Consider the following 56,440-nt stretch of genomic DNA (forward strand, 5'->3'; position numbering starts at 1 on the left):
TGACACCAGGTGGCGCACCGGATCGCGCTCGCCGGATACCGGAGCCGCTGGACGGCGCCCGGGTCGCCAAGCCTGTCATCAGGCGGCAGGCCCGCCTGCCGCGACCGGGCAGGGCGACGCGGGCAGCGGCCGGCGTCAAGGACGTCGCGGCAGCCGCAGGGGTCTCCTTGGGGACGGTTTCGAACGTGTTGAACCGGCCGGAGATGGTCAGCCCCACGACCCGGGCGAAGGTCGAGGCGGCGATGGCCTCGCTCGGCTTCGTCCGGAACGAGTCGGCCCGGCAACTGCGGGCGGGGAGCAGCCGGATCCTGGCCTACTTGATGCTGGATGCGGGCAACCCGTTCTTCACCGACGTCGCACGCGGAGTCGAGGAAGCGGCTCGCGAGGCCGGCCTCTCGGTGTTCCTGTGCAACAGCAACGAAGATGCCACCCGCGAAGCCGACTATCTGGATCTCTTGGAGCAGCAGCGCGTCCAGGGCGTACTGATCACACCGATCGATCCCGACTCGAGCAGGCTGAGCAAACTGCCGGCCCGCGGTACCCCGGTTGTCGTGGTAGACCGGTCGATCGACGACGGCGAGCACTGTTCGGTGGCGGTGGACGACGTGCTCGGCGGAGAGATCGCGCTGGCTCATCTGATCGAGCTCGGCCACGAACGGATCGCCTTCGTCGGTGGACCCAACAACATCGGCCAGGTCACCGACCGCCGCGAGGGCGCACGCCGGGCACTCGGCCGGGCCGGTCTGCCGCTCGGGAACCTGGTCGACCTGGTCACCGGCGCCTTGACGGTGGCCGAAGGTAGGGGCGCTGGGCAACGACTTGCGGGGCTCCCCGCCGCACGACGACCGACCGCCGCGTTCTGCGCGAACGACCTGCTGGCGCTGGGCTTGCTGCAACAATGCGTCAGTCTCGGCCTGCGGGTCCCGGAGGACCTGGCGATCGTCGGGTACGACGACATCGAGTTCGCCGCGGCCGCCGCGGTTCCCTTGACGTCGGTCCGGCAGCCACGTCAGCTACTGGGTCGGACCGCGGCGAAGCTGCTGCTCGACGAGTCGTCGAACCCCGACCACGAACACCAGCGGGTGACCTTCACCCCGGAGCTGGTGGTCCGCACCTCCACCCGCGGGAAGTCGGCCGAGTAGCAATCCCCTTGACCTAGAGCGCGCTCCAGGTCGGAGGGTTGAGCCATGACAGATTTGAGAATCGCTCTCGGCGCGATGGAATTCGGCACCCGGATCGACGAGAAGACTTCCATCGCCCTGCTGGACGAGTATGTCGACGCGGGCGGGGTGTGGATCGACACCGCCAACTGCTACGCCTTCTGGCAGCACGAAAGCGGCCACGGCGGGCAGAGCGAGGAACTCCTCGGGCGGTGGTTCGCACAGCGCCCGGGCGTCCGTGACCGGGTCAAGCTGGCTACCAAAGTGGGCTGCGAGCCGCTCTGGCCGGGCAGCTACCCCGAGCACGCGGAAGGTCTGAGCGCGAAGGTGATCGACGCCGCGCTCGAGACCTCCTTGCGCCGCCTCGGCCTCGACCACATCGACCTCTACTTCGCCCACCGCGACGATCTCGAGACGCCGCAGGACGAAACCGTCGCCGCTTTCGGCAAGCATGCCAAGGCCGGCACGATCGGCCGGATCGGGCTGTCCAACTACGCGCTCTGGCGGGTGGAGCGAGCTCGCGGGCTGGCCCATCAGCAAGGGGTGGACGGCCCGACCGTGCTGCAGTTGCGGTACTCCTACCTGCAGCCGAGGCCGTTCGTACGCGACCAGGCGCACGATCACCGGTTCGGCTGGATCACCGACGAGGTGCTCGACTACGCCGATCGCAACCCGGAGCAGGACCTGTTCGCCTACAGCCCGCTGATGTCGGGCGGCTACGAGCGCGACGACCGTCCGATCCACGAGGCCTTCGACCACCCCGGTACGACGCGCCGCCTGGAGGCCCTCGGCAAGGTGGCGGCCGAGCTCGGCGTCTCCCGCAACGAGGTCGTCCTCGCCTGGCTGATGGGCGGCTCCCCCTCGATCATCCCCATCGTCGGCATGAGCACCCCCGACTACCTCCGCACCGCCCTCTCCGGCGCCCGCCTCACCCTTCCCGCCTCCGCCCGCACCCTCCTCGACCAGGCCTGGTGAACGCGCGCTGATCTCGCCGGGCCCGATGCCGGGTTCTTGGACCGATAGCGCCTTTATTCGGCGCCAGCGGGCGAAGAACCCGCCAGCGGACCGGCGCTCGTCGCGACCCTCCAGAAGAAAGTTTGGTGGAGGTGTCAATCGACGGCCTGCTTCTTCGACGTCTGTGTAGAGGACGGACACGGCGAAGGAGATTCGGCATGACTACGCAGGCCATATTCACCCAAGCGACGACCGCGGACGAGGTTGTCGCGGGGTTGCTCGGCGCTGGGTTCAACGGGGCGACCCACCGACCGGGCGACTCGGAGTACGACGTACAGCGGCAGTCGGTGATTCCGTCGTTCGACTCGCGGCCGCTGGTTGTCGCGGAGGCCTACTGCAGGACCGACGTCCAGGCGGCGGTCCGGGTGGCTCAGGAGCGGAATCTTCCGCTCGCGGTCCAGGCGACTGGTCACGGGACGAAGGTTCCCGCCGACGGGGGCATCCTGCTCAGGACCTCGGCGATGTCGTCCATGCTCATCGACCCGCAGCGGATGATCGCGAAGGTCGGCCCGGGGACGCGGTGGGGTGCCGTGATCGATGCGGCCGGCCGGTCCGGGCTCGCGCCGCTGGCCGGGTCGTCGCGTGATGTCGGGGTCACCGGCTACACCCTCGGCGGTGGGGTCGGCTGGCTGGCTCGCAAGTACGGCTTCGCCGCCGACAGCGTGGTTCGTGCCGAGGTCGTCACCGCCGAGGGCCGCGTCGTGACGACCAGCGCCGACGAGCACCCGGACTTGTTCTGGGCGATCCGCGGCGGCAGCGGCAACTTCGGCATCGTGACCTCGCTGGAGTTCCGGCTCTACCCGGTGAGCAAGGTCCACGCCGGCATCGTGTACTTCGGGTTCGATCGTGCGGCCGAGACCCTCGAGTTCTACCGCGAGTGGTCCGCCACGATCCCCAACGAGCTGAGCACCGCGATCGTGCTCACCCGGATCCCCGCTTCACCCGACTTCCCTGCGGACCTCCGCGGCACCCGCGCGCTGGCGATCAAGGCCCTGTATGCCGGGGAGGGCGAGCTGGCTGAGCACATCCTCAAGCCCCTGTTCGAGGTGGCAGGCCCGAGGCTGGCCGGTGGACTACGGACGATGCCGTTCGGAGAATCCGCGATGGGCGGCACGCCGGCTCGCTACCTGGATCTGGTCGACGCGCTCCCGGACGCCCTGATCGCGCGATTCGCCGAACTGACGGGTGAGGGCGCCCCGACCGTGGAGATCCGGCACTGGGGTGGCGCGATGGCCAACCCTGGCCCGGGTGCGGGACCAGTCGGGCACCGCGGCGCGACGTACTCGGTGATCGTCGACCAGGAGGTCCCTCAGCTGGCCGACGTACTGCGTACCACCGGGCGCACGTTCGTGAACTTCCTGGCTGACCCGGCCCGCACCGCCACGGCGTACTCGGAGGACGACTACATCAGGCTGCGCGAGGTTAAGCGGGCCTACGACGCCGACAACTTCTTCCACCTGAATCACAACATCCGACCCGCATGAAAGCTGGTCGAAGGGGCACCTGATTGATGCGAGAGACGCGTGACGGCCCGACCACCAGGTGGAGGTCGGGCCGTCGCGGCCAACTGACGAGAGACGTCAGACGGTGCCGGAGTTGCCGTACACGGTGACGTGGACGTGGTCGTAATGGTTCGCCGTGACACCACCGCGGTCCGGCATCGCGCGCCAGCCTTCGCTGCTGCGCTGGACGGTCCAGATGTGCTGCTCCCAGATGAGCTGGCTGACGCCGAGCTGCTTGTAGTGGGCGTGCAGCCAATCGGCGATCTCCTGGCCCTTGGAACCGCTGACCATGATGTCCAGCGCGTGCCCGGTCGCATGCTCACTGCCGCTGTCGCCGGACCGGAGTCCGCCGTACGACGTCACGCTGGGGAACAGATTGCAGATCGCTCGGTGCACGCGGATCGCGTCGGCGGTCAGGCCGGACTCGACCGACGAGCCGGATGCGCACGCCTTGGCCGAGATCCCGCCCGTTGGGCTCGCAGGCTTCTGGGCCACCGGAACCGGCTTGGTGGCCGACAAGTACTGCGCCTTCACCCAGCGGGCGGCGCCGTTGCGGACGATCTGCGCCCAGACTCCCTGGACCTGGCCGGTGACGGAAACCTTGCTGCCCGCCGAGAGCACGGTCAGCAGCGTGCCTGCTTGCGCCGGCGCGGACCAGACATTCAGATCGGTGGTGGTGTATTTGCTGCCGATGATCTTCGGCGGTGCGACCGGGGCGCTCTGGGAGGCGCGGGTCTTCGCGGGTGCCTGCGGAATCGGCGCCTGCTTCTTCAGGTGCTTCGGCGCCGGCGTGGAGGGCTTCGGGGCCGGGGCCGGGGTCGGCGAGATGTCGAGCATGGGACGAAGAGCGTCCCGGCTGGTCTTTGCATCGCGCGCCAACTGCAGGGAAGAGCTGGCGATCGACACATCCGTCGTAGGGGCCTGGTCTGGGAAGGCAACCGCTGAACCTGTGGCCATCAGAGCCACGGTCGCGCCGGGAATCGCTACTTTTACGATGCCTGGCCGGATCACCTGTCGGCGCGGTTGACGGTGCCGCGCCTGTCTATGCCGTCCTTCACCCACTGCATCACCCATTCGGTCGAGACCAAAACGTTATCGACCGGAGGAGTCAAGCACAGTTCTCGGCGGGTCTGTCAATCAGTAGCGACTTTTAACGGATTACGTACATCGCGCACGCTCAGTGGCTGTGATCCGGACGGCAGCGCCGGAGTGTTCGTGCCGCCTGACTGCGCGTCATGACAGCTCATTGCGAAAGCAGGCCGTCTCTGCCGCCTCAAACAGTCACTTGCTTCAACTGTGTGCGGGTTCGGTGCGATTCGAGCCGCGTACAGGTGGGCACCAGATTGAAGCCGTCCACAACCCCCGCCCGGACGGCTTCGCCTAGAAGGAGGCTTCATGCTCATCCTCGGACTGATCCTGCTCTTGCTGGGATTCCTGCTGAAGGTGTCGATTTTGTGGACGCTCGGCATCATCCTGCTCGTGATCGGGGTAGTGCTGTTCATCCTGGGGTCCACGGGCCGGGCCGTCGGGGGACGGCGACACTGGTTCTGATCGTCTGAGCAGCTCTGCTCATCGTGAGTGGACCGGACCCCGCGAGCCACCCGCTCGCGGGGTTCCGCCGAGTTGACGTTTCTGTCGGTGCAGGATGGCTACGATGCGCCGATGAAGTACCTCGTGTTCATCTACGGCAAGGCCGGCGGCTCTTCACCCGAGAAACAGCTGCAGGGGCTGCGCGACCTGACGAAGTTGAAGGACGAGCTTGCCCGATCCGGCGAGCTGGTCAGCGCGGAAGGCCTTACCCTCCCCGGCGACGGCAGGATCGTCCAGGTCCGCGGGGGTGAGCGGGTGGTCACCGATGGCCCGTTCGGAGAGGCGAAGGAACAGCTCGCCGGATTCTTCATGGTCGATGTGGTCGACGACGAACGCGCCCAGCAACTCGCCGCTCGCGTCTCCGCCGTGGTCGACGACCGTGTCGAGCTGCGGGGCACCGTCCTCAGTGGCTAGTGCTGGGAGCGGGCTCCAGAGGTCGGTCGGCTGACCGGGTCAACTGCAAGCTGGTTCCGACCAGGCCGACGGCTACGAAGGCCCAGCAAGCAGCGAACGCGACGCGGAAACCAGAGGTCAACGCTGTCGGGGATGAGCCGGCAGTGTTCGCCACTGCAACCGCCGAGAGCACAGCGATTCCGACTGCACCGCCGATCTGGAAGCACGCGTTCTGCAGACCAGAGGCGACTCCGGCGTCGTCGCCGGCGACCTCGCTGAGGGCAGCGATCGACCCCGCCACGCAGCCCGCGCCCAGCCCCGCGCCGAAGATGCTCAGGCCCCAGAACGCCAGCTCGAAGTACCCCGAGTCGACCGCCACCCGGCTCATCACAGTGGCTCCGATCCCTGTGAGCACAAGGGAAACGGCTGCCACCGGCCGGACGCCGAACCGGGTCACCAGGTTCTGCCCCACGATCGAGCCGACCACCGCGGTCGCAGCCAGTACGGCTGACATCAGCCCGTACTTCACCGCCGACGCCCCGAGCGCGAGCTGCGCGTACTGCGTGTAGATGAAGTTCAACCCGAAGGCCCCGAGCCCGAAGGCGATCGTGATCAGGTTGCCGCCGACCAGGGCCCGTGACCGGAAGATCCGCAGCGGTACCAGCGGAGCGTTCGACCGCTTCTCGACCAGAACGAACAACGCGAACAGTGCAGCCGACACGATCGCCAGCAGGGCGGTCCGTCCGGCGGATGAGCCGGGCGCCTCGATCACGGCGTACACGAGGACGATCAGTGCGGCTGTCACCGTCAACGCTCCGGCGATGTCGAACCCGCGCCGGCGCGGACCGCGACTGTCTGTCAGCACGGCCGGAGCGAGTACCGCGACCAGCAGGCAGACCGGCACGTTGATGAAGAAGATCCATTGCCAGCCAAGCCCGTCGGTGACCGGCCCGCCGACCAACGACCCCGCGGTACCGCCGACACCGCTCACGGCACCCCAGATGCCGAGCGCCTTGTTCCGCTCGGCGCCGTCCGGGAACGTGTTCATCACGATCGACAGCGCACTCGGAGCCAGCACAGCCGCGGCGATCCCCTGCAGACCTCGCGCGAACACCAGCGCGTCACCGGTCCAGGCGAAGCCACACAGCAACGAGGAACCGCCGAACAGCAGCAGACCGGCGATGAACACCCGGCGCCGACCCAGCAGGTCGGAAACGCGTCCGCCGAGCAGCAGAAGCCCGCCGAACATCAACGCGTAGCCGCTCGGCACCCATTGCACGCCGCCGGCCGAGAAGCTCAGGTCGCGCTCGATCGACGGCACTGCGACCAGCACGATGGACGCGTCCAGGATGATCATGAATGCGGCCAGACAGAGCAGCGCGAGGGCGAACCAGCGCTTCGGGTCGGGAGCGGTCTGCATGGTGAAGCCTCCAGTACTGCGGGACGCCCCGGCTGAGCGCCTCTTCGCCCGGGACGTCGGTCTCCGCGTCACCACCTCGACATTTCTGTCGAAATCAGCCGAGCCGGTTCCGACGTACACGGTGAGAGGGGGTCACAACGGCCTCCGCGACCGTCAGGATGGTGCCCGTGAAGTACATGCTGCTCATCTACAGCAACCCCGAGAGCTGGGCCGGCCTGTCCGCCGAACAGCGCGAGGGGCTGGCCCGTTCGCACGAGGAACTGACCCACGAGCTCACCGAGCAGGGCCTGCTGGTCAGCTCCGCCGGCCTGGCCGACCCGATCACCACCCGGACCGTGTCCGTGCGGGACGACACGCCAACCACCACGGATGGCCCGTACGCCGAGGCCAAGGAACACCTGGCAGGCTTCTACCTGGTGGAATGCGACAACATCGATCAGGCGATCGCCTACGCGGCCCGGATGCCGGACGCGCAGTACCTGGCGGTGGAGGTGCGACCGGTGATGGACACGTCAGGGCTGGAGATGTGAGCGACTTCGACCTCCTGCTCCGGGAGCAGACGCCGCAGGTGCTCAGCGCCCTGGTCCGGCACTACGGGCACTTCGACCTGGCCGAGGAGGCCGTCCAGGAGGCCCTGCTGTCGGCATCCCAGCAATGGCCGGAAGAGGGTGTGCCGGACAATCCGAAAGGGTGGTTGATCCGGGTCGGCTCGCGGCGGCTGATGGACCTGCTGCGCAGCGAGACCGCCCGGCGCCGGCGCGAGGAGAACGCCGCCAATCTGGCCGCACCCGAGGAATTCGTTGCCCCGAGCCCTGAAATTGACGATCCGGGCGGCCGGGACGACACGCTCACCCTGTTGTTCCTCTGTTGCCATCCCGCCCTGTCCGCCGCATCGCAGATCGCCTTGACCTTAAGGGCTGTCGGCGGTCTCAGCACCGCGCAGATCGCCGCGGCCTTCCTGGTGCCGGAGACGACGATGGCACAACGGATCAGCCGGGCCAAGCGCAGTATCAAGCAGGCCGGCAGCACTTTCGAGATGCCACCCGAGGCCGAGCGTGACGCCCGGATGGGCGCTGTGCTGCATGTGCTCTACCTGATCTTCAACGAGGGCTACACGGCATCCTCCGGCACCAATCTGCACAGTGCCGAGCTGACCACCGAGGCGATCCGGCTGGTTCGTGGCGTTCGCCGGTTGCTGCCCGATGACGGCGAGGTCGCGGGCCTGCTCGCGTTGATGCTCCTCACGGATGCGCGCCGCCCGGCCCGGACGGACGCCGAGGGCGCCTTGATCCCACTGGCCGACCAGGACCGCTCGCTGTGGAACAAGGACGCGATCGAAGAAGGAGAAGCCCTCGTCAGCGATGCGCTGGCGAGGACGCAGCTCGGCCCGTACCAAGTGCAGGCGGCGATCGCCGCGGTGCACGACACGGCCGAGCGGGCCGAGGAGACGGACTGGCCCCAGATCGTGGCGCTCTACCAGGTGCTGGAGCAGATCTCGGACAACCCGATGGTCACGCTGAACCACGCCGTCGCGGTGGCGATGGCGACCGGCCCCAAGGAGGGACTCGCGGTGCTTGAGCCGCTGGAGTCCGACGGCCGGATGGCGGATCACCACCGGCTGGAAGCCGTACGAGCCCACCTGCTGGAGATGTCGGGAGACCTCAAGGGCGCGCGGGAGAGCTACCTGCTGGCGGCCCGTCGTACGACGAGTGTCCCGGAGCGCAACTACCTGCAATCCAAAGCGGACCGGCTCGGTTCTTGACGCAAGTCACTACTCCGAGTCGCGTCGGCCCGGGGGGATGTGTCAGGTTTGGGGAGTGGATCTCACCAAGGCGTCCCTTCTGCGGGAGATGCTCACCGGCACCGAGCTGGGTAGCCGGACCACCCAGTTCGCGCACTCGTTGCGCAGGTTCACCACCCGCACCGGTGGGCTGATGTTGTTCGGCCCGGCCCAGGACGAGCCGTGGCACCTCACCGCACACTTGGACGACGAGCTCCACCGCGTCGGCATCGACGACATCCGGCCCGCGTTGATCCGCTGGTCCCCGCCCCCGGATGCTCCGCCGCATCTGTCGATCGGGCTCGACCGGCTCCGCGAGGCGGGCCGGGGCGAATCCCTGCTGGTGGTCGCTGAGAGCACCCCGGCAGACAACCTGCTCGAGCGGATCGACGACGTGCGCCGCCGGGGTACGACGATCTTCAGCATCGACAACGGCAGCAAGGACCTGGCCGCACTGAGCCACGAGTCCCTGGTCCCGGGGCTACTGGTCCCCGCGACCTTCGGCACCGGCTGGGTGAGCCGCCCCACCGGCCAGGACCACGATGAACCGGACCACGGGCGTCACGCAGTACCGGATGAGGCTCTCACCGCGTTGCGCGAGGCGGTGGCGGGGTTCGAGATGACCCAGCACCTGGTCAGCCTCGCCGTCGCGGACGAGGACCTGACCCAGCCCGCCTGGCGCCGCCGCCTCCGCACCTTCATCGAGCGACTCAGCGGCGAGCCCGTCTGATCCCTTTCCCGGGGCCGCAGCTAGTCCGTGAGGAAGAGCGCGGCCAGGCGGGGGAACCGGGATCGCATCTCGCGGGTGTCGTCGAAGTCGAAGTTCTCACCGGCCGGTATGTCGTCCGCCTCCGTGCCGGCCTCCTCGACGGCCTCCCAGAAGCCCGCCTCGCTCCCGGTCGCCGACTCGTAGGCGTGCGCCGCGACACCGAGCATGCCCTCGCCGTCGAAGCCCTCGAACTCCTCGCCCAGATCCTCGTCGACCACGTCCGCCAGCGAGTCGGGATCGGCCAGCGCGGCCTCCCAGATCTCCTGGCCCTGCGCGACCAGCCAGCCACGGAAGTAGTCGAACCCGTCATCGGAGACGCCCCCGTTGATCAGGTACGCCGCGCCCCACAGGTCCCACCGGTACGACTCCGCCTGGAGCCGCTCGAACTCCGCGCCGAAGCCGACGATGTCCTCCGCCGGCAACTTGGCGAGCGTGTCACTCAACGCGTCCGCGACTCCATCGGGATCCGCGACCGTGTCGTCGACCTCTGCCCGCGCCGTCTCCACCAACTCCCAGAACCTTTGACCGTCCACCCCCAAATCGTGTCACGAGAACCTCCTCACCAGAACCGCCTACCGGGACAGAAATCGGCAGCACCGCGGTCGGGAGCACTACCCGTGCCAGCAGGCTGACGAGCTGCCGGGTGGTTCGAGCGTCGGCGGCTCGTCTCCTCGGCGGGGGCTGGTCAGGCGGAGATGGCCAGGTGTTCGAGGCGGGTGGGGTCGGCCAGGATGTTGATCTCGGTGATCCTGCCGTTGTGGACGGTGACGTCCATGACGCCCATCAGCGTGTCGCCGACGATCGTGACGACGCCAGGGAGTCCGTTGATGAGGGCTGGGCGGGAGTACGGCGCGAGCTTGGTGAAGGTGAGGGCCTGCTCGACGACGGCACGGGCGCCACGGACCAACTTGGAAACCGCCGGGCCCGACGAGTCGGCAGACGCAGTACCGGCGTCGGCACGCAGTACGACATCCGGGTCGAGGACGGCGAGCAGCGCCTCGAAGTCGCCGCCGCGGGAGGCGGCGAGGAACGCGTCGACCACCTCGCGCTGCCGGCCGCGGTCGCCGTCACTCGCGGGGGCGCCTTGGACCCGGCGCCGCGCACGTGAGGCGAGCTGCCTTGTCGCGGCGGGAGTCTTGTCCACGATCGCCGCGATCTCGTCGAAGCTCAGGCCGAACATGTCGTGCAGGACGAACGCGAGCCGCTCGGCCGGCGCGAGCTTGTCGAGCACGACGAGCATCGCGAGCCCGATCGAGTCGACCTGCAGGGCCTCTTCCTCGGGATCCAGCCGGGTCACGATCGGGTCCGGTACGAAGTAGTCCAGCGGGTCCTCACGGCGCGACTTCCGGCTGCGCAGCAGGTCGAGGCAGACCCGCGAAACGACCGTGGTCAGCCAGCCGCCGAGGTTGGCGACCTCACTCACGTCTGACCGGTTCAGCCGCAGCCAGCCCTCCTGGACCGCGTCCTCCGCCTCGCTGGCCGAGCCGAGCATCCGGTACGCCACGGCCCGCAGCTGGGCCCGGTTCTGCTCGAACTTCTCCGCAAGTTCATCCACCGCTGAGTTCTCCCGTTCCGTTCGTCAACAGGTTGACGGATTCACCCTCGACTATGTGACAGCCGGCTCGCGCCCATCGATGATTGGGTCGTGCCCGAAGGTTTCCAGCTGGTCTTCGAAGACGACTTCGACTCCTCGGAGCTCGGTGCCGCGTGGTTCCCGCACTACCTGCCGCAGTGGAGTTCGCGCGCGGCGACAGTAGCGGCGTACGAGCTCAAAGACTCCTGCCTGCACCTGACCATCCCACCGGACCAAGGCTTGTGGTGTGCGGACGATCACACGCCGCCGATGCGGGTGTCGGGAATCCAGTCGGGCAACTTCTCCGGGCCCGTCGGCAGCACGATCGGCCAGCAGCCGTACCGCGAAGGCCTGCACGTCCGCGAGGAGCAGGAGCCGTTCTGGGGCTGGACCCCGGACGGCGGATACATCGAACTCCGCGCGCGCGGTGTGGTCTCGCCGCGCTCGATGGTCGCGTTCTGGATGGTCGGCCTCGAGGACCGCCCCGAACGCTGCTCCGAGATCTGTGTGACCGAGATGTTCGGCAACGCGGTCCAGCCGGGCTCGACGGCCGTCGGGATGGGCCTGCACACGTTCCGCGATCCGTCCGTGCCGGAGGACTTCGAGGCCGTACGCCTGCCGATCGAGGTCGCCGACTTCCACTCGTACGCCGTGCAGTGGTCCCCCGAGGGGGCCGACTTCTTCGTCGACGGCGAACTGGTCCGCAGTTGCCCGCGCCCGCCGGCGTACCCGATGCAGCTGATGCTCGCCGTCTTCGACTTCCCCGACTGGTCCACCGGCGACGACACAGCCCTGGTCCCGGAACTCGTGGTCGACCACATCCGCGGCTACCAGCCCGCCTTGACGGTGAATCAACCGCAGTCCTGGTCCTCCAACGGCCTCCCAGAGAACTGGGACTCGACCGCGGGCACTCCACTGGACTAGCGGCCGAAGCGCCGGGACCCTCCAGGACGAAGCGCCGGGACCCTCGAGGACTAGGGCCGGACCGCCGGCACTCACCTTCAACTCCTCACCTCCCCGTCCGAGCCCCCGCCGACGCTCAACCGCTGCTCGACACGACGCAGCCCCGGCGGTTGGTGAGTGCTGGCGGTCCGCCCCCCGTGCGCAGCCAGGCCGAGTCCGCCGAAGAACTGCCTCCGCCGACGGATCCAGCGACGGATGAAAGACCCGGCCGAGCCCGCGATCCGGTTTGCTATCGTCTTCGCGTGATCACGCGTCCGAACAGCTGGTGGCCCGTCGACTAGGCGGCCCCTACTCCTGCGCGAACGCGAAACCCGAAACGCGAAGCCCCCGGCCGCCTCGACGAGGCGGCCGTTCTGCGTTCCCCAGCCTCGTCGGGTCGGCCCCAGCACCCCGAGGATTGCCGACGGCAACGATTCTGCGTACTACGGACCGCACGTGGTCCGGGATCATCTCCGCCCTGCTCAGCTGGCGAGATCTCACCGATGCCGACGCGTTCTGGGCCATGGACGAGGTGGTCCGCGCCATCGACAGCGGTCAGGCTGCTGCGACCTTGGAGAGCTGGCTCGCTGCTACACGCCGGCAGCGGTGATGACAGCGTCGGTTGCGAACCCGAGCAGAACTCCGACCAGGATCATCCAGGTGGTGAGTTCCTTCAGGTTGGCCCGCCGGGCGACGGCGAGAAGCTCGATGACGACGTACAGGATCGAGCCGGCGGCCAAGCCGAGGAACGCCACGGACAGGGTGTCGTTGGTGACGCTTTGGCCGATCAGGGTGCCGACGAAGGTCGGGCCGCCGCCGATCAGGCCGAGCATCGCGAGAGTGCCCCAGGACGGCCGTACCCCACCGGCGGCCAGCGGAGCGACGATGCCGAAACCCTCGGTCGCGTTGTGCAGACCGAACCCGATGATCAGCAGTACTGCGAGGCTGATCTGGCCCGCGGCGGCCGAGTTGCCGATCGCAAGGCCCTCGGCGAAGTTGTGCAGGCCGATACCGACCGCGATCATCAGCGCCAGATTTGCCGCGGTATTCGCACTGGCACGGGCGAGTTCCGTCGTCGCGGCGGCGCCGGGACCTTCCGACTTCCCGATGGCGTTGCGTCCCGCCATCCACCGGTCGTAGCGCACGAGCCCTAGCAGGCCGACGGCCAGACCGATCGTCATCACCACCGCGTCGACCGTCGCGCTGCCCCAATTCTTGTCGGCGAGCGCGACATCGACCGGCTCCCAAGCCGCGCCGAGCACGTCCCAGAGGAGGAACACCAGGATCCCGATCGCTATCGCGTTCAGGCTGGCCTTCAGCCGAGGCGCCGGATTGCGCAACCGGCCGATGGGGAGGCCGAGGAAGATGGTGAGGCCGGCGATGGCGCCGAGCAAGGCGATCTTGGAACCTGACATGGGGCGTCTCCTGGGAAGCAGCAGCTGATTCTGCTGGCCGATCGACCATAAGTCAGCGAAGGCTTGCCTAACAAGTTCTCAAGAGCTCGACTTCTTTCCGCAGCTGCCCGAGCACGCTCCGCTAGCTGGGCAATTTGCTGGCGAGGAGGTCCAGCTGCTCGATATTCGGAGGGCTGGCGACCAGCTCGTCGGAGCGTTTCATCAGCCTCTGGGCGATCGGACCGGACAGATGTGTCTGGCGGCCCGGGTCGTCCAGGAAGTTCTCGACGTCGGCGGGTCGGCGAGGCTGAGCAACCTTGGAACTGGTGTCGCGCTCCTGTGTCCGAGGTGTCGTAGCGTGCGTTGAGTGCAGACGGAACTGGTGGATGCCGCACGGTCCGGCGACGAGCACGCCTTCGCGCAGCTCGTCGGACCGCTGCAAGGTGAGTTGCACGCGCACTGCTACCGCATGCTGGGCTCCGATCACGACGCAGACGACGCCGTCCAGGAGACCCTTGTCCGGGCTTGGAGCAGCCTGAGCCGATTCGAGGGTGTCTGGCTGCGGCCGTGGCTCTACAAGATCGCCACCAACCGATGCCTCACGCTGATCGAGCGCAGAGGTCGTCGGGAGATCCCCACCGATCTCACTGCTCCACAGACCGACACTGCCTGGCTGGAGCCGTATCCGGAGTCAAGGCTCAACTGGACTTCGCAGTTGAGCCCGGAGGCACGCGTGGTTGCGCTGGAGAGCGTCGAGCTGGCCTTTGTCGCCTCATTGCAACACCTGTCGGCTCTGCAGCGCGCGGTGTTGCTCCTGCGCGACGTACTGGCATTCGCAGCGCGAGAGGTCGCCGACCTACTCGACACAACGGTTGCTGCCGTCAACAGCGCGCTGCAGCGAGCACGGAAGGTCCTCAGCGACTCGTTGCCGGACGCAACTCAACAGGCAACCCTCGGCCACCTCGGCGAGTCCGCGCAGCGTGATCTGGCCCGGCGCTACCTGACCGCGTGGGAAGCCGGCGACGTCGAGGCGATCGTGGCGATGCTGACGGACGACGCGAAGTACTCGATGCCGCCGCTGCCGATGTGGTTCGAGGGCCACGAAGGCATCCGCGGGTTCTTGGTCGACGGCCCACTGCGGGACCAGTGGCGGTTCCTGCCCGCCCGGGCGAACGGGCAGCTTGCCTTCGGCACCTACCTGTGGCACGACGACCGGTACGTCGCGGCCGGGCTCGACGTGATCACCGTGCGCGGGTCGTCGATCGCCGAGGTCGTCTCGTTCCTGGACGCGGACTTCGCGGAGTTCGACCTGCCGACGGAACTGCCCGGCTGACGAGGTTTCGGCGGTTCGCGATGAGTTTCGGTCGTGGCGCGGGTTCTAGCAGTGACAGATCAACCCCACACCGCTGGAAGGAACAGGCCGATGAACGCAGACGAACAGGAGATCCGGGCACTGATCGAACGATGGGCCGAGGCCGTTCATCAGGGCGACCTGGCGACGGTTCTCGAGGACCACGCCGCGGACATCGTGATGTTCGACGTACCGCCGCCGCACGACGGGGTCCGCGGCCTCGAGGCATACGGCGAGACCTGGCCGGGCTTCTTCGAATGGCAGGCGTCCGGCGCGGTCTTCGAGATCGTCTCCCTCGAGGTGACCTCCGGGGCGGATGTCGCCTTCGCCTTCGCCCTGCTGAAATGCGGTCTGCCGGCGGACGTGGGAGATACCCGCCTACGCCTGACCCTCGGCCTCCGCAAGGAGAACGGCCGCTGGACCGTCACCCACGAGCACCACTCGTTCCCCTCCGACGAGACACCGCCTGATGTCCTGGAGTCCGAAGTACGAGGGCTCCACGACCACTGGTCAGAACGAACCGCCGCGAAAGACCTCGACGGCCTGATGTCGAACATCGCGGACGATGTCGTCTCCTACGAGCACGCCGGTCCGCTGCAGTACGCCGGAAAGCCCGCAGTGCGGGAGGTTTGCAAGGCAGGCCTCGAACTGGCCTCCGGCAAGGTCGACCTGACCACCCCCGACCTCACCGTCCTCGCCCGCAACGACCTGGCGATCGCCTGGGGTCTGGACCACATCGCCGCCGAAACGAACGACGGACCGACCGAGTCCTGGTCCAGAGCCACCCGTGTCTTCCAACGCCACGCCGACGGCTGGCAGCTGATCCACCAGCATCTCTCTTACCCGATCGACGCCACCACCGGCGCCGCCCGGACCGATCTGAAGCCCTGACCATCACGAGCCGGCTGTGGAATGCTGTCGCGATGGAGTCGGGCCTGTTGCGCGGCGGTTCGGTGTGGGCGTCCCGATGCCGGCACCCATCGCCGATCCGACCACCGGCCGCGCCCTGGCGCGGATCGCTGGTTCCTTGTTCCGGGTCCACACCGGCCCCCAATCCCCCGAAGTCCCGCAGACCCACGCCCGCCTGACTCACCTCGCCCGCAACCTCGACACCTGGTGGCGGCTCTCGCATAGAGCTGCACAGCTAGCTCTCGCCTGACGGAGGCCCGGCGAGCTGGAGGAACGTCTCTCTCCGTCGTTCTCGGTGCTGTCGTTCCGGCTGCGTCGACGGCCCGTCGAGGGCTTCGGCGAGCGCTCCCGCAGCCTCGGCGTACCGGCCCTCGCGGGCGAGCAGTTCGGCACGAACCGCATGCCAGCGCGGACTTGGCGGGAGTTCTGCCAGCAGGGCGAGCCCGGTCGCGGGATCGGCCGCTTCGGTCGCCGCAACCACCCGACCCAAGCCCGCGGCATCACTGGGCGCGATCGACACGAGCAAGTCGTAGAGCCGCAGGATCTCCGTCCAGTCGGTGCTCTCGTAGCTGGCCGCCCGGGCATGCTCCGCAGCGATGGCGGCCTGGATCTGATAGGCGTCCGCCTGCCCGCGCGAGCGTCGCAATGACTCATTCAGCAGCTCGATGCCGCGGTCGCTTGCCGTCACATCCCACTGAGTACGATCCTGCTGATCGAGGGTCACGACATCACCGTGGTCATCGAGCCGCGCCGGCCTGCGGGCCTCCGTGAGCAGCAACAGCGCCAGTACTGCGGCCGGCATCGTCTGATCCGGAAGAAGCCCGTGCAGGAGTTCGGCCAGTCGGATCGCCTCGGCGCATGCGTCGACGTCGTAGGCATCATCGCCATCGACCGGCGCATGGCCGGCGGTATAGAGGCTGTGGATCACTCCGCACACGGCCGGCAACCGTCCGGCCAGCTCATCCGCCGCCGGCACGCGGTACGGGATGTGGGCTGCTGCGATCTTCTGCCGAGCGCGGGTGAGGCGCTTCGTCGTGGCGACCTCGGTGGTGAGCAAGACGCCGGCAATCTGCGCGGGCGAGAGACCACACAGCGTCCGCAGCGCGAGGGCGACTCGGGTCGGCGGTGAGAGCGCGGGATGGCAACAGGTGAAGATCAGGCGCAGCAGGTCGTCGTGGACGACGTCGTCCGGTGGAAGGTCGGACCTCGCGAGTTCGATCATCCGCAACCCGTCCTGCTCCTTGTCCGGGCGAGCCCGCTCGCGCCGGATGATGTCGATCGCCTTTCTCCGCGCGGTCACCGTGAGCCACGCACGCGGCTGCGGCGGCACGCCGGTGACCGGCCAGGCGCCGAGTGCCGCCAGGGTTGCCTCCTGTACTGCGTCCTCGGCCAGCTGCACGTCGCCGACGGTCCGGATCAAGGTCGCGAGGATTCGCGAACCTTCGACCCGGACCGTCTCGGCGACTATGTCCTGCTCGGAACCCACGGCTGCTTACTTGGCCGCGATGACCGGGCGCACCTCGACGGCGCCGTTCCACGCCGCAGGCAGCTCGGCCGCGATCGCCACCGCTTCTTCCAGGTCTGCGGCCTCGATCAGGTAGAACCCGGTCAGGGCTTCCTTCGTCTCGGCATAGGGTCCGTCGGTCGTGACCACATTTCCGCCGCGGGCGCCTTCCACGCGCACAACCGTGGCAGTGCTGGTCGGGTGCAGCACGGCACTCGCCCGAATGCTGTCAGCGTTGTCCACTGCGAACTTGCGGTACTCCGCGAGCTCATCCGCCTGCTCGGGTGCCCACCAGTCCACGTCCGCGCTGTAGATCAATGCAAGGTACTGCGCCATCGGAACACTCCTTCGCTACCTTCAGGGCCCACCTTGGTCCCTCAAGAATGGAACGAACAGGGCATCCCGGAAAGGACATCCACGGACGATGATCCTCAGCAGATCTCAGGTCATGCATGGGCATGGTCGAACTCGTCGGGGTCCAGGTAATACCGGTTCTCCAAGATCGTGCCACCGATCAAGACCATCGGGTGCGTCTTGACGATGTCCACGAACAGTTCGCTGCCGCTGAAGTCGAGCAGGTCGTACAGGCAGAGCAGGATCTGCGGATACCGCGGCACGAACCGGTTGAGGTCCGACTCGTACTGGATCCACTCCTCGGACGGGATGGCCAGGTTCACCTCGGCCGTCATCTCACCTGTGAACCGGGCGAACGGCCAGGCTCCAGAACCGAGCGACTCTGCTGCCTCCGACTCCCAGTAGGCAAGCGAGTCCGCGCGGGAGAACTCTCCGCCAGGAAGATAGGTCGGCCTGGCGGTTTTCAGCTCGAGCTGCGGCGGGTCGGCCGCAATGCCCAGCTCCTGCGCGAGTGACCCCTCGCTAGGCCCTTCCAGGACGCCGATGCATCTGGCCCCCGAGCTGACCCCCTCCCGGAGGAACGGCTGCACGATCGCGTTGCGCTCCTCCCGGCCCCGGAAGAAGGCACAGAGATGGGTCCCTGGCGGCACCGCCAGGCCCGACAGCCCCAATTCGACCTGCTCGCTCATGAACCGCCACCCGTCGTCAGAAGCTCCCTTGGACCGAAATCGACGATACGACCGCCGTGCACCATTCAAATCAGTGATGTACGCAGCCGTCCATCCCAACGACTTCTCAACCCGGCGCGCCTGCTTAGAGCCAATCAGGCCAATGCAGCTGGCCCGCCCGGCCCAATGAATAGCGCACCCTTCAGATAGTGCCCAGTCCCACTACCTCGCAACGACCTGATCGAGGTCGGCGCCGCGGTGGTTTAGCGCAGCTTGCTGAAGAACTCCCGGACGTCACCGACGAGCAGGTCGGGGGCCTCCATGGCGGCGAAGTGGCCGCCGCGGCCGAATTCGGACCAGTGCACGACAGTGTGTTCGAGCTCGACAGTGCGCCGGATCGACACATCCATAGGAAACACCGCGACCCCGGTCGGCACCGTGGAACGCTCACTCGCGCCCCAGGCTCCGGTATGCGCGGTCTCGTAATAGCTGTTGGCCGAGGACCCAGCGGTGCCGGTCAGCCAATACAGCATCACGTTGGTGAGCAACAGATCCCGGTCCACCGCGTCCTCGGGCAGCTCGGCGGCCGGATCGGTCCACTCCTTGAATTTCTCCACGATCCAGGCCAACTGCCCGACCGGGGAGTCGTGCAGCCCGTGCGCCAGGGTCTGCGGCCGGGTGATCTGGATCATCATGTAGCCGGACTGCTCGGTCTTCAGGTACTGCAGGTGATCCAGCCGCGCCCGCTCGGCCTCGGCCAGTTCCCCCACCTCGTCCGGGTTGATCTCGGTGAACGCGGCGAGCCCGTTCGCGTGCACGCCGACGACCTTGTCGGGGTTGAGCCGGCCCAGCCCCGGGGAGATGACCGCGCCGGTGTCGCCGCCCTGGGCGCCGTAGCGGTCGTAGCCGAGTCGGTCCATCAGCTCTGCGAATGCTCTGGTCACCCGGTTGGTGTCCCAGCCGGCCTCGCCGGTCGGCCCGGAGAATCCGCTGCCGGGGATCGACGGGATCACCAGGTGGAACGCGTCCACCGGGTCGCCGCCATGTGCCCTGGGGTCGGTCAGTGGGCCGATGACGTTCAGGAACTCCATGATCGAGCCGGGCCAGCCGTGGGTCAGGATCAGCGGCAGCGCGTCCGGCTCCGGCGAGCGCACGTGCAGGAAGTGGATGTTCTGCCCGTCGATCTCGGTGGTGAACTGCGGGTACTTGTTCAGCTCCCGCTCGTAGACGCGCCAGTCGTAGCCATCGCGCCAGTACTCGGCCAGCCCCTTGAGGTAGCTCACCGGCACCCCGCGGCTCCAGCCGACCTCGGGCAGGTCCGCGGCCCACCGGGTCCTGGCGAGCCGGTCCCGCAGGTCGTCCAGGTCAGCCTGGGGTATGTCGATGGTGAAGGGCCGGATCTCGCTGTTGTTCTCCATGCCGATAACCCTAGGAGCCGGTTAGGTCAGGTTGAGTCCTAGGCCAATGGCAGACTTCAGACCATGTGGGAAACCTCGGCACGGCTGCTGCGACTGCTCTCGCTCCTGCAGACCCGACGCGATTGGTCCGGCGCCGAACTGGCCGAACGTCTGGAGATCACTCCGCGCACCGTGCGCCGCGATATCGACCGGCTGCGCGGCCTCGGCTACCCCGTGCTGGCCACCGCGGGCACCGCCGGCTACCGGCTGGGTGCGGGTGCGGACCTGCCACCGCTGCTGCTCGACGACGACGAAGCCGTCGCGGTCGCGATGGGCCTGCGCACTGGCGCCGGCGGTTCCATCACCGGCATCGAGGAGACCGCAGTGCGGGCCCTGGCCAAGCTCGAGCAGGTACTGCCGTCCCGGCTGCGCCACCGGATCAACGCCCTGCAGTCGGTGACGGTGCCAATGGCCAACACTGGCCCCACTGTCGACCCGAGCACCCTTACCGCCATCGCCGCAGCCTGCCGAGACTCACTACGCCTGCGCTTCGACTACCGCACTCACGACGGAACCAGCAGCATCCGCACGACCGAGCCTCACCGACTGGTGCATGCGGGCCGGCGCTGGTACCTCATCGGCTGGGACGTCGACCGCCAGGACTGGCGCACCTACCGCGTGGACCGCCTCGACCCGCGCACGCCCACCGGCCCCAGGTTCACCCCGCGCACCCCACCAGACCCCGATATCAGGGGCTACACCTCGCGGGCGATCTCCACCTCGGCCTACCGCTACCAGGCCCGGTTCACCCTGCACGTCAGCGCCGAGACCGCGGCGGAGCGGATCGCCCCCACAACTGGAGCGTTGGAGCCGATCGACGAACACAGCTGCACCCTGCGGGCGGGTTCCAACTCGCTGGACGAGTTAGCCATCTACGTGACAACCAAAGGGTTCGAGTTCCAGGTGCACGAACCCCCGGAACTCGTCGAGCACGTTAGGACGCTGGCAACCCGGCTCGCCCGCGCGACGGATCAGTACCGCGGTCACCGGTGATGGTGATATTGAGCCAAATAGGTACTCGCGTGCCCCGAAAGGATGAGGGCGAGCGCGACCCCAGCCGCAAGACCCGCCACCACACCGCTACGCCGCCACCAAGGACCTGAAGCGATGCGGCCCCGCCGCGGCAAGAAATCCCTTGCAGTCAGGCGGAAAGTCTCAAGAAAGTGCGCAATCACGTGGGAGGCAAGGGCGGCGAGCCAAAGGTAGAAGGACGTCTGATGCGTGAGCAACGCCGTCGGATGAGCCCACGACGGCCCGATATAGGTGACAACGCCGCTGACTAGCAGGACAAGGGTCAGTGCCATCAGAACAGGGCCAAGTACCCGAAGGAACAAGGTTGGCGACCCGTGCCTTCGATAGTCGGCGTCGCGGCGGTAGTACCGAATCATTCGCCAGCTCGTACTGGCCATCTTGAGCAATACGACGGGAATCAGCAAATAGCCTATGGCGGCGTGTGCTGACAGGACCTGCTTGGCGCCCAGGATGACAGTTACGACCTCGGCCGTGAACAGGACCAGCAGCACGACTCCCACCATCGCGGTCAGTCGAGCGTTGGCCTCAACTCGATCGGAACGATCGTGGGCGTGGTCGGCTAACGCAGCACCGTTCACCGGTCGGGCGTGGCCGCGTGGATCAGTAGTTGACGACATTCCGCGACCCTCCCGCCGGCGTCTGGCGTGTCTTGTCCTGGTGGACATAGCTGCCTCTTGTGGTGTTCGTCGCCGGCGCCGGCGGCGCCACCACACTTGTGAACTCCTCCAGCCTCGCGACCCCGAGGACTCCTGTCTTCACGGCCACCGGTTGTTCTGCCTACCCGCTAGCCGGAGTCCTGAGACCGACGTCGACCTTGGCAGTTGTGTCGGCGAGACGGCGCTCGTCTCGGCGGCGGCCAGGACACCGACGCTGGCCGAGTCGAACCGATTGGTTCGGCTTCCGCCTATGTGGTGGCCCATGCTTGCGGACCCGCGTGCTCATGAATCGCCAGCGTCCCTGGACCCAGCAGCAGAGGAATCCGCGTCGGAGGCGTCGACGACATGATGCAGGAGGCGTTCGCGCTCAACGCCTCGTCTCGTACCTGGTCAGGACCACGCCGCCGGGAAACGTCCGCGTCTCCACCAGGTTCAGGTTCACCCAACTGTCCAGCGCGGTGAAGAACGGTGTGCCGCCGCCCACCAGCACCGGATGGGTGACGATCTCGTACTCGTCGACCAACCCGGCCCGCATGGCCGCCCCAGCGAGCGTGGCGCCACCGACCCTCATCGGCTCGCCGTCGTCGGCCTTGAGTCGGGTGATCTCCGCTACAGCGTCACCGGTGACCAGGCGGGTGTTCCAGTCGACCTTGTCGATCGTCGAGGAGAACACCACCTTCGGCGTGTCCCGCCAGTTCCGCGCGAACTCGATCTGCGCCGGGGTGGCGTCGGGCTGCTGGTCGCCGGTCGGCCAGTGGGAACTCATCGCCTCCCACAGCTTGCGCCCGTACATCAACAGCCCGATCGCCGACTCCTGGTCGAGCCACCACTGAAACAGCTCGTCGCTCGGCCCGCCCCAGCCGATGTCGCCGCCGGGCGCGGCGATGTAGCCGTCCAGGGTCAGGTTCATGCCGTAGATCAGTTTCCGCATGGCGCCATGCCTTTCTGTCAGCCGGTCTCGGGAGTCTAGATCGGCTCGGCGCAGGAACTGATCAATGCGCGATCTGAGTTCGGCGGTAGTCAGAGCGACTTTCGGGACGAGATGAGCGGAGGGTGTGGGATTCGAACCCACGATGACGGTCACCCGCCATACCGGTTTTCAAGACCAGCGCACTCGGCCACTATGCGAACCCTCCAGGCGGCCGCACCGGAGGACCGGTGTGGGCTGCCGATCGTCGAGAATAGCGCCCCGGCCGACTCAGTGCCCAAGAAGCCCTGGGGCCAGCGTCAAATCGAGTACCGGCTGGCGGGGCGTGACGGTAGGGTCTGGCCGAGGACGGAGCGGGGCGGCCGCTCGTCCGCATCGAAGACGGAGGTGAGAGCGATGTCCAGGTCATCGGAGGACATGGCAAGCACCGTCCGGTCGTCCCGCTGATCAGCGACTGCTGATTCGGGCTTTTCGGCCGGACCACCTGGTGGCGTCGATCGGCGTCGCCGGTCCAGTCTGTCGTCATGCCCTCTGGAGCTACCGATGCGATCCCTCCGTTCTTTTCTCCTGCCCGCTGAACTGGGCCAGGACTTCCGCAAGATCTGGCCCGCCGCGGCCATCTCGAATCTCGGTGACGGCGCCTTGGTCGCCGCCGGCCCCTTGTTGGTTGCCTCGATCACCAACGAACCGGCTGCGGTTGGCGCCGCCGCCTTCATCCAGCAACTGCCCTGGCTGTTGTTCGCCTTGTTCAGCGGGGCCCTGGCCGATCGGCTCGACCGCCGCTTGATGGTCGTTGCCGCCGACACCTTTCGCGCCGTAGTACTGGGTGCTCTCGGCCTCGCAGTACTGGCTGGCAGTTCGCCGTTGTGGGCTGTCTATCTGACCCTGTTTTTGTTGGGCACCGCGGAGACGTTGGCCGACAACGCCGCCGGGGCGTTGCTGGTCACGACCGTCCCCAAGGAGCACCTCGGCAAAGCCAACGCCCGGCTGTATGCCACGGGCACCGTGCTCAACCAGTTGGGAGGCCCTCCCATCGGGGCGCTGCTCTTCGCCGTTGGCGCAGGGGTGCCGCTCCTCCTCGATGCGGTGACGTTCGCCGCCGCCGCGGCGTTGGTCGCCCGCGTCAGCGCACGACCTCCGGTCGTTGCGGAGACTGCCCGTACGCCGCTGTGGACCGAAGTACGGGAGGGGATTCATTGGCTCTGGAACCACGCGGGGGTACGCACTCTGGCGTGCGCCATCCTGGTCATGAACATCACCTTCTGCGCGGCGTTCGCGACCTGGGTGTTGTACGCGAGGGAACGGCTTGGGCTCACCGACGCTCAGTTCGGGTTGCTGATCTCGGCCGGGGCGATCGGCGCCGTCGCCGGGATGCCCGTCTACCACCTGCTCGAACCACGGGTGGGCAGTCTCACCCTGCTCCGGGCCGGACTGGTGATCGAGACGACGGTCCACCTGATCCTGGCGCTAACCCGGAGTCCCTGGGTGGCGGGCGCCACGATGGCCGTGTTCGGAGTACACGCGGTCGTCTGGGGGATCGTGTCGACCACCGCGCGACAGCTCGCCACTCCGGATGCGCTGATGGGCCGGGTGAACAGCGTCTACATGCTGGCTTCAGTGGGAGGCGCCGCGGTCGGGTCGCTTTTGGGCGGAGTACTGGCTCAGCGGTTCGGTCTGGTGGCGCCGTTCGCGGTTGCGTTCGGCGGGATGGTCATCACGACCGCGGTCGTCTGGCGGCCGCTGCGGCACGTGTCTGTGCGGGCGGCGGCGCCGCAGAGCTGAAATTGGGTTGGGGGCTCCCGGCCGGGGTTGCTAATGTCTTCGGCCGAGAGCCCCAACTGTAATCGGGGAAAGTCCCCGGTGAAGTGGTCTCGTGGCCGTTGCTGCGAGTGGGCCGAGTCCATACCGATCGGAGCACTCAACCATGCCCTCAACCATGCCCACAGCCACGTCCCTCGGCCTGCCGAACGTCCGCGGCCGCGCACCCCTGCTCGCCGGCCTGATGATCGACTCCTTCGGCGGCGGTTGTGCCGGTCCACTGCTACTGCTCTTTTTCGTGCGGGTCGCAGACATCCCGCTCGGTACTGCGGGGATCGTGCTGACCGTCGCGACACTGTTCTCCATTGCGGCGCCGGCGGCGGTCGGTGTGGTGATCGATCGAGTCGGACCGCGCAATCTGGTGGTCGGGGCGCAGTTCGCTCAGGGGCTTGCGTTCGCAGGATTCTTCTTCGGGCGGTCGCTGTGGCTGCTCTTCTTGTGCGCGCTGGTGACGACGGTCGGACAGCGGGTGTTCTGGTCGTCGATCTTCAGCCTGCTCACGGACATCTCGGATCCGGGCGATCGCGATCGGTGGTTCGGGCTGGGCGGGATGATGCAGGCGGCCGGGTTCGGGCTCGGCGCGCTCGCGGCCGGTGCGCTGCTGACCTTCGACGGCGATCGGCCGTTCCTGATCGCCATGGCGGTGAACGCGGTCACCTTCTTCATCGCCGGGGCCCTGCTGCTGCGGATCCACGGTGCGCACTCGAGAACCGCCGCGGAGGACGTCAGGGACGCGCCCTTGCTCCGGAAGGACAAAGCATTCCTGGTGTTGATCGGCGCGAATACGATTCTCGCGCTCTGCACAATGCTGATGGGGATTGGGCTGCCGGTGTACGTGAGCGAGGTACTGCCTGCGCCGAAGTGGATCGTCGGGGTACTGCTCGCTGGTGTGTCCGTGGTGTTGGCCACGGGGCAGACGCTGGTGGTGCGGCATACCGAGAAGCGACGGCGGACCAATGTGATGGTGCTTGCCGGGGTGCTCTGGGCAATGTGGGGACTGCTCATGGCTGGGTTGCTGCACATTCCGGCTGCGCTGGTCGTGCCTGGGCTGGTCGTTGCGACGGTCGTGTTCGCCGGCGCTGACGTGCTGCACGCTGCAACTTCTAATGCGCTGGCAGCGGCGGTGGCGCCGACGCAGGGACACGGGAAGTATCTGTCGTACTGGCAGTACTCGTTCACCTTCGCGAGCGTCCTGGTGCCGGCCTTCTTCGCCCAGCTCTTCGAGGTACGACACGAGTTCCCCTGGCTGGCGATCTCGCTGCTCGCCCTGCTTGCCGCCGGGACCATCGTGGCCCTGGAGCGCGTCCTTCCCGACGCCGCTGTCCGCCGCAACTAGTAGCTCCCCGTACTCCGGGTCTGCGGCTGGTCTCGGCGGTCCGCGCGGCCGCGTCCCGTACTGCGGGTCTGCGGCCGGCGTCGGCTTTCGGCTGACTTGTCAGGTGTCATGTCTCAAGACATCGGTGACGAATCTGTATCAGGACATCGGTGACGCTTCAGGGGCACTTGGTGGTGACACTTCTTCGGCCCGGCGTGCAAGGCATGTCCTTCCGGATCTGCCGATGAGCGGTCGTGTCACTTCGGTCGCCCAGATTGACGCAATCTTTGTATCGGGGCTGCCGCGTGGCGGGAACGGTTCCTAGGCAGCGCCGACCTTCCTGGGCATCAGAACCAGCCGTACCCCGGTCACCAGCAGCCACACGAGCCAGGCGGCGTAGCCGAGTAGCCCCACGAACACGATCGGCGAGCCGTCAGCGATCGCGAGGTTGGCCACCCCGGCGGCGATCAGCAGGCCTCCCCCGGCCACGCCGAGCACACGCTGCCACGGCGCCGCCAGCCGACTCGCATGCGCCGCCAGCGCAGCGCCGATGAAGGTGGTGCCGAGCGCCGGCAGCGCCAGAGCGAATGCTCCTGCATGCAGCTGCCAGACGAGCTTGAACAGCGGGCTCGGCTCGGCGAGCTCGCCGGCGGACAATACGACTCCGTTCCACAGAACCGCGTAGAGCGCGAAGACCGCCGCGAGAGTCGCGCCCGCGGCCACCGCGAGGCGCGACCAGTCGGCGCCCGCACCCCCGCGACGCCCGACCAGCCCGTGGAAACCGGTCACGAACACGAGCAGCAGCGGCAGGTTCAGCGCCTCTGAGCCGACCGCGATCGCGACCGCGCCGCGGTTCTCCGCGTGGAAGGCGAGCACCTTCTCGATCGGGTCGCCGTAGCCGGGCGCTCCGGCCCAGACGAGCACCGCATTCTGGATGACCAACGACGCTACCAACGCGATCGCCGCCGCGCCCACGACCCGCTCCCCGAACGCCGGGGTCGGCGCCGTCAGCGAAACCTTGTTCACGGCCACAGCATGCGCTTGTGTAGCCGCAATCATCAACGGGGATCACCCCGATCTACGCCCTGGCCCACCCTGGCGCTGCTGTGGCGCTACTAAACGCTGACTCGGGAAACGCACTCATCTGCCGCTGAGCGAGCGCGTCCGGTCAGGCCGAGCAGATGCCGTGGTTGGCCATGAGTGTCACCGATGTCTTGAGAGATCGAGTGTCACCGATGTCCTGATGCAGAACTGTCACCCATGTCCTGAGACATCACAGGCTGACTTGTCAGGCATTCTTGCAACGTTCGAACAGGTGTTCTAATGTCCTCTCCATAGCTCGCGGTTTCTCCATCTGCCACTCCCAGATCTTCGTTCGATCGGTCGAACCTCCCACCTCTGATGTGGACGGCCGGTGCCGGACGAGGCCGCCCGGGCAGTGAGGGCCCGGGCGTGGAGAGCCCCGCGACGGTAGAACTGGCCCTAGCTGAATGTCGAGGTGATGCAGGACGAGAGGAATACCAGATGTTGCTCGAACACCGCGGCCGGCGACCGGTCGTGCCGGAGTCCGCCTATGTGGCGCCGTCAGCAGTGCTCTGTGGAGCAGTTGTGCTGGGCGAAGGCAGCAGGGTGCTGCATGGCGCAGTGCTGACCGCGGAGAACGGAGAGGTCCGCCTCGGAGAGAACAGTGTGGTGATGGAGAACGCCTTGGTGCGCGGCCGGGCGGACCATCCAGCACTGATCGGCGACGCGGTCCTGGTCGGTCCGCATGCCCACGTGAACGGCGCCACGGTCGAAGAAGAGGTCTTCATCGCCACGGGCGCCGCGTTGTTCCCGGGTTCGGTGGCCGGCGCAGGCGCCGAACTGCGGATCAACAGCGTGCTCCACGTCAACTCACGCCTCGAACCCGGCGCGGTCCTGCCGATCGGTTGGATCGCGGTCGGCGACCCGGCTCAGCTCTTCTCGCCCGACCGGCACGAGGAACTGTGGGCGATCCAGCGCGACCTGGACTTCCCCGGCACCGTCTATGGCGTCCCGCGCGGCACCCCGATGCGCGACATCATGGCCCGCCAATCCAGCTACTACGGCTCCCACCAGGAGGACCGCCTGCTCCCCGACAACTAGCACCGCCCCGGCCCACCGGACACGCCCTCCGCCGCCGGGCGGTGGTGTCGGGCAGCCTTTCGTCGTCAGGCCGCATGGATCTGGCTGATCAGGGTGAACTGGCGGACTCGGCCCGGGGCCTTGGAGGCGCAGGTCATGGCGCCATCGATGGTGACCAGGTGGGCGGCGACCTCAACGGTGATCACGTCGACCGACGCCTGGTTCGCTGCTTGGTCCGGCGGCACGCTCGCAGTCGGACTCGCGAGCACGCCGGACGCGCGGTCCCGCCGGCCGGTGGCTGCATGGGATGGGAGCTGAGTTTGCGGGTGGGTGGCGAGGCGGACATGCCAGGTGTTGGGGGCTAGTTGGTGGATGGCGATGGGGCGGAGGGCGTCGACGGCCAGGGAGTAGCCCGCGGCCCGGGCGAAGTGTTGGGCGGCTTGGACGTGCGGGGGGAACGCGCCTGAGCCGCGGAAGAACTCGAGGACGATGAGGCCGTCCTCGTACCTAGTGGCCAGTTCGGCCACGCGGGAAGGCGGAACATGGCCATAGAAGAGGCTGTGTGGGAGGAGGACCACGTTCGGGGCGAAGCGGTCTCCGCCGACATGGCTGCACTCCCAGGTTCTGTCTGGGTACGCGGCGGCTAGGGCGGCTGCGGCTGGACGGCCCCAGACAGCACAGCAAGCGTCATGGCGGCCGTGGGTGCAGACGAGGTAGACGGGTTCGGTGCTCGGCGTGCCCTGGTCTTTGCCGGTCAGTACGTCGAGCAGGTGCTCGTCGCCGGGCAGCTCACCCCAGCGGATCGACTCCTGTCCTGGGCGACTGTCGACGAATGCCCAGCGACGCGGCGCATTGCGATCGTGCCGTCCGTAGCGCCGGATCAACACTGGTCGACAGCCCATCGCAGCACACAACCGCGCCACCTGTGCCCCAATGTCATCCGCGCCGACACCACCTGCCCGACGTACTCCGCGGAGACCCTCGGCGGCCGCCGAATCCCCTCTGGCAGATGCAGGTTCGCTCGTCGGTGTCTCATCGGCGGATGCAGGTTCGCTCGTCGGTTTCCCTTCGGCGGATGCACGTTCGCTCGTCGGTTCCTCTTCGACGGATGGAGGGTCGCTGCGGTGAAGGGCGGTGAGGGCGTCGCGGGGCCAGGCGTCGCGGCACTCGATCAGGAGCCAGCGTTCTGCCGGCGGCGCCGAGGCGGCCAGCAGATCCCCGCGACGGCCGGCCGATGCCGCACAGCCCGTCTCAGGCCGATAGCGCGCATTCGTCGGCCGATACGGCGCCTCCGTCACGGAATACCTCGGGAATCGACCGCCCCAGCAACACCGGCATCACTCGCAGCACCTCCCGGAACCGCGAGTCGCTTCGCGCATGAGCTGGGCTGGGTCACTGGGGGCTCGCGACCACGACTGCTTCGGTCATCAAGCGGCGCACCAGGACCAGCTGGTCGGCTTCGTCCAGGCCGGGCAAGTCGCCGAGCCTGATCTCGTCACCTGAGCAAAGTTGGGCGACAGCCTCACTAGTTGCCGCTGGCAAGGAGATCGTGCGATCGGCCAGCTGCAGGAGGACAGGATCACCTTGCACCAAACGGTATCGGAGACCCGCGCGCAGGCGGACCGTAGTACCGATGGCTAGGGAGGCTATCGCGGTGGCGTGGGCGAGTGGGGGTAGCGGGGCGGGGCGGTTGCCGGACCACGTGCGGCGGCGTAGGCGTACTGCGAGCTCGTCTGCCGAGGCTGATCGGATCTGCTCGACCAGTAGCGGAGCAACCTTCTCCAACTGCTGCGCAACCTGGGCCGGGTCGCCCGGATCGAACCCGAGCGGCAGCGCAGCGCGCAGCTCCACCTGGTTCGCGGCGAGTGCGGCTAGCTCCTCGACGAGCAGGAAGCGCGTCATCGTGTGCAGGCCGACGGTCAGGTGCGCGCTCACGCCACCTAGAGCCCTCGCTGAATGCAGAAAGCCCCGCGGCACATAGAGGGCGTCGCCTGGACGCAGCACCTCATCTATGACCGGCGCCTGGTCCCGTGCGGCTGCAGCGACGGCCGCAGAGTGATCCGTCCACGGCTGGTTTCGTAGTGGATCGACGTGGACAGGTTCGTGCACCGTCCAGTGCTTCTCGCCTGCGACTTGCAGTACGAAGACGTCGTGGACGTCATAGTGTGCGGAGAAGCCCTGTGACTCGGCCGGCGTGATGTACGCATTGATCTGCACGGGGTGCCCGGCTTCGGCGGATAACTGCGTGGCGAAGTCGACAAGCGGCGGCCAGGTCCGGTGCAGGGCTTGCAGGACTACGGTGTGGCCGCTGGCGAACAGCGCGGCGACCTTGTCGTCGCGGATCTGGTCGTTGATCTCGGCGCCGACCCCGGCCGGTCCGGTGAACTGCCCGTCGCCGACCACGCTGCCGTTCTTCGCAATGCGCAGGAACGGAGTGCGCAATCCCCGCCGCGACAGCAGCTCGTCGGCGGCGTCCAAACTGAACAGATCGCTGAAGCCGCCGGGCCGCTGCGCCGCATCCCCTGCACTCGGCAGGTCCGGCTCGCTCGCCAGTTCGGTGGCGGTATGCAGGTCTGCTGCCGTCGGCAACTCTGGTAGGCGTGGCAGCGTCCGCGCACCGGCCGCACTCGTCAGCTCCGGCGCGGCGGCCAGCTCCGGCGCGGCGGCCAGGTCGGTGGCATGGGAGAAGAGAGCTCGCGCACCCCAGTAGCTGCTCGCGAACTCTTCCGGGTCACCCGCGACGCACCGCCGGAGAGCCGGGGGCCCGTCCGGTGGCTGCCCGGTCTCCGGCTGCGAGGTAACCAATGTCAGGAGCTCCGCCCCGCACCGCCGTCGGCTCCACCATCGGTCGCGCTCGGATCGGCACCACCGTCGGCAGGTCCTTCGGCGCCGCTGTCGGCACCTGCGTCCGCGCCGCCATCACCCGCACCAGGCGAGGCACCGCCGTCAGCACCACCGTCCGCGCCGCGATCACCGGCACCACCGTCCGCACCGCCGTCAGCACCACCATCGCCGCCGCCAGGTGTCGCGCCGCCGTCAGCACCACCATCGGTAGCGCCGGGTGTCGCCCCACCGTCGGCCAGACCCTCGTCCCCGGACGAGGTCGTCATGTCGTCGTCGTTCAGACCCATGATGCTGCTCCCTTCGAAAGTGCTTCGGTGAACACCCCTGTGCGCAAAGTAGATCGGGGTTAAACCCTCGCGCCGGTTACAGCGGCCAATCGGTTCGGCAGCGATCAGCTGATCAGCCCAGCACGTCGCGCCAGACCTTCAAGAACCCGTCCGTCACGGCCTCGGGCCGTACTGCGATCCGCAGCCACTCCGGCCCGAGACCGGGGAACGTGTCGCCGCGCCGAACCGCGAATCCCCGTTCCCGCAAGGCCTCCCGAACGCCGACCGCTCCTTCCACCCGCACCAGCACAAAAGGCCCACGAGCCACCCCGTACGTCGAACCCGGGCCGGTGGCGTCCGTAGTACAGGCGAGTCCATCCAAGAGGTACGCCCGTTGGCGGTCGATGTCGAGGGCTGCCTGGGCCGATTCGTCGAGGGCGCGCTTGTTGCTGCATGCAATTGCCGCAGCCAGTGCAGGAGTGGACACCGGCCACTGAGGTTGGACCGCCGCGAGTTGTTCGATCAACCCGGGCGCGGCCACGACGTACCCGATCCGCAGGCCGGCAAGTCCCCACGTCTTCGTCAGACTCCGGATCACGATCAGGCCGGGAATGGAGGCGCCGACGAGCGACTCGGGCTCGCCCGGTACTGCGTCCATGAACGCCTCGTCGACGACCAGGATCCGGTCCGGGCGCGCGAGCTCGCGGAGATCGTCGGCGCGGTGCAGGACCGACGTCGGGTTCGTCGGGTTGCCGATCACCACCAGATCGGCGTCGGCCGGTACGGCGCGCGGGTCCAGGACGAACCCGTCCTCGGGCCGCAGGATGACCCGGTCGACCAGATGCCCGGCCGATCGCAAGGCCGCTTCGGGTTCGGTGAACTGTGGATGGACGACGACGGGATGCTTCGGCCGGAAGGCCCGGGCGATCAGCACGAAGGCCTCGGCCGCACCCGAGGTGAGCAGGAGCTCGTCCGGGTCGCAGCCGTGCCGCGTGGCGATGGCGGCGAGCGTCGCGTCCTGGCGTGGGTACGACGCGAGGTCGGCGAGGCTGGCCGTGATCTCCTCCACCAGCCAGGCAGGCGGAGTACCGGCCCGGACGTTCACCGCGAGGTCGACCAGTCCGTTGCCGACCTCCAGATCGCCGTGGTGGTCGAGGTCGAACTCGTCAGCCGTCACCCGAGGAGGCTAACCCGGATCCGGCCTCGCTCGAGGGCGAGTTCAGCGGGGCGAGACGGTGTAGCGGCGGTTCTTCAGGGACGGGTTGCGCTCGCGGACCTCGGCGAGGCGGGTCGGGGAGATCTCGGCGAGGGCATAGCCGTCCGCTTCGCCGACGGCTGCGACCGCGATGCCCTGCGGGTCGATCACCTGGCTCAGGCCGGAGTACTTCTTACCGTTCTGGGCTGCCGACGCGACGTAGCAGGTGTTCTCGATCGCGCGAGCGGTGAGCAGAGTGGTCCAGTGGTGCTCCTTGAGCGGCCCTCTCACCCAGGCGGCCGGTACGACGAGCACCTCGGCGCCCGCATCGACCAGGGCTCGCGACAGCTCCGGGAACCGCAGGTCGTAGCAGGTCATCAACCCGAGCTTCCGGCCCGCGACCTCCACGACGACGGGTGCGACGTCACCCGCGGTCAGCTGGTCGGACTCCCGGTAGCCGAACGCGTCGTACAGGTGGATCTTCCGGTACGCGCCGAGGAGTTCGCCGTCGGCGCCGACCGCGAGAAGGGTGTTGTACGGCCGGGCCTCGTCGCAGCTCCGTTCGAACATGCCGGCCACGATCGCCGTGCCGTGCTCGAGCGCGGTCTTCCGCAGGGTGCTGACGAACTCGCCGTCCAGCGCCTCGGCCAACTCGCCGACCGAACCGCCCTCGGTGGCGAAGTCGGCCATCATCGCCTCGGGCAGCACGACGAGATCGGGTTTCTCCCGCGCGACCTCGGCGACCGACTGCGTCACCAGGTCACGGTTGGCGGCCTTGTCCTGCGTACTGGCGGTCTGCACCACGGCGATCTTCACCCCACCATGGTGCCGCATCGGGACTTGAACCTCACGCGGTGTCAGGTCTTCGAGTGGGAGACTGCAGGGGTGGATTTTGATGCGGTGGTGTTGGCCGGGGGTGGGTCCACGCGATTCGGGGGTACGGACAAGGCGTTGCTCGTGGTGGACGGGATGTCGTTGCTGGATCGGGCGCTCACCGCAACCAGCGCGGCGCGGTCGACCGTTGTGGTCGGCCCGGAGCGAGCGGTCTGCCGGGAGGTCGAGTGGGCGATGGAGGAGCCGCCCGCCGGTGGCCCCGTCGCCGGAATCGCGGCCGGCCTCACCAAAGGGGAGTCTCCCGTGGTCGTGCTCGTTTCGTGCGACCTGCCGTGGCTGACCAAAGCCGCGGTGACGGGACTCGTCGAAGGACTCGGCGACCATGACGGCTACGGATTGCGCGACACCGGCGGGCGGGAGCAACGCCTCGCCGCGGCGTACCGGCGTACTGCGTTGGCGAGCGCGCTCGAGGCGATCGGCGATCCGCGGGACAAGTCGGTGCGGCGGTTGTTCGCGGAGCTCGAGCTGGCTTGGAGCGAGCCGACAAGGTCGGGTGATGACGTCGACAGCTGGGCGGATCTCGAAGCCTGAACCGTAATTCGATCGACCCGCGAACCTTTGGTCACTACTTTGACGAGGTGAATGACCAGGTAGAGGCGATGACCGAGAAGGCTTGCCCGGGCAGCGCTATCGCGGAGATCCTGCCGCGCTCCGGTGGTCAGCTCAGCACCGTTTTCGAGGTACGCCGAACCGCGGCCGCCCCGCTGATCCTCAAACTCTACGAACCCGAATGGGCCTGGAAACAAGCCAAGGAAGTCCACGTCTACGAGCTGTTGGCACCCGAACTGGGTGACGCGATCCCGCGCGTCATCCATCACGAGCCAGCCGGCGACACTTTCGACACCGCGTTCACCGTGCTGACGAAACTCGACGGCGTCCCGCTCTCCGAGGCGGAACCAGCCGACTGGAAATCCGTCTACACCCAACTCGGCGCACTGCTCCAGCGGATCCACCGCATCCCGCAACCGGCGTACGGCTATCTCACCGACGAAGTGCTCGAGCCGCTCCCGGGCAATACCGACTACATGCGCCGCCAGTTCGCCAAGAAACTCGGCGAATTCGAAGCCCTGCAAGGCGATCCGGCCTTGCAGAGCGACATCAGCCAGTACGTCGAGCAGCACGCCGGGTTGTTCGCGAACAATGCGGCACCGACCCTTTGCCACAACGATTTTCACGAGGGCAACGTGCTGGTGGATCCGTCGACCTGGCAGGTGACCGGCTTCATCGACGTGGAGAACGCGATCGCGGCCGATCCGTTGATGGATCTCGCGAAGACCCAGGCCTACTCGATCTGGGGAAACGCCGACAAGCTCGCCGGGCTCGTCGACGGATACGGTGAACTGCCGGCGGACTGGCGCGAACGCACCACCCTCTACCGCCTTTACCACTCACTTGAACTATGGGATTGGTTCAAGTCGATAGGCACTGTCGATCCGCTGGACAGCATCGCCGCGGACCTCGCCAAGATCGTCCGCACCTGAAGCAGTCCCGGTGACATGGCTCGGATGAGGCCCGGCGGCCGGGAGCCAGTACGGTGGCATCCATGCGAGCTGTCGTGTGTGAGGGTGCTGGCGGTGTCGACGTCCTGAAGGTCGCGGAGATCGAGGACCCGACCCCGGCCGCGGACGAGGTCGTCATCGACGTGGTAGCGGCCGGGGTGAACCGGGCCGACCTGTTGCAGCGCGAGGGCCACTACCCGCCGCCTCCCGGCGCGCCCGGGACGCTCGGCCTCGAGGTGTCCGGCACGATCTCGGCCGTCGGCGCCGAGGTCGAAGGCTGGTCCGTGGGCGATGAGTGCTGCGCCTTGCTCGCGGGCGGTGGGTACGCGGAGAAGGTGGCGGTCCCGGCCCCGCAGGTGATGCCGGTCCCGGAAGGCGTGGACCTGGTCAGTGCGGCAGCGCTGCCCGAGGTGGTCGCGACGGTCTGGTCGAACGTGTTCATGGCGGCCCACCTCAAGGACGGCGAGACGCTGCTGGTGCACGGCGGCGCGTCCGGGATCGGCACGATGGCGATCCAGCTCGGCGTCGCGCACGGCGCGCGAGTCCTCTGCACCGTCGGCAGCACCGACAAGATGGACTTCTGCACCCGGCTCGGTGCCGATGTCGCGATCAACTACAAGGAAGCCGAGTGGGCCTCGGTGGTCAAGGAGGCGACCGGCAAGGCCGGCGCGGACGTGATCCTCGACATCATGGGCGCGAAGTACCTGCAGGACAACGTGAGGAGCCTTGCCTTCGACGGCCGGCTTGCGGTGATCGGCATGCAGGGCGGCACCAAGGGCGAGCTGGATCTCGGCCGGCTGATGAGCCGCCGCGGTTCGATCACAGGGACCGGCCTGCGGGTGCGGTCGGTGGAGGACAAGGGCCGGATCCTCGACGAGGTGGTCGGCCACGTCTGGCCGCTCATCACCGCGAAGAAGGTGCGGCCGATCGTCTACCGCACTTTCCCGCTGGAGGACGTCGCCCTCGCCCACGAGACCCTCGAGCAGTCCAGCCAGATCGGCAAGGTCCTGCTCACCCTCTGAGCAACCCCGTACTACGGGACCGCGGCAGCGCGTAGTACGGGGTGGCGTCGGTACTGCCCGGTACGACGGGGCTGCGGCAGCGCGTAGTACGGGGTGGCGTCGGTACTGCCCGGTACGACGGGGCTGCGGCAGCGCGTAGTACGGCGGGACGGGGCCAAGGAGGGCTACCGTCTGGACTGTGACTGGGGAACGGGGTAGGGGTGCGCACGTGCTCGACGCGGTGGTGCAGGTGATCGCCGAACGCGGGCTCGAGGCCGCCACCATGCGCAATGTCGCCGCGGGGGCAGGGATCTCCTTGGCGCAGGTCCAGTACTACTTCCGCAGCAAGGAGGAACTGGTCGCCGCCGCGTTCCACCACGTGACCCAGTCGTTCGACGAGAAGCTCGCGACGGTGGATCTGTCCGGTTCACCTCGCAAGGTGCTCCGCGACGCACTCGAACTGTGGCTGCCGCTGGACGAGCCCCGAGCGCGGGATGCCCGGGTCTGGCTGGCCTTCAGCGCGGCCGCGGCAACGTCGGAGGCCCTCAAGGACATCGCGGCCGCCACGGACCACGAACTCCGGGTCGCCTTTGCCCGCCTCCTGGATGCCGCGGTCGCCGAGGGACAACTGACTGAGGTTGTCGACACCGAGTCCGAGGCCGCCCTCCTCCTCGCAGTCGTGGACGGCTTGGTCATGCAGGCCCTCGCGCTCCCCTCCCCGGCCCGCCGCGCCTTCCTGGCCCAGAGCCTCGACACCCACCTCGGTCGGCTGTTCCAGACGTGACCGGCTATGCCGCCGTGGGGGTGCCGATACCATTGCCTCAGGCATCTACCTCGGCGAGCTCGGGATAGGCCACGGGGTACGCCGGCGTACTCGTGATCCGCCACTGACCGCAGGCTCAGCGCTGGTAGACGACGAGCCCCTCGCTGACCTGGTGCGACGAGGCGACCTGCCGATCTGTCGCGTGGCGGGCGTCAGCGGTACTGCAGTCCCGCCTGCGCCAACCGCGACGCCGCCCGCCGCCACCGCTCCAAAGCGACGTCCTAGGGCGTCCGCTCCGAGGGCTTCAGTCCGCCGAGAGCCGCCGATCGGGAGGTCCTAGGATGGATGGATGAGCGAGAGCAGCGAGAGCCAGCAACGCCCGATGGCCGGCGCCCAGACCGAGGACGGCAAGGTCCTGATCGTCGGTCCGGACGGTATGGCCGTCGAGGGGCCGCCGCGCGCCGACGACGACCAAGAGCGTGACGACGAACCACGCTCGGTGACCGAGCTGGTCGAGCAGCCCGCCAAAGTGATGCGGGTCGCGAACATGATCCGCCAACTGCTGGACGAGGTGAAGTCGGCACCGCTCGACGAGGCCTCCCGGCAGCGCCTGAAGGCGATCCACGAGGCGTCCATCAAGGAGCTGGAGAGCGGCCTGGCGCCGGAGCTGGTCGAGGAGCTGGAGCGACTCAGCCTCGACTTCACCGACGACAGCACGCCCACCGAGGCCGAGCTGCGGATCGCGCAGGCCCAGCTGGTCGGCTGGCTCGAGGGACTCTTCCACGGCATCCAGACGGCGCTGTTCGCCCAGCAGATGGCAGCGCGCCAGCAGCTCGAGTCGATGCGCCGCGCTCTGCCCGGCGGCCAGCAGATCCGGCCGGAGGACGCCCAGGGCTTCCCAGGCCCGCCGCCGCAGCCCGGCACCCCCGACGGCCCCGGCAGCGGCGGGATGTACCTCTAGAAGAGCTCCTCGAGGACGGTGGCGACGCCGTCCTCGTCGTTCGACGGGCAGATCACGTCCACCATCGCCAGCACCTCGGTGTGCGCGTTGGCCACCCCGTACGACGTGCCGGCCCATGCGAGCATCGGGAGATCGTTCAGCGAATCCCCGAAGGCGATCGTCTCAGCGGCCACGATGCCCAGCTCCGCGGCGAAGTCGGCCAGCATCGCCGCCTTCGAAACCCCGCTCGCGGAGATCTCCACCAGGCTGTGACCGCCACTGTGACTGGCGGCGACCCGCTCCCCGACCAAGGGCTGGATCTTGGCGAGCAGATCGTCGGAGTGCCAGCTCGGGTGCCGGACCAGCAACTTCGCCGCGGGTTCGGACAGCAGCACCTCGAGCCCCGCGATCAGGGTGTCGGCCGGAGCCGGCCAGCGATTCAGGTAGTTCGGCTCCTGTCCGTAACGGTTCGATCGCTCAATGGCGAACTCCACCTCCGGAATCTCCGTCCGGATCGCCTGCGCTACCTCCAGTGCTATGACGGGATCGATCAGCGCCGTCCGGATCGCCTTGCGCTGAACGACGTCGTACAGAATGGCGCCGTTGGCAACGATCGCGACGCCGTGCGCCCCGACCAGGTCGGCGAGGTCATGCAGCCAGCGAGGTGGCCGAGCGGTGACCATCACGAATACACTGCCCGCCTCCTGGGCGGCGAGCACTGCGGTCTTGGTGCGTGGGGCGATGGAGCCATCGCTGCGCACTAAGGTTCCGTCAAGATCCGTGGCGATCAGGCGGGGTGGGCGGACTGCTCTACGGTGTGTCACGAGGCCACCGTATCCGGCCGATCGAAGATCCCTAATACCCTCCCGACGCCTCTATCCGCAACCATTTGGACATGGCTAAACCTGCAATCTGATTGACCGTTGAACAACGTCACCAGACCGTTACGGCAGGATGCTGCAAAGGCAGCTAGTTCCCATGCGCAGTAGGGATTGCGCATGATTTCATGCGGTGGCTGGCGGGGAACCGGGGGCGATTCAACCGCGTCGTACACCCTGTTGCGGATCAAAAGATCCGGAACAGCCCCACCCCGAAACAGCGTCGCGGAACTGATGCGGAATTGGGTGCAACCAAATCCGGATCCGTGACGTCAACAGTTAAGGATCGGTGCGTCCCGCGCCGGGACGACAGGGTGGGTCGGCAACAGATCGGTCCATCAGCTAGTGGGCACGGGTGTTCGAACGTCATTCATCGTTCGTTCACACGGGTCCTGGAACTTGGGGAGCCACGATGATCGTCAACAGCGCCAAGATAGCGGGGCAAGGGGGCAACCGCTCCCGTGCGGCTGTCGACACATCTTCCATCATGGAAGGGGCCATGACCGGCTGCATTGCACGCACGGACATTTTCCAGCACCGCCTGATGGAAGAACCGCCGCCCGCATCAGCGACCCGGCGGACAAGGGAGCGGTACGACCAACTGGTCCGTGAGGCGAAAGCCTTGTGCGCTTCGTGTCCGATGTTCACCGACTGCCTGTTCAGCGCCGTTGCCGAGCATGACGTGAGTGGTTTCGTCGCCGGTACTACGGCGGCGCAGCGTCGCTCGATGCGCAACCTGCTGGACGTGGAGGTCCAGGCGGACGACTTCGACCAGCTGGCCGGCGCCCGTGGAACGCGCCGCCCGGTCAGCCACGAAGAGGTGCTGCGACTGCGGACGCAGCATCCGAACGACAGCCTCGAATCCCTTGCCATGCGGCTGGGCTGCTCGCTGTCGACCGTGAAGCGCCACCTGCGCAGGGCACGGCGAGGTCAGAGCCCCGCCACCAAGGCCCCACGGCCCCGCCCGCAGGTCAGCGCAGTCCTGGACGCGTTCGACGCCGTGGTGGACCAGCCCTGCCAGTCGCCGCGGCCGAGCACCACCCGCGTCGCCTGATCCGACTTTGTCCGGCCCTGATACTCGGCCCGCCAGCGGACTATCAGGCAGTTGATATACCAGGAGCCCGGAACGCCTGCTCGTGCAGGAGTTCCGGGCCTTTGGTTGCCTGCGGTAACTACTTTGTCACCGCTATTGCAGCAAATCGCAACAGCTGTTCAGTTGATCGTCAGAACCATCGATTGAGCACGGCCGCGACACCGTCGTCCTGGACCGACTTGGTCACCTCGTCGGCAGCGGCCTTGACCTCGTCCGGTGCCGAGCCCATCGAGATCCCCAGGCCCGCATAGACGAGCATCTCGATGTCATTGCGCCCGTCGCCGATCGCCAGCAGGTCACCGGCTTCCAGCTCGTACTGCGCAAGCGCCACCTTCAGCCCGGTGCTCTTGTCGACCCCCTCGGGGGCGATGTCGAGCCACGCGGTCCAACCGACGAAGTAGCTGACGCCGTGCAGGCCGAGACGCTCCGCCAGCTGGACGAAGTCGGCCTCTGACTTCTCCGGATCACGGATGATCAACCGGGTCACGGGTTCCGGCGCGAGCTCCTCGTCCGTCACCACCCGGATCCCGGCATCGCCGAGATCGCCGTCCGGGAACGGCGCGGTCACCCGGTAGCCCCGCTCGTGCTCCTCGACCGCCATCCGGGCGTTCGGCGCATGCTTGCGGACCGAGGCGATCACGGTCGCCGGGTCGAAGGTGCGCTCGTCCACCACCTCGCCGCCGGGATACCGGATCGTCCTCGCACCGTTGCTGGAGACAATGAATCCCTCCAGCAGGCCGAGGATCTCCGCGACCGGCGCGGTGGCCGCGTAGGACCTGCCGGTGGCCAGGATCACCGGGACCTGCGCGGCGGCCCGGCGTACGGCGTCGACGACGGCCGGCGAGAGCTTCTCGTCGTGGTCGATCAGGGTGCCGTCGATGTCGAGGGCAACGGCCTTCGGCCGCCAGCCGTCGGTCATCGGCGGACCGGTTCCAGGACCTCGCGTCCACCGAGGTACGGCCGCAGTGCGGTCGGCACCCGGACCGAGCCGTCCGCCAACTGGTGCGTCTCCAGGATCGGGACGAGCCAGCGGGTGGTGGCCAGCGTGCCGTTCAGAGTCGCGACCGGACGGGTCTTGCCGTCCGCGTCCCGATGCCTGATGTTGAGCCGGCGGGCCTGGTAGTCCGTGGTGTTCGAGGTGGAGGTGAGTTCGCGGTACGCGCCCTGGGTCGGCACCCACGCCTCGCAGTCGAACTTCCGGTACGCCGAGGTGCCCAGGTCGCCGGTCGCCGTGTCGATCACCCGGTAGGCCAGTTCCATCTTGTCGAGCATCTCCTTCTCCCAGCCGAGCAGCCGCTCGTGCTCGGCAGCCGCATCCTCGAGGGTGGTGTAGGAGAACATCTCGACCTTGTCGAACTGGTGGACCCGGATGATCCCGCGGGTGTCCTTCCCGTACGAACCCGCCTCGGGGCGGTAGCAGGACGACCAGCCCGCGTACCGCTTCGGCCCGGCGGACAGGTCGAGGATCTCGTCCATGTGGTAGCCGGCCAGCGCGACCTCCGACGTACCGACCAGGTAGAGGTCGTCGTTCCTGAGTTGGTACACGTCCTGGTGCGCGCCGAGGTAGCCCGTGCCGCCCATCACCTCGGGCTTGACCAAGGTGGGCGTGATCATCGGGGTGAAGCCCTTCTCCACCGCGAGCTGGACGGCCAGCTGGAGCATGCCGAGCTGGAGCAACGCGCCGACGCCCTTGAGGAAGTAGAACCGGGCACCCGAGACCTTCGCACCGCGTTCCATGTCGATCGCGTCGAGCAGTTCGCCGAGTTCCAGGTGGTCGCGGGGCTCGAAGCCCTCGGCCGCGAAGTCACGCGGCTTGCCGACCACCTCGCGGACGACGAAGTCCTTCTCGCCGCCGACCGGGGCCTCGTCGGACACCAGGTTCGGCAGCGCGCGGGACAGCTCGTCGAAGCGGCCCTCGGCCTCGTTGGCAGCGGCCTCCTTGGCCTTCACCTCGGCCGACAGGGCCTTGGTCCGCTCCAGCAGCGCGGTCCGCTCGTCACCCTTGGCCTGCGCGACCTGCTTGCCGAGGCCCTTCTGCTCCGCCCGTAGCGATTCGAACGCCGCGATGGACGATCGACGATCACCGTCGGCCGCCAGGATCTGGTCGACCAGGTCAGTACTCTCGCCACGCTTGGTCAGGGCCGCACGGACGACATCGGGGTTCTCACGGAGCAATTTGGCATCGATCACACCCCGAGGGTATCGGGGCGTGTCTGAGCGGGCGAAGCGTATTCGGGATGATGAGGTGGCACCAGCGCGTCGTCGAGGGGGATTGAAGCGGCAGATGAACCACCATCCACCTAGTGCTCTCGGCCGTGCGCTCACGGTCGTGCTGGGTGCGTTGCCGTTCATCGTGATCACCTTGCTCGTCTTCCAGGACTGGCCACCACTGCGCCGCTGGGACCTGTCCGTCGCCGGCGAGGTCGCGGAGTACGGCGCGTCGCACCCCGACGTGGTGCACTTCTGGCAGGTGGTCGCCGCGATCACGGTGCCGTGGTCCGCGCGCGCGATCATCGCGATCATCGCCTTCTACCTCTGGCACCGCCGGGCCCGGGTGCTGACGATCTGGCTGCTGGTCACCGCGGGCGCGGAGCTCGGCCTGGTCCAGGCGACCAAGGCGATCTTCGAACGACCCAGGCCCGCCCAGATGCTGGTCGAGATCGACGGCTGGTCCTACGTCTCCGCCCATGCCGCCGCGGCCTTCGTCCTGGCGGGTGCGCTCGGAGTGGTGCTGCCGTCAGTGCGCGGCTGGCGGCGCCGGTTCCGCCTGCTGGTGACCCTGCCGACCATCGCCGTGGTCTGGATCGTCTCGGTCGACCGGATCATGCTCGACGCCCACTACGTCTCCGACGTACTCGGCGGCTGGGCCCTCGGACTGGCCATCCTGACCGCCACATCCATCGGATTCGGCCTGCGCCCGGGGCTCCGGCGCCGCCGGCGACGTACACCCATAGACCACGACGGTGCGTCCGTGCCGACGCGGGCCGCGGTGATCGTCAACCCGATCAAGGTCGGGGACGGCGTCGCGTTCCGGCGCAAGGTGAACCGGGCGCTGGCCCTCCGCGGGTTTGACGACCCGCTCTGGTTGGAGACCCAGCAGGATGACGCGGGCAACGCGATGGCCAAGCGGGCGATCGAGAACGAGTCGGACCTGGTCCTGGTGGCCGGCGGCGACGGCACCGTCCGGGTGGTGTGCGCTGCGCTCGCGTACACCGGGATCCCGGTCGGGGTGATCCCGGCCGGCACCGGCAACCTGCTGGCCCGCAACCTGCACATCCCCCTCGACCTGGACGACGCGCTGGAGCGGATCCTGGACGGGCGGGACCGGCGGATCGACCTGGTCAAGGTGCACGGCGACGGCCTGGACACGGACCGGTTCGCGGTGATGGCCGGGCTCGGGCTGGACGCCGCGATCATCTCGGACGCGCCGCCGCAGCTGAAGGCTCAGATCGGATGGACGGCCTACCTGGTGTCGGCGGCGAAGAACATCAACCACCCGTCGGTGAGGGTGCGCATCTGCCTGGACGACGACGAGCCGGTGGAGCGCCGGGTGCGGACCATCGTGGTCGGCAACGTCGGCATGCTGCAGGCGAACATCCCGCTGCTGCCCGACGCCCGCCCTGACGACGGACTGCTGGATGTGGTGATGATCGCTCCGCGGCGGGTGACGCAGTGGCCCCTGGTGTTCTGGCGGGTGATGACCCGGACCAAGCGGACCGAGATGTACCTCGAGCGGTTCACCGGGCGGAAGGTGGAGATCACGGCCGCGGTCGACGTACAGCGTCAACTCGACGGGGACGGCGTCGGCCCGGGCCGGTACCTCGCGGCCGAGGTGGAGCCGGGCTGCTTGGTCGTCAGGGTACCCAAGCGGCGCTAGCCGGCCAGGACCTCCAGCGTCAGGGCTGGTCGTCGAGCAGCGTCAGGCTGGTCGTCGAGCGTCAGGGTTGGTCGTCGAGCGTCGGGACCGCGTCCTTACGGAGGGTCTCGATGGCCTCTTCCTCTTCCGGCGAGAGCTTCGAATCGCTCTCGAAAGCCTTGACCTCTTTCGCGTAGGAGCGGGCGTCGTTGCGGCTGTTGATCGAGGTCAGCACCACGCCGTCGCCGTTGTCGTCCAGCAGCGCCATCGACCAGGACAGCCGCCCGCCCATGTCGCCGAACGCGTCGTACCGCACGACGGCCAGGTGCTGCAGGTTCTCCCGCAGCTCATTGCGGGCTGCCTCGAGCTCCTTGCTGAGCCTACGCAGTTCGGACTTGACCGTCCCCGGCTTGGCTTCGGGCTGCTGCGGTTCGACCTGCGGCTGGAGCTGCTCCTGCGGGGTGGCAGATTTCTGGGCGGATTTGGGCGTGCCGGACTGCGCCCGTAACGCCTGAATGGCGAACACCAGGGCGAGCACCGCCACGAACAGGGCGGCGATCCCGAAAGCACCGGCTAACGTCGAAGACACGGACAGGAGCCTAACCGGCTGAGTGGTCAGCAGGTGTGCCTGCGTGCTCGGTCGGGTGCGCTGCGTGTCCTCTGAGACGGCGAATCGGCGGATCCAGCCATGGCCACGTAGATTTCGCCGCGTGACTCATTTGCCTGCCCCAGGTCCTCAACCAGGTGTGCACGATCTCGGGTACGCCCGACTCGACACAGACCGGCTGGCGCGCACCGGCGACGCCGAAGTGGTTTACGGCGCCGGCAAGACGCCCTCCCAGGTCGTGGAGTTGCTGCGCACCCTGCACGAGACCCACCCCGGCCACGCCGTACTTGCCACTCGACTGTCCCCAGAGGCCCAGGAAGCCGTCAGCGCGGCCCTGCCCGACGCGGTGGTCGACTCGGTGGGACGCACCGCCGTCCTCGGCGAGCCCCCCGCCCTGCGCGGCACGGTCGCCGTCGTCTCAGCCGGTACGTCGGACGCGCCGGTGGCGGCAGAGGCTGCCACGACGGCCGGGGTCTTCGGCGCCGGGGTCGAGCTGATCACCGACGTCGGGGTGTCCGGCCTGCATCGCGTGATGGGAGTGCGTGAGCGGCTCGACGCAGCGGACTGCCTGATCGTCGTGGCGGGCATGGAGGGTGCGCTGCCGAGTGTGGTCGGCGGACTCGTCGGGGTGCCGCTGGTCGCAGTACCGACCTCGGTGGGCTACGGCGCCTCCTTCGGTGGAGTGGCGGCGTTGCTGGCGATGCTGAACTCGTGCGCGCCGGGTGTCACCGTGGTGAACATCGACAACGGGTTCGGCGCCGGGGTCTTCGCGGCGCGGGTCGCTCGGCGGGCAGCGCCTGCCGAGGTGAAGACGCAGTGAGAGTTGCCTGGATCGACTGCGCGGCGGGAGCTTCCGGCGACATGCTGCTCGGCGCGTTCCTGGACGCGGGAGCCGATCTCGCCGCCGTCAACGCGGCCGTCGCCGCGGTGGATCCCTCGCTGTCTGTGACGATCGAACAGACCAGCCGACACCAGATCGCTGCCACCAAGGCCTCGGTGCGCGTCGAAGGCGACCTGCACCCCGAGAACTTCCCCGACGCCGCCCCTTCCCCTGCCGCACCCGATGCCGGACACGATCAGGGGCACGGGCACGGGCACGGGCATGACGAGGCTGGGCACGGTCATGGGCACGATGGTGGGGCTGGGTCCGGGGATGGCGGGGGTCGGCCTACCAGGACTTGGGCTGAGGTTCGGCGGCTGATCGAGGGCGCTGGGCTGGCCGACGCGGTGCGCAGCCGGGCATTGGACACCTTCGCGCGACTCGCTCGGGCCGAGGCTTCGGCGCACGGGGTTGAGCCGGATGCGGTGCACTTCCACGAGGTCGGGGCGCTGGACGCGATCGCGGATATCGTCGGCGTCGCCGCTGCTTCGGTCTCACTCGAGCTCGACCGCATCGTGGTCTCCACCATCTCGCTGGGTGGCGGACGCCAGGTCCGCGGGCAGCACGGCGGAATCCCCGTGCCCGGCCCCGCAGTACTGCACCTGCTGTCCGAGGCGGAAGCACCTGTGGTCGGCGGCACAGCGCCGTACGAGATGACGACGCCGACCGGTGCGGCGCTACTGGCTTCGCTCTCGGACGAGTTCGGGCTGATGCCGCCGATGCGGATCGAGCAGACCGGGGTCGGCGCGGGTGGTCGCGACCCCGTCGAGGTGCCGAACATCGTCCGCGTGGTGATCGGCGAGTCGATCACGCAGCCGAACACCGAGCTCGTCTACGAGACGAACGTCGACGATCTGGATCCGCGGATCTGGCCGCAGGTGCTGTCCCGGCTGATGGAAGCCGGCGCCGCGGACGCGTGGCTGACGCCGATCCTGATGAAGAAGGGCCGGCCGGCGCACACGCTGTCCGTGCTGGTGAGCAGCTCGAACGCCGAAGTGGTCCGCTCGGTGATCCTGGCCGAGACGTCGGCGATCGGGCTTCGCGAAATCGCCATCCGCAAGCATGCGGCCGACCGCGAGTTCGCCAGTGTCGAAGTCGAGGGCCAGAGCATTCACGTCAAGATCGCCCGGTACGGCGGCCAGGTGGTCAACGTGCAGCCCGAGTACGACGACGTCGCCGCGGCCGCCACAGTCCTGAAGAAGCCGGTGAAAACCATCCTCGCCAAGGCCATCGCCGCCGGCCACGACCTCTGGAGCTGACCACCTACCGGTTCGGGCGTCCGAGGAAGTGGCGGGACGTGTCGCCGCCTCTTCGGACGCAAGGGGAGGTCGCCGAGGCGGGAGCGGAGCCGGCGCTAGTGTGCGGCGGCCTCTTCGGTCACGCGTTTGGCCTTGCGCTTCGGCCAGTCGTACGGCCACCAGCGGGCTCCGCCGCGACGCGCCCAGATGATCAATCCGATCAGTACGCCGAACTCGATCGCCGGGCAGATCGTGTCTCGCAACCGGGCACTGAACCACTCGAGCGAATCTGACAGCGACGCCGCCACCTGTCTGGCGTTGGGGTCGCGGCCTGGCACGTAGGCGATCGCCAGCATGGTCGTCCGGATCACCATCAGCTTGTCGACCTTCGAGGCAGCCACCGCCGCCAGCGCGACCCAGGCGATCAGGTCATACCAGGGCAGCGAGTACATCGCCGTCAGCAGCCAGGCGATCGCATAGATCGCGGTGTACCGGATCGCGTCGGGCGTGCGGTCGTCCGGGTGCGTCTGCGGCACGATCGACTTCGGGAACACCTGGGACAGCAGGATCGCGACCAGGATCAGACCGACCCACGAGGCGATCGCCAGCAACGTGCGGACGAGCCCGTTCGGCAAAAACAAGGTGAGCAAGCTCAGCAGGACCTTGTGCGGCGTCCCCGTCGAGATGAACGAAGTCTGCGACCTGGCCTGCTGGAACGCCTGCAGCCCGACAACGGCGTACAGGCCGCCCATCGAGACAGCACCGCCGAGGCAGAACTTGAGCGCGCGGCTGCGGTCCGCGCGGAGCGACCACAGCATCGCGACACCGACCAGGCCGATCGAGAGCTTGGTGCAGCCCGCTACGCCGAGCATGACGCCCGCCCAGAAGACATGCCGCCGGAACAGCACGAGCGCGATCACCGCGAACATCACCGCGATCGCGTCGTTGTGGGCGCCGGCCAGAACCGTCCACAGGATCAGCGGGTTCGCGAGGCCGACCAGCAGTACGCGGCGGCGGTTGGGCAGATTCGGGCCGACCAGCTTGAGCAGGAGCAAGCCTGTGACGATCAGGCTGATCGCGACGGACAACTGGAGCATCCACACCGTCAACTGCATCGAGTCGCCGCCGACCCAGGAGGAGAACCACTGGATCCAGGTGGCGATCGGGCCGTACACGCTCTTCGCGCCCTGCCACGGCCGCTCGGTCGCCGCGATGACCGGGTCGTAGCCGAGCCGGATGGTGTCGGCGGGGGCTGTCGTGTACGGGTTGCCGCCGAGCGACATGATCCGCCCGTACGCCGCGTAGATCAGGACGTCACCCGAGGCCATCGGCGGGACCAGCGTGATCGCGGCCGTCGTACCGATGCCTAGGGCAACCAAGCGATCGACCCGCGGGGCCCAACCGTGTTTGAGGGCACGCGTCGCCAGGTAGACGCCGTACCCGCCGAGCAGGATCGCGACGTACACCATCACCGTGACAAGCCAGTCGTTCGGCTTGGCATTGAACCAGTACGACGGGAGCCAGGCGTGGCGGTTCGTCAAGGTCAGGACGACCACCGACGGGCCGAGCAGGCCGGCTACCACGATCAGGATCGTCGAGGTCAGGTACAAGGCGATCGCGCGGCGACCGTCCTTCAGCGCTCCGGCGGTCGGCTGCTCGGTGACCGGCTCGGTGCTCATTGGACGGGCTTCCGCGATGGAAGGGCACTGCGTGCGGCGAGCGCGCGGCGTACATGCAGGAACTGGCGACCGCGGTGCAGTTGACCGCGCAGATCGGTGCCTGTCGCGCGGTGTCGCACGTCGATCGGCACCTCGATGATCCGGAAACCCTTGCGGCCGAGATCGACGCTCAGAGCAGTCTCGACGCCGAACCCGCCCGCCAGCGGGAGCGCCGCCTCGAACGCCGTACGGGTGAGGCAACGCTGACCCGACAGCGGCTGCTCCGGCGCCCAGCCGGTCGCCTGCTCGATCCCGGACCGCGCCAAGCGCACCACGAACCCGTGACCGCCGGCCTTGCTCCCATCGGCGCGGACCTGCGCCGGCAACGTCCCGATCGTCATGTCGGCCTGGCCGGACAGGACCGGCTCGATCAACGGCTCGGCGCCGATCGCAGAGTCGGCCAGGTCGGCGTCGAGGAACAGCAGGTGCCGCGCGCGAGCGCCGTCCCGCTCTGCCACCGCCGCTGCCCCCGTCTCCATCGCCGCTGCCTTCCCCCGGTTCTTCTCATGCCGTACGACGACTGCTCCGGCCCGCTCGGCTGCTTCCGCCGTGCCGTCAGTCGAACCGTCGTCCACGACCACCACCAGGTCGACCTCGGCGAGCTTGTGCACCGCGTCCACCGTGGCGGCGATCCGATCGACCTCGTCCTTCGCCGGAATCACGCAGGCGACAGCACTCTGGACGGGCTCGACGGGAGGCAGATCAGTACCGGACACAGCACCGCAGCCTAGTTGTTCCCCAGCCGATCCCCGCCCTCAGCACCCACCGGCTGTGGATATCTCGTTCTTTCGAACGATCACCGCCGTGGCTCACGCTGCCGAGGCGGCCAACGACTGCATCAGCCGCCGGCACAGTGACATCGGACGATTGAACACCTCGGGCCAATCCGTCCTCAGGACCGTGTAACCCTGGTGGCGCAGCCAATCCTCGCGTTCTTTCTCCCTGATCAGATCGATGCCACCCAGGTACTTCAACCTTCCGTCGGCCTCGAGGATCAGGCGTGGCCGTGGCCAGCAGAAGTCAGCCCGGTAGCGTCCGATCACGGTCTGCAGTTGAGGCTCCGGCACGCCGCCGCGAATCAGAACCAGCCGGGTGATCGACTCCAGCGGGCTCTCGGATCTGGCGTCGCAGAGGGTCAGCGCCTCCCTGGCGATGCGGATCCCCGGTGCTCGCGAGCAGTCGGCCAGAACTCTGTCCAGATCGGTGCTGTCGAGGCCCGACCGAAGCGCGGCATCGCCCGCGACGACAGCGCATCGCTCACCTTGACGACGTGCCACATCGATCACCGTGCGGGCCAGATCCGTCGCCGCCCAGCCGTTCAGCCTGATCAGATGTGACTCCGGCAACCGCGCAACGCGCGCAAACGTCGTGGCCGATCGTTTCGCGTTGGCGCCGATCTCGATGGGCCGCGCGATGATCGGCCGCAGTGGCGGATCGCCGAGCATGTCGAGCCGATGCAGCGCGGCCGCGGACGCTCCGGCGGCGACGGCCGTGTCGCCGGCTACCGCCAAGGCTCCTCTGACCTGCAGGCCGTGCTGCTCCCACAGGTCGTCGGTCAAGCCCTCGAGGATCTGCGTGGTCGTGAAGACTCCACGTCTGAGGCGCACTAACCGGCCGGCCCCGACAGCCCGTCGGATAGCACCCTCACTCAGTCCGGCCGCATCGAGATCAGCCACCGTGAGAATCCCGCCTCGCCGACGTGCGCGCTCGTCAAGTTCTGCTTTCTCCATGCCAGAGAAGAAACAGCGTCCTGAGGCGGTTCACCGCAACAATCTCTAGCCTGTGGACAACTACCTACTGATCTCGGCCCTCCCCGGCCTGCCCCGCCGACTGCCCGGTCGGCTGCCGACTGCCCGGTCGGCTGCCGGCTACCCGGTCGGCTGCCGGCTCGCGACGGCGATCCACTACCCGGATCGACCGCCGCGCCCGCGCCGACTTCCCGGGCGGACCCGCCGCCCCCGCGACGACTTCCCGGCCCGACACGCTCACACTGGCCCACCACCCGGCCCGACCCGCCGTCCCCACCCCCCGAACTCGGCGGGTCCACCCGGGAAGTGCGCGGAACTCGGCAGGTCGACCCGGGAAGTGCGCGGAATCCGGCGAGTCCACCCGGGAAGTGGATCACCATCGCGCCCGCGACGACTTCCCGGCCCGACACGCTCACACTGGCCCACCACCCGGCCCGACCCGCCGTCCCGACCCCCCGAACTCGGCGGGTCCACCCGGGAAGTGCGCGGAACTCGGCAGGTCGACCCGGGAAGTGCGCGGAATCCGGCGAGTCCACCCGGGAAGTGGATCACCATCGCGCCCGCGCCGACTTCCCGGCCCGACACGCTCACACTGGCCCACTACCCGGCCCGACCCGCCGTCCTGACCCCCCGAACTCGGCGGGTCCACCCGGGAAGTGCGCGGAATCCGGCAGGTCGACCCGGGTAGTGCGCGGAATCCGGCGAGTCCACCCGGGAAGTGCGCGGAATCCGGCGGGTCCATCCGGGGAGCGGGTCACGGTCGCGAGTCGGGGGCCGGGGCGGCGCGAGTCGGGCGGGTGGCGGAAGTCGGGCGGGGCGGTCAGGGCGGGTGGGTTGTCTGTTTGTGAAGGGGCCCGGACAGACTGGGAGTTTTCGGGCACGCGGGTCTTGGTGAGGTTGGCCTGCTTGCGGGGAACCCCACGGAATCGTCAGCTGGTGGTGTCAGGAGCGGACGCGGTCGTAGAGCAGGCAGAGCGCGCCGGATTCAGTGGGAGTGGAATCCGTCAGCTTCCACGAGCTTGCTGGGAGGCCGTCTTCGAAGAGGCGGGCGCCAGCACCGACGAGCTCGGGGTCCAGGGTGATGCTGAGGCGGTCGAGCTCGTCGGCCGCGAGCAAGGCCTTGATCACGCTACTGCTGGAGAGAACGATGATGTCGCCGCCCTCTTCCGCACGGAGCTGCTTCACCGCGGCTGCGGGGTCGCCGTTGACGATGCGCGAGTTCTCCCAAGGCGCGTCGGTCAGGGTGGAGGAGAAGACCACCTTCTCCACCGAGTTCAGCCACTTCGAGAAGGCCCGGTCCTGCGGTGCGGCCTCTTCGTTGTCGGCCACCGACGGCCAGAATCCCCCGAAGCCCTCGTAGTTCTTCCGCCCCAGCAGGGCGGTGGTTGCCGGGCTGGTCACCCGGATCATGTGGTCGCGGGCACCTTCGGTGATGGCATGCGGCACGATCCAGCCCATGTCGAAGTCGCCGCCGGCGCCGTTGACTCGCCCATCGAGCGAGAGCGAAATGTTGGCGGTCACCATGCGGGCGTTCTGCTGCGTCATCTCAGTTCCTCCTGGTTGGAACGCCCCCTCGGCGTCCTCTTGACCACCATGCTGTCGCCCCACTCCCCAAATATCAGCCACCTGGCCGATATCTCCCGTGCCCGGCCGATCGGTAGTCACATCCCGGGGCGCCTGCCAGCCCCGTACCCCGCACCCCGCAACCCGTCAGGCCCGCCACTCGACGCCCCCTGCACGGGCCCGGCAGACCAGCAGTCAGTCAACATCCCCGCGCGTCAGCAGACCTGCCATTCCGCAGGCGAGAGCGGCCGGTAGTCCGCTGGACGGGCGCCGCCGCGACAACCTGCGCGCGCATGACCGCACCGGCTCCCCGCGACAACCTGCGCGCCCATCGCCGCACCGGCTCCCCGCTACGACGTGCGCGCCTATGGCCGCACGGGCTCACCGCGACAACCTGCGCGCCCATCGCCGCACGGGCTCACCGCTACGACCTGCGCGCCCATGGCCGCACCGGCTCCGCGGACAACCTGCGCGTCTGTGGCCGCATGGCTCCGCGCTACGACCTGCGCGTCTGTGGCCGCACGGGCTCCCCGCGACAACCTGCGCACCTGTGGCAGCACGGGCTAGCGAGTGCTCCGCCCCGGCGAATTGGAGATCGATGGAAATTGTCGGACAATCAGACAGAATCGCGGCGCTCACCGCAATCGGTGCGGGCTGCCGTAGCTTGGTGAGACGACTGGCGTCGGACGAGAGGGCAGGGCATGACTGAGGCATATGGCGTCGACAGCGAGGTCGGGCCGCTGCGGACCGTGATGCTGCACCGGCCCGGCAACGAGCTCCGGCGGCTGACCCCACGAAACAACGACAAGCTGCTGTTCGACGGGATCCCGTGGGTCGGGCGCGCCCAGGACGAGCACGACGCGTTCGCCCAGGCTCTCCGCGACCGCGACGTCGAGGTGCTCTACCTCGGCCAGCTGCTCACTGAGGCGCTCAGCGATCCCGACGCCCGAGCCGCTGCCGTCGCGGGCGCCACCGAGGATCTGCGGCTCGGCGACACCCTGCGCGAATACCTGCGGACCAGCCTGACGGCTCTCGACCCGGCCCATCTGGCCGAAGCGTTGATGGCCGGCGTGCGGAACGACGAAGTACGAGCCGGCGGGTTGGTGACGTCGCTGCTCGCGCACGAGGACTTCCTGATCGACCCGCTGCCGAACTTGCTGTTCACGAGGGACTCGAGTGTGTGGATCCGGGACTCGGTCGCGGTGACGTCGCTGGCGATGCCCGCGCGGGCTCGGGAGACCCAGCTGACCGAGCTGATCTACAGATACCACCCGCGGTTCGCCGGCGCGGACAAGGTGTACGACCACCAACTGGAGCACGTCGAGGGCGGTGATGTCCTCGCGCTCGGCCCCGGCGTACTGGCTGTCGGGGTTGGCGAACGGACCACGCCTGCCGGTGTCGAGCGGTTGGCCCGCCGCGTATTCGCCAAGGACCTCGCGCACACCGTCCTCGCAGTACCGATCGCTCAGCAGCGGGCGACCATGCACCTCGACACGGTCTGCACGATGGTCGACGTGGATGCGGTGCTGATGTATCCGAACATGGCCGAGGAGATGCGCGCACTGGCCGTGACCACGGACGGGGACGAGCTGCACGTGGCGGAGTCCGAGCCGTTCCTGGTCGCCGCGGCGAAGGCGCTCGGCATCGATACGTTGCGGCGGATCGACACGGGCCTGGACCCGGTCACCGCTGAGCGCGAGCAATGGGACGACGGCAACAACACCCTGGCTCTCGCGCCGCGGGTCTGCATCGCGTACGAGCGGACCGTGGAGACGAACGCGCGGCTCGAGGAGTCTGGCATCGAGGTGATCCGGATCTCGGGTTCAGAGCTCGGCTCCGGCCGCGGCGGCCCCCGCTGCATGTCCTGCCCAGTCCTCCGCGACCCGCTCGTCACCGCCTAGCAGCGGGCCGAACCACTTGGTGTCGCCCGGAGGCCGACAGATCGACCCTCCGAGGACGGGAAGATCGGCTCTGTCAGGACCGGCAGATCGGCCCTCTTAGAGGTAGCTGAGAAGACAAGTAAGCCAAGCGACACGCGGAGTGAAATCGGGGGTTGTCGGCGGGCCGGGTTGTGAGTACTCTTCATGGCTAGGCCCAGGCCCTGTTGCTCCCCCGTCAGCAGGACTTGGGCCGTCCACGTTGCCAAGGGCCCCCTCGCACACAGTGCGAGGGGGCCCTTTTGCATGTCCTAACGGATCGTCAGCTGCCGGCTCGCAAGACCTGCCCGAGCGGCCCGCTCCTCAGTGGTCAGCGCAGCCTCCGTGGCCAGTGCCTTGTCGAGAGCGACAGCGAAGTCCGCGACTGGCTTCTCCAGGTCTGCGGCCTCCGCATCGGCCGGCAACTCCCAGACCGGAGCCAGCACGCCGAGGGCTCGGAACGACCCGATCAACCGACTTCCCTCGGTCAGCGAGGACGACCCAGCGGCGTGCAGCCGGGCGAGTGCATCAAGCAGGGTGTCCTCGGAGTGCGGCATCACCCAGCGCAGGTACCGACGGTCTCCGATCTGCGTCCAGTACGCCGCCTCGACCGACTCCAGGCGAACCGTCGGAGAAGCGGCGGCATTCGCGCGCTCCAGGCCGGCGGCGACCTCACCGGTCGGGTCCTCGACGTTCTCGCCGACCCAATAGTCGAAACCCTCGTGGACCTTCACGGTGATCGGCTTGGAGGTGTCGATCAGGTCCTGCAACCGCGGGCCGTCCTTCAGCAGGTCGCCCAGCTGGATCGGGTTGCCTGGCTCGGTCTTCAGCGCCGCGGTGATCGCGTGGGCGATGTCGCGGCTCGGGTCACCGGACGAGGCGTGCGTCTGCAGGCCGATCCAGATCGTCTCGTCGTCACGGACCAGGCCGGGCATCGCCATCGGCAACAGTGTGACGAGGTTGACAGTCTTGCCCTGGTGCTCGCCGGCGAGCGTGACCTCGGCGGTACCGGCCGGGACGATTTCGCGGAACGCGATCAGGTCACACTCGGCCGGCAGGCCCTCGAAGGGCCGGACCACGAACGTGTCCGCGGCCTGTGCCTGCTCACGGCCGTGGCACTGCTTGAAGCGTTTGCCGGAGCCACACGGGCAAGGCTCGCGGGGGCTCACGTCGACCAGGTCGGCCGGATCGAGCGTGACGGTCGTGGAGTTCTTGGCGCGGTTGCGCGACTTCTTTCCCATGCCCGCAGTCTTACAGGATCTGCCGAAACCCGGTTAGTCAGCGGGGGATGATGGCGTAGACCGTACGGCGGGAGTCGGCGGTGCGGACACCCCAGTCAGAAGTCAGCACGTCGACGATGGCCAGGCCGCGTCCACCGATCGACTCCGGGTGCGCGTCAGTGACCCGCTGGGGCTCGGTCTCGCCGCAGCCGTCGGTCACCTCGAGGTGGATCCCTGCCTTGTCGATCCACCAGGTGGCACGGACCTCACCCGTGGGCAGCGCCGGCGCGTACCGGATCGCGTTCGAGAGCAACTCGGAGAGCACCAATTGAGCGTCATCGCAGGCGCTGTCGGCAACCCGGTGCCGCTTCAGATAGCCGGCCAGACGGCGGCGGGCATCCGCTACCGCGGACACTTCGTGCGGCAGTACGACGTCCACAACGCTCACGTCGGCGGGCAAGGTCGCAGAGGACAAGCAGGGTCTCCTCAGTCATCGGACAGCACTAGGCCTTCTGCCCACGATCAAGCCATTGAAAACACCCACGGGTATTCCGTTACATAGCGACGCTGAAGATCACACGTTTAGCTAAGAAATCGAGACAGAAACGACGGAATTGAACGTGCAAATAACCGCCCGCATTCATCCGGTCACCCAGCACCACAGTCCCAATCCCACTCCTCGAACTCTCCGCAACCACTCTCCCCACCCAGACCCCACCCCGGAGCGCCTGCACACCGCCCCCATGCCGGTCCCACACCGCCGAATCCGCCGCCAGCCGCCCTCCCGCGCACGACATACCCCCCGCACCACCTACCCGTCGCCACCTCGCGGCCGATGCGGCTCCGGCAACAATTGTTAATTAATGCGCGTCAGCCGTAGGAATTTTCCGAAAGGAAGGGGCGCGACTCCTGGCACTGGTCAGGCGGAGCGGCGAGTGCGCCTGGCATGGGGAGCACGGGACGGCGGCGGGTCGTCAGGAGCGGGTGGGATTGCGGCCGGCGGTTCGGCGAGGGTTTTGATGGCGAGTTCGGGGTGATCACTGATCAGGGCGTCTACGCCGATGTCGCGGCAGTGGCGGATGTCCTCCTGGCTGTTCACGGTCCAGACGTGGACCTGGTGACCGTGTTTGTGAGCGCGGTCGACGTACTCGGGGTGCGCCGTGACGATCTCCAGGCTCGGCCCCGCGTACGAGACTCCCGTCGGCAGCGAGCCGTCCCGGAACCGCAACGGCACCCGGTCCATGAGCAACACGGTGCGCAGGCCCGGCGCCATCACCCGCAGCCGCCGCAGCGACAACCAGGAGAAGCTCATCACCCGGACCGGTGATTCCGAGCCGATCTTCGGATGGGCCCAGCCGAATCTGTCGAGCATCTCGATCAACCTGCGCTCCACCAGCCCGGCGTACCGGGTCGGGTGCTTGGTCTCGATCGCCAGCTCGAGTGGCCGGCCCGCGTCCCGGACCGTGGCCAACAGCTTCTCCAGGGTGAGCACCTTGGTCAGGTCCGGGTTGGGCAGTTCGGCTTCGTCGTCCAGCTCGGCCCACGGGTTCTTCCAGGAGCCCCAGTCGAAGCTGTCGAGTTCCTGCAGGCTCATCGTGGACAGCACGCCGTGGCCGTTGGAGGTGCGGTCGATCCGCCGGTCGTGCACGCAGACCAGATGGCCGTCGGCCGTCAGCCGGACGTCACACTCCAGGCCGTCGGCGCCGGCCTCGACCGCGCGGACGTACGCCGCCAGGGTGTGCTCGGGACTGACTTCACTTGCGCCTCGGTGGGCCACCACGCTCGGGCGTTTCCCCATGAGTACAACTCTGGCACGCCGTGCGGCAAGCAAGTCACGCAGGCACGCCGCCCGATGGGAAAACGGTTTCTTCCGCACTCCCGCCACGCCGCACGCCGTACCCGCCGGGCACGCGTACGGACGGACAGGACGAAGTGCTCCCCAGGCTCGCCTGAGCGCCCCGATCATGCGGTCCGGCCCGCCCGGGTCCTGACCACTTCCTGTCGCTCCGTACGCCGACGGCGGAGGCGAGGTCGCGTCCGTTGAGGTACGCGGCGGGTGATGTCGGATGAGGCGTGCGGGCGGTTTCGGCCGAGCTGCGGGCACGGGGAGTGGCGGTTGGGGGCAGGGGTGGAGTCGGTTAGGCGCGCGGAGGGGTCACGGTTCGGGGGTAGGGAGCTCGTGTCGGTCAAGGCGCGCGGAGGGGTCACGGTTCGGGGTAGGGAGCTCGTGTCGGTCAAGGCGCGCGGAGGGGTCACGGTTCGGGGGTAGGGGCCGGCGACGTTGAGGCGCGCCGGGGGTGGCGGCGGTTGAGGCGCGCGGGGGCGGTTGGGGTGAGCGGGAGACTGGGGGGATGGAGATGCGGGCGGTTGTGTTGGACGGGCCGGGGGCGGCGGAGGAGATGCGGGTCAGGCGGGTGCCGGTTCCGGAGCCGGGGGTGGGGTGGGTGCGGATCAAGGTCGAGGCGTTTGGGCTGAATCGGTCTGAGTACCACCTGCGGGCGGGGTTGGCGACCAACGCGAGGTTCCCGGTCATTCCGGGGATCGAGGCCGCCGGGACCGTGGATCTGGCGCCTGGTGGGGAGTTCGCGCCAGGGCAGCAGGTCGTGGCGATGATGGGCGGGACGGGGCGGGAGTTCGACGGCGGCTATGCCGAGTACACCGTCGTGCCGGTGACATCGGTGATTCCCGT

Annotated in this window: 57 protein-coding genes, 1 tRNA gene and 1 pseudogene (2 of these 59 cut by a window edge); 29 read left to right on the plus strand and 30 right to left on the minus strand. The window is 68.1% G+C overall.

The features are described from left to right. The 3 genes from ABD210_RS00580 to ABD210_RS00590 form a co-directional block, all read left to right on the plus strand. Positions 1-1,142 carry the 3' portion of a LacI family DNA-binding transcriptional regulator gene (locus ABD210_RS00580; RefSeq protein ID WP_344107367.1) on the plus strand. It extends 1 nt beyond the left edge of the window, so 1,142 of the gene's 1,143 nt are visible here — the last part of the coding sequence; only part of the start codon is in view: it crosses the left edge, with 2 bases visible at positions 1-2; the stop codon is at positions 1,140-1,142. Positions 1,143-1,187: 45 nt separating this feature from the next. Beyond that, positions 1,188-2,135, plus strand: coding sequence for an aldo/keto reductase (locus ABD210_RS00585; protein WP_344107369.1), 948 nt, complete (start codon positions 1,188-1,190; stop codon positions 2,133-2,135). A gap of 197 nt (positions 2,136-2,332) precedes the next feature. Further along, a complete protein-coding gene (locus tag ABD210_RS00590) occupies positions 2,333-3,658 on the plus strand; it encodes an FAD-binding oxidoreductase (RefSeq protein ID WP_344107371.1) in 1,326 nt (441 codons plus the stop codon). Between the two features lie 96 nt (positions 3,659-3,754). On the opposite strand, the gene ABD210_RS00595 is transcribed toward ABD210_RS00590, so the two are convergent. Next, entirely contained in the window at positions 3,755-4,633 is an 879-nt protein-coding gene (locus ABD210_RS00595; RefSeq protein ID WP_344107373.1) for an SH3 domain-containing protein, read from the minus strand. A gap of 438 nt (positions 4,634-5,071) precedes the next feature. Here ABD210_RS00595 and ABD210_RS00600 point away from each other — a divergent pair, with 438 nt between their 5' ends. Then, positions 5,072-5,227 carry a DUF6131 family protein gene (locus tag ABD210_RS00600; RefSeq protein ID WP_344107375.1) on the plus strand — a complete coding sequence of 52 codons (156 nt, stop codon included), beginning with the start codon at positions 5,072-5,074 and terminating at the stop codon, positions 5,225-5,227. A gap of 111 nt (positions 5,228-5,338) precedes the next feature. Beyond that, positions 5,339-5,680, plus strand: a complete 342-nt coding sequence (locus ABD210_RS00605; protein ID WP_344107377.1) for a YciI family protein — start codon at positions 5,339-5,341, stop codon at positions 5,678-5,680. Here ABD210_RS00605 and ABD210_RS00610 read toward each other — a convergent pair. Continuing rightward, a complete protein-coding gene (locus ABD210_RS00610) occupies positions 5,670-7,079 on the minus strand; it encodes an MFS transporter (RefSeq protein ID WP_344107379.1) in 1,410 nt (469 codons plus the stop codon). The genes ABD210_RS00605 and ABD210_RS00610 overlap by 11 nt on opposite strands. A 176-nt stretch (positions 7,080-7,255) precedes the next feature. On the opposite strand from ABD210_RS00610, the gene ABD210_RS00615 reads away from it, so the two are divergent. The 3 genes from ABD210_RS00615 to ABD210_RS00625 are packed head-to-tail and all read left to right on the plus strand — an operon-like array spanning position 7,256 to position 9,589. Next, positions 7,256-7,609, plus strand: coding sequence for a YciI family protein (locus tag ABD210_RS00615; protein ID WP_344107929.1), 354 nt, complete (start codon positions 7,256-7,258; stop codon positions 7,607-7,609). Continuing rightward, on the plus strand, positions 7,606-8,841 hold the full coding sequence (locus tag ABD210_RS00620) for an RNA polymerase sigma factor (RefSeq protein ID WP_344107381.1): 1,236 nt from the start codon (positions 7,606-7,608) through the stop codon (positions 8,839-8,841). The genes ABD210_RS00615 and ABD210_RS00620 overlap by 4 nt, the downstream gene beginning before the upstream one ends. 55 nt (positions 8,842-8,896) lie before the next feature. After that, the gene (locus ABD210_RS00625; RefSeq protein ID WP_344107383.1) at positions 8,897-9,589 is read left to right on the plus strand and encodes a hypothetical protein; all 693 of its coding nucleotides are present in this window, start codon (positions 8,897-8,899) and stop codon (positions 9,587-9,589) included. 20 nt (positions 9,590-9,609) lie between these two features. On the opposite strand, the gene ABD210_RS00630 is transcribed toward ABD210_RS00625, so the two are convergent. Together ABD210_RS00630 and sigJ are read right to left on the minus strand one after the other, a co-directional pair. After that, positions 9,610-10,161 (minus strand): DUF4240 domain-containing protein, encoded by a 552-nt coding sequence (locus ABD210_RS00630; protein ID WP_344107385.1) that lies wholly within the window; start codon positions 10,159-10,161, stop codon positions 9,610-9,612. Between the two features lie 152 nt (positions 10,162-10,313). Further along, positions 10,314-11,183 carry an RNA polymerase sigma factor SigJ gene (gene sigJ / locus ABD210_RS00635; protein WP_344107387.1) on the minus strand — a complete coding sequence of 290 codons (870 nt, stop codon included), beginning with the start codon at positions 11,181-11,183 and terminating at the stop codon, positions 10,314-10,316. 90 nt (positions 11,184-11,273) lie between these two features. Here sigJ and ABD210_RS00640 point away from each other — a divergent pair, with 90 nt between their 5' ends. Next, on the plus strand, positions 11,274-12,125 hold the full coding sequence (locus ABD210_RS00640) for a glycoside hydrolase family 16 protein (RefSeq protein ID WP_344107389.1): 852 nt from the start codon (positions 11,274-11,276) through the stop codon (positions 12,123-12,125). Between the two features lie 436 nt (positions 12,126-12,561). Continuing rightward, entirely contained in the window at positions 12,562-12,753 is a 192-nt protein-coding gene (locus ABD210_RS00645; RefSeq protein WP_344107391.1) for a hypothetical protein, read from the plus strand. Here ABD210_RS00645 and ABD210_RS00650 read toward each other — a convergent pair. Beyond that, positions 12,734-13,558, minus strand: coding sequence for a ZIP family metal transporter (locus ABD210_RS00650; RefSeq protein ID WP_344107393.1), 825 nt, complete (start codon positions 13,556-13,558; stop codon positions 12,734-12,736). The genes ABD210_RS00645 and ABD210_RS00650 overlap by 20 nt on opposite strands. 346 nt (positions 13,559-13,904) lie before the next feature. Here ABD210_RS00650 and ABD210_RS00655 point away from each other — a divergent pair, with 346 nt between their 5' ends. The 3 genes from ABD210_RS00655 to ABD210_RS00665 all read left to right on the plus strand — a co-directional run bounded on the left by ABD210_RS00655 (position 13,905) and on the right by ABD210_RS00665 (position 16,047). After that, positions 13,905-14,870 (plus strand): sigma-70 family RNA polymerase sigma factor, encoded by a 966-nt coding sequence (locus tag ABD210_RS00655; protein ID WP_344107395.1) that lies wholly within the window; start codon positions 13,905-13,907, stop codon positions 14,868-14,870. Positions 14,871-14,960: 90 nt separating this feature from the next. Beyond that, on the plus strand, positions 14,961-15,779 hold the full coding sequence (locus tag ABD210_RS00660; RefSeq protein ID WP_344107396.1) for a YybH family protein: 819 nt from the start codon (positions 14,961-14,963) through the stop codon (positions 15,777-15,779). Positions 15,780-15,855: 76 nt separating this feature from the next. Further along, positions 15,856-16,047: a hypothetical protein gene (locus ABD210_RS00665; RefSeq protein WP_344107398.1), complete on the plus strand. Its 192-nt coding sequence runs from the start codon at positions 15,856-15,858 to the stop codon at positions 16,045-16,047. Here the strand turns inward: ABD210_RS00665 and ABD210_RS00670 are convergent. From ABD210_RS00670 to ABD210_RS00685, 4 genes are all read right to left on the minus strand, one after another. After that, the gene (locus ABD210_RS00670; protein ID WP_344107400.1) at positions 16,033-17,283 is read right to left on the minus strand and encodes an RNA polymerase sigma factor; all 1,251 of its coding nucleotides are present in this window, start codon (positions 17,281-17,283) and stop codon (positions 16,033-16,035) included. The genes ABD210_RS00665 and ABD210_RS00670 overlap by 15 nt on opposite strands. 6 nt (positions 17,284-17,289) lie before the next feature. Further along, on the minus strand, positions 17,290-17,637 hold the full coding sequence (locus tag ABD210_RS00675) for a YciI family protein (RefSeq protein ID WP_344107401.1): 348 nt from the start codon (positions 17,635-17,637) through the stop codon (positions 17,290-17,292). Positions 17,638-17,747: 110 nt separating this feature from the next. Beyond that, positions 17,748-18,344, minus strand: coding sequence for an MEDS domain-containing protein (locus ABD210_RS00680; RefSeq protein WP_344107403.1), 597 nt, complete (start codon positions 18,342-18,344; stop codon positions 17,748-17,750). Between the two features lie 242 nt (positions 18,345-18,586). Next, positions 18,587-19,741: an epoxide hydrolase family protein gene (locus ABD210_RS00685; protein ID WP_344107405.1), complete on the minus strand. Its 1,155-nt coding sequence runs from the start codon at positions 19,739-19,741 to the stop codon at positions 18,587-18,589. Between the two features lie 63 nt (positions 19,742-19,804). Here ABD210_RS00685 and ABD210_RS00690 point away from each other — a divergent pair, with 63 nt between their 5' ends. Beyond that, positions 19,805-20,773, plus strand: coding sequence for a helix-turn-helix transcriptional regulator (locus ABD210_RS00690; protein ID WP_344107407.1), 969 nt, complete (start codon positions 19,805-19,807; stop codon positions 20,771-20,773). Here the strand turns inward: ABD210_RS00690 and ABD210_RS00695 are convergent. The 3 genes from ABD210_RS00695 to ABD210_RS00705 form a co-directional block, all read right to left on the minus strand. Next, positions 20,764-21,303, minus strand: a complete 540-nt coding sequence (locus ABD210_RS00695; RefSeq protein ID WP_344107409.1) for a hypothetical protein — start codon at positions 21,301-21,303, stop codon at positions 20,764-20,766. The two genes, ABD210_RS00690 and ABD210_RS00695, sit on opposite strands and share 10 nt — an antisense overlap. A gap of 532 nt (positions 21,304-21,835) precedes the next feature. Beyond that, a complete protein-coding gene (locus ABD210_RS00700) occupies positions 21,836-22,399 on the minus strand; it encodes a dihydrofolate reductase family protein (RefSeq protein WP_344107411.1) in 564 nt (187 codons plus the stop codon). A gap of 116 nt (positions 22,400-22,515) precedes the next feature. Further along, a tRNA-Ser gene (locus tag ABD210_RS00705) sits at positions 22,516-22,604 on the minus strand. Between the two features lie 335 nt (positions 22,605-22,939). Between ABD210_RS00705 and ABD210_RS00710 the strand changes: the two genes are divergently transcribed. Next, positions 22,940-24,178: an MFS transporter gene (locus ABD210_RS00710; protein ID WP_344107412.1), complete on the plus strand. Its 1,239-nt coding sequence runs from the start codon at positions 22,940-22,942 to the stop codon at positions 24,176-24,178. Positions 24,179-24,332: 154 nt separating this feature from the next. Next, positions 24,333-25,550: an MFS transporter gene (locus tag ABD210_RS00715; protein WP_344107414.1), complete on the plus strand. Its 1,218-nt coding sequence runs from the start codon at positions 24,333-24,335 to the stop codon at positions 25,548-25,550. Between the two features lie 300 nt (positions 25,551-25,850). On the opposite strand, the gene ABD210_RS00720 is transcribed toward ABD210_RS00715, so the two are convergent. Beyond that, positions 25,851-26,555: a hypothetical protein gene (locus ABD210_RS00720; RefSeq protein WP_344107416.1), complete on the minus strand. Its 705-nt coding sequence runs from the start codon at positions 26,553-26,555 to the stop codon at positions 25,851-25,853. A gap of 498 nt (positions 26,556-27,053) precedes the next feature. On the opposite strand from ABD210_RS00720, the gene ABD210_RS00725 reads away from it, so the two are divergent. Next, the gene (locus tag ABD210_RS00725; protein WP_344107418.1) at positions 27,054-27,653 is read left to right on the plus strand and encodes a gamma carbonic anhydrase family protein; all 600 of its coding nucleotides are present in this window, start codon (positions 27,054-27,056) and stop codon (positions 27,651-27,653) included. A gap of 65 nt (positions 27,654-27,718) precedes the next feature. On the opposite strand, the gene ABD210_RS00730 is transcribed toward ABD210_RS00725, so the two are convergent. The 5 genes from ABD210_RS00730 to ABD210_RS00750 form a co-directional block, all read right to left on the minus strand. After that, positions 27,719-28,930, minus strand: a complete 1,212-nt coding sequence (locus tag ABD210_RS00730; RefSeq protein ID WP_344107419.1) for a sucrase ferredoxin — start codon at positions 28,928-28,930, stop codon at positions 27,719-27,721. 94 nt (positions 28,931-29,024) lie between these two features. Then, positions 29,025-30,437: a cupin domain-containing protein gene (locus ABD210_RS00735; protein WP_344107421.1), complete on the minus strand. Its 1,413-nt coding sequence runs from the start codon at positions 30,435-30,437 to the stop codon at positions 29,025-29,027. Positions 30,438-30,439: 2 nt separating this feature from the next. Further along, complete coding sequence (locus ABD210_RS00740) at positions 30,440-30,763, minus strand: hypothetical protein (protein ID WP_344107423.1); 324 nt, start codon at positions 30,761-30,763, stop codon at positions 30,440-30,442. Positions 30,764-30,875: 112 nt separating this feature from the next. Continuing rightward, entirely contained in the window at positions 30,876-31,919 is a 1,044-nt protein-coding gene (cobC, locus tag ABD210_RS00745) for an Rv2231c family histidinol phosphate aminotransferase CobC (RefSeq protein ID WP_344107426.1), read from the minus strand. Between the two features lie 42 nt (positions 31,920-31,961). Continuing rightward, positions 31,962-32,753 carry a carbon-nitrogen hydrolase family protein gene (locus ABD210_RS00750; protein ID WP_344107429.1) on the minus strand — a complete coding sequence of 264 codons (792 nt, stop codon included), beginning with the start codon at positions 32,751-32,753 and terminating at the stop codon, positions 31,962-31,964. 69 nt (positions 32,754-32,822) lie between these two features. On the opposite strand from ABD210_RS00750, the gene mobA reads away from it, so the two are divergent. The 6 genes from mobA to ABD210_RS00780 all read left to right on the plus strand — a co-directional run bounded on the left by mobA (position 32,823) and on the right by ABD210_RS00780 (position 37,055). Then, positions 32,823-33,362, plus strand: a complete 540-nt coding sequence (gene mobA, locus ABD210_RS00755; RefSeq protein ID WP_344107432.1) for a molybdenum cofactor guanylyltransferase — start codon at positions 32,823-32,825, stop codon at positions 33,360-33,362. A 47-nt stretch (positions 33,363-33,409) separates the two neighbouring features. Beyond that, positions 33,410-34,312 (plus strand): phosphotransferase family protein, encoded by a 903-nt coding sequence (locus tag ABD210_RS00760; protein ID WP_344107435.1) that lies wholly within the window; start codon positions 33,410-33,412, stop codon positions 34,310-34,312. A gap of 62 nt (positions 34,313-34,374) precedes the next feature. Further along, entirely contained in the window at positions 34,375-35,352 is a 978-nt protein-coding gene (locus tag ABD210_RS00765; RefSeq protein WP_344107437.1) for an NAD(P)H-quinone oxidoreductase, read from the plus strand. Between the two features lie 178 nt (positions 35,353-35,530). Next, the gene (locus ABD210_RS00770) at positions 35,531-36,115 is read left to right on the plus strand and encodes a TetR/AcrR family transcriptional regulator (protein ID WP_344107439.1); all 585 of its coding nucleotides are present in this window, start codon (positions 35,531-35,533) and stop codon (positions 36,113-36,115) included. 174 nt (positions 36,116-36,289) lie between these two features. After that, positions 36,290-36,379, plus strand: a complete 90-nt coding sequence (locus ABD210_RS00775) for a CGNR zinc finger domain-containing protein (RefSeq protein WP_344107931.1) — start codon at positions 36,290-36,292, stop codon at positions 36,377-36,379. Positions 36,380-36,443: 64 nt separating this feature from the next. Continuing rightward, positions 36,444-37,055 carry a bacterial proteasome activator family protein gene (locus ABD210_RS00780; RefSeq protein ID WP_344107442.1) on the plus strand — a complete coding sequence of 204 codons (612 nt, stop codon included), beginning with the start codon at positions 36,444-36,446 and terminating at the stop codon, positions 37,053-37,055. On the opposite strand, the gene ABD210_RS00785 is transcribed toward ABD210_RS00780, so the two are convergent. Next, positions 37,052-37,858 carry an HAD family hydrolase gene (locus ABD210_RS00785; RefSeq protein WP_344107444.1) on the minus strand — a complete coding sequence of 269 codons (807 nt, stop codon included), beginning with the start codon at positions 37,856-37,858 and terminating at the stop codon, positions 37,052-37,054. The genes ABD210_RS00780 and ABD210_RS00785 overlap by 4 nt on opposite strands. Positions 37,859-38,411: 553 nt before the next feature. Between ABD210_RS00785 and ABD210_RS00790 the strand changes: the two genes are divergently transcribed. Then, positions 38,412-38,966: a WhiB family transcriptional regulator gene (locus ABD210_RS00790; RefSeq protein WP_344107446.1), complete on the plus strand. Its 555-nt coding sequence runs from the start codon at positions 38,412-38,414 to the stop codon at positions 38,964-38,966. A 169-nt stretch (positions 38,967-39,135) separates the two neighbouring features. Here ABD210_RS00790 and ABD210_RS00795 read toward each other — a convergent pair whose 3' ends face one another. Further along, on the minus strand, positions 39,136-39,924 hold the full coding sequence (locus ABD210_RS00795; RefSeq protein ID WP_344107448.1) for an HAD family hydrolase: 789 nt from the start codon (positions 39,922-39,924) through the stop codon (positions 39,136-39,138). Next, a complete protein-coding gene (serS, locus tag ABD210_RS00800) occupies positions 39,921-41,195 on the minus strand; it encodes a serine--tRNA ligase (protein ID WP_344107450.1) in 1,275 nt (424 codons plus the stop codon). Before serS ends, ABD210_RS00795 begins: the two co-directional genes overlap by 4 nt. Positions 41,196-41,289: 94 nt before the next feature. On the opposite strand from serS, the gene ABD210_RS00805 reads away from it, so the two are divergent. Next, complete coding sequence (locus ABD210_RS00805) at positions 41,290-42,882, plus strand: bifunctional phosphatase PAP2/diacylglycerol kinase family protein (protein ID WP_344107452.1); 1,593 nt, start codon at positions 41,290-41,292, stop codon at positions 42,880-42,882. A 61-nt stretch (positions 42,883-42,943) separates the two neighbouring features. On the opposite strand, the gene ABD210_RS00810 is transcribed toward ABD210_RS00805, so the two are convergent. Next, positions 42,944-43,450 (minus strand): DUF4446 family protein, encoded by a 507-nt coding sequence (locus ABD210_RS00810; protein ID WP_344107454.1) that lies wholly within the window; start codon positions 43,448-43,450, stop codon positions 42,944-42,946. A 121-nt stretch (positions 43,451-43,571) separates the two neighbouring features. On the opposite strand from ABD210_RS00810, the gene larB reads away from it, so the two are divergent. After that, positions 43,572-44,288, plus strand: a complete 717-nt coding sequence (larB, locus tag ABD210_RS00815) for a nickel pincer cofactor biosynthesis protein LarB (protein WP_344107456.1) — start codon at positions 43,572-43,574, stop codon at positions 44,286-44,288. Beyond that, positions 44,285-45,607 (plus strand): nickel pincer cofactor biosynthesis protein LarC, encoded by a 1,323-nt coding sequence (gene larC, locus ABD210_RS00820; RefSeq protein WP_344107458.1) that lies wholly within the window; start codon positions 44,285-44,287, stop codon positions 45,605-45,607. The genes larB and larC overlap by 4 nt, the downstream gene beginning before the upstream one ends. Before the next feature lie 95 nt (positions 45,608-45,702). Here the strand turns inward: larC and ABD210_RS00825 are convergent, their stop codons facing one another. The 5 genes and pseudogenes from ABD210_RS00825 to ABD210_RS00840 form a co-directional block, all read right to left on the minus strand. Next, positions 45,703-47,265, minus strand: coding sequence for an MptA/MptB family glycosyltransferase (locus tag ABD210_RS00825; protein ID WP_344107460.1), 1,563 nt, complete (start codon positions 47,263-47,265; stop codon positions 45,703-45,705). After that, a complete protein-coding gene (locus ABD210_RS00830) occupies positions 47,262-48,020 on the minus strand; it encodes a glycosyltransferase (RefSeq protein ID WP_344107462.1) in 759 nt (252 codons plus the stop codon). The genes ABD210_RS00825 and ABD210_RS00830 overlap by 4 nt, the downstream gene beginning before the upstream one ends. Positions 48,021-48,113: 93 nt before the next feature. Further along, positions 48,114-48,749 (minus strand): endonuclease domain-containing protein, encoded by a 636-nt coding sequence (locus tag ABD210_RS00835; protein WP_344107464.1) that lies wholly within the window; start codon positions 48,747-48,749, stop codon positions 48,114-48,116. Between the two features lie 150 nt (positions 48,750-48,899). Beyond that, a pseudogene (locus ABD210_RS32365) lies at positions 48,900-49,034 on the minus strand (type IV toxin-antitoxin system AbiEi family antitoxin domain-containing protein); the annotation flags it as partial. Between the two features lie 960 nt (positions 49,035-49,994). Next, complete coding sequence (locus ABD210_RS00840; RefSeq protein ID WP_344107466.1) at positions 49,995-50,597, minus strand: dihydrofolate reductase family protein; 603 nt, start codon at positions 50,595-50,597, stop codon at positions 49,995-49,997. A 719-nt stretch (positions 50,598-51,316) separates the two neighbouring features. On the opposite strand from ABD210_RS00840, the gene ABD210_RS00845 reads away from it, so the two are divergent. Continuing rightward, a complete protein-coding gene (locus ABD210_RS00845; protein WP_344107468.1) occupies positions 51,317-52,516 on the plus strand; it encodes an arginine deiminase in 1,200 nt (399 codons plus the stop codon). Between the two features lie 287 nt (positions 52,517-52,803). Here the strand turns inward: ABD210_RS00845 and ABD210_RS00850 are convergent, their stop codons facing one another. From ABD210_RS00850 to ABD210_RS00860, 3 genes are all read right to left on the minus strand, one after another. Then, positions 52,804-53,772, minus strand: a complete 969-nt coding sequence (locus tag ABD210_RS00850; protein WP_344107470.1) for a DUF5926 family protein — start codon at positions 53,770-53,772, stop codon at positions 52,804-52,806. A 37-nt stretch (positions 53,773-53,809) separates the two neighbouring features. Beyond that, positions 53,810-54,226, minus strand: coding sequence for an ATP-binding protein (locus ABD210_RS00855; RefSeq protein WP_344107472.1), 417 nt, complete (start codon positions 54,224-54,226; stop codon positions 53,810-53,812). Positions 54,227-54,670: 444 nt separating this feature from the next. Continuing rightward, a complete protein-coding gene (locus ABD210_RS00860) occupies positions 54,671-55,549 on the minus strand; it encodes a glycerophosphodiester phosphodiesterase (protein WP_344107473.1) in 879 nt (292 codons plus the stop codon). Positions 55,550-56,102: 553 nt separating this feature from the next. Here ABD210_RS00860 and ABD210_RS00865 point away from each other — a divergent pair. After that, a protein-coding gene (locus ABD210_RS00865; RefSeq protein ID WP_344107475.1) for a zinc-binding alcohol dehydrogenase family protein crosses the window boundary here: on the plus strand, positions 56,103-56,440 show its beginning. It continues 643 nt past the right edge of the window; the window shows 338 of its 981 coding nt (coding positions 1-338); the start codon lies at positions 56,103-56,105; the stop codon falls past the right edge of the window.

The sequence above is a fragment of the Kribbella alba genome (assembly GCF_039529635.1).
In the GTDB taxonomy this organism is placed as follows: domain Bacteria; phylum Actinomycetota; class Actinomycetes; order Propionibacteriales; family Kribbellaceae; genus Kribbella; species Kribbella alba.

Coding starts and splice junctions, on each gene's coding strand:
- ABD210_RS00835 (WP_344107464.1), bottom strand. CDS start 48,749: ATGCTCGGCGATCCGCCACTGCGGCCGATCATCGCGCGGCCCATCGAG.
- ABD210_RS00780 (WP_344107442.1), top strand. CDS start 36,444: ATGAGCGAGAGCAGCGAGAGCCAGCAACGCCCGATGGCCGGCGCCCAG.
- ABD210_RS00665 (WP_344107398.1), top strand. CDS start 15,856: ATGCCGGCACCCATCGCCGATCCGACCACCGGCCGCGCCCTGGCGCGG.
- ABD210_RS00600 (WP_344107375.1), top strand. CDS start 5,072: ATGCTCATCCTCGGACTGATCCTGCTCTTGCTGGGATTCCTGCTGAAG.
- ABD210_RS00790 (WP_344107446.1), top strand. CDS start 38,412: ATGACCGGCTGCATTGCACGCACGGACATTTTCCAGCACCGCCTGATG.
- ABD210_RS00805 (WP_344107452.1), top strand. CDS start 41,290: ATGAACCACCATCCACCTAGTGCTCTCGGCCGTGCGCTCACGGTCGTG.
- ABD210_RS00610 (WP_344107379.1), bottom strand. CDS start 7,079: ATGCAGACCGCTCCCGACCCGAAGCGCTGGTTCGCCCTCGCGCTGCTC.
- ABD210_RS00740 (WP_344107423.1), bottom strand. CDS start 30,763: ATGGGTCTGAACGACGACGACATGACGACCTCGTCCGGGGACGAGGGT.
- ABD210_RS00845 (WP_344107468.1), top strand. CDS start 51,317: ATGACTGAGGCATATGGCGTCGACAGCGAGGTCGGGCCGCTGCGGACC.
- ABD210_RS00605 (WP_344107377.1), top strand. CDS start 5,339: ATGAAGTACCTCGTGTTCATCTACGGCAAGGCCGGCGGCTCTTCACCC.
- ABD210_RS00660 (WP_344107396.1), top strand. CDS start 14,961: ATGAACGCAGACGAACAGGAGATCCGGGCACTGATCGAACGATGGGCC.
- ABD210_RS00685 (WP_344107405.1), bottom strand. CDS start 19,741: ATGGAGAACAACAGCGAGATCCGGCCCTTCACCATCGACATACCCCAG.
- ABD210_RS00795 (WP_344107448.1), bottom strand. CDS start 39,924: ATGACCGACGGCTGGCGGCCGAAGGCCGTTGCCCTCGACATCGACGGC.
- ABD210_RS00825 (WP_344107460.1), bottom strand. CDS start 47,265: ATGAGCACCGAGCCGGTCACCGAGCAGCCGACCGCCGGAGCGCTGAAG.
- ABD210_RS00765 (WP_344107437.1), top strand. CDS start 34,375: ATGCGAGCTGTCGTGTGTGAGGGTGCTGGCGGTGTCGACGTCCTGAAG.
- ABD210_RS00850 (WP_344107470.1), bottom strand. CDS start 53,772: ATGGGAAAGAAGTCGCGCAACCGCGCCAAGAACTCCACGACCGTCACG.
- ABD210_RS00585 (WP_344107369.1), top strand. CDS start 1,188: ATGACAGATTTGAGAATCGCTCTCGGCGCGATGGAATTCGGCACCCGG.
- ABD210_RS00840 (WP_344107466.1), bottom strand. CDS start 50,597: ATGACGCAGCAGAACGCCCGCATGGTGACCGCCAACATTTCGCTCTCG.
- ABD210_RS00650 (WP_344107393.1), bottom strand. CDS start 13,558: ATGTCAGGTTCCAAGATCGCCTTGCTCGGCGCCATCGCCGGCCTCACC.
- ABD210_RS00590 (WP_344107371.1), top strand. CDS start 2,333: ATGACTACGCAGGCCATATTCACCCAAGCGACGACCGCGGACGAGGTT.
- ABD210_RS00725 (WP_344107418.1), top strand. CDS start 27,054: ATGTTGCTCGAACACCGCGGCCGGCGACCGGTCGTGCCGGAGTCCGCC.
- ABD210_RS00690 (WP_344107407.1), top strand. CDS start 19,805: ATGTGGGAAACCTCGGCACGGCTGCTGCGACTGCTCTCGCTCCTGCAG.
- ABD210_RS00680 (WP_344107403.1), bottom strand. CDS start 18,344: ATGAGCGAGCAGGTCGAATTGGGGCTGTCGGGCCTGGCGGTGCCGCCA.
- ABD210_RS00615 (WP_344107929.1), top strand. CDS start 7,256: ATGCTGCTCATCTACAGCAACCCCGAGAGCTGGGCCGGCCTGTCCGCC.
- ABD210_RS00675 (WP_344107401.1), bottom strand. CDS start 17,637: ATGGCGCAGTACCTTGCATTGATCTACAGCGCGGACGTGGACTGGTGG.
- ABD210_RS00860 (WP_344107473.1), bottom strand. CDS start 55,549: ATGGGGAAACGCCCGAGCGTGGTGGCCCACCGAGGCGCAAGTGAAGTC.
- ABD210_RS00595 (WP_344107373.1), bottom strand. CDS start 4,633: ATGGCCACAGGTTCAGCGGTTGCCTTCCCAGACCAGGCCCCTACGACG.
- ABD210_RS00700 (WP_344107411.1), bottom strand. CDS start 22,399: ATGCGGAAACTGATCTACGGCATGAACCTGACCCTGGACGGCTACATC.
- ABD210_RS00710 (WP_344107412.1), top strand. CDS start 22,940: ATGCGATCCCTCCGTTCTTTTCTCCTGCCCGCTGAACTGGGCCAGGAC.
- ABD210_RS00715 (WP_344107414.1), top strand. CDS start 24,333: ATGCCCACAGCCACGTCCCTCGGCCTGCCGAACGTCCGCGGCCGCGCA.